Below are 56,441 nucleotides of genomic sequence, written 5' to 3'. Positions count from 1 at the left end.
ACCATGAGGGGTATTAATCAGTGATACCTTTGTATCTTCAATACTGCGGAATACTTTGATGACATCAAGATTGTTATTGAGAAAATCTCTGAAAATATTTTCATAAATTTCATTATTGTCTTTAATATAGACTTTGAAATTTTTAATGTTTTTACTAACTATCATGAAAAAATCCGAATGTTAATATTGTTCTTTATCCAAGCATTTTCTTTATGAAATACATAAAGTAAAAGTAGATGCCCTCAAAGGATTTATGCTGGTTAAACTTATGTTTTGCGCAATAGCGAAATTGACTGCTACTCTTCGGCTTCATCAGCGACACGGTATCCCACGGGGAGCGTTTCTTAGCTTGATAAAAAGGGGTTGCACTGGGATATTGGGCCCACTCATGCCAAGGCTTTGTAGGGCCAATGTAATGGATAAATACTGTGTTTTCCGTTATTGGATTTTCACAGTTCTTTTTAAGCTCATAATTTAAGCTAAACTGTGTGTTATATATCTTATCTAAAAACAATACACGGCCAGCCAAAACCATATTGAGAACATCCTGATCATAATAGGTTAGCTTACTTCTAATATTCTGATCGTTGAGTGACTTCATTGCTAACGTACTGACATCCAGCCTTTTCCATTCAGGTACGTTAATCACTAATACACCTGTATTGAAGTACCCATTAGCAATCTGATGGTTCCCTAATGTTTCAGCACGCTGAATCCACCAACTCTCGTCACGTTCAGTCACCACTGCAGCAACGACCCCGTCCAGAGAAAGAGTGCTAAGATCACGTATTGAGCCATTACACACGACATCAGAATCAACATAGACAATGCGTTCTAGTTTATCGCTAAAGTAATCCGCAATAATAAATCTGAAATAGATGGCATATGTCCAAAGTTTGTTCTCAGGCAATGACTTGAGATTCGCTGCATTGACTAAGTAAATTGAGATGTTCGTTTTATATTGTTCTGATAAAGCTTTAAATTTCGTCCGATCGTCCTCAGTAAATGAGTCCGTGAAAACATGAAAACTAAAATCTAAATCTTTATTTTCTATTAGAATAGACGTGATTGATACTGCACAACCGAATAGAAAATTTTTATCTGTTCCGTATGCAATATTTAGGCTATGACTGTTATCACATCCATTGTTTCCCGAGTACGTTATGACTTCTTTTATGTACTGTTCTTCATTGAAAAACATAGTTTCTCACCTATCCTATCAATACACTAAAAGTGTTGATCATAGCGACTTTCGTATGGTTCGTTCTTTTATTCTCTCGGATTTAACTATCGCCTTTTCTAACAACGCTTTCTCTTGTACCAAGATTGTACGTAAAGGCGCATCAAAGTAGGTTTTAAGAAAATAAAGAATATCTTTTTTGCTTAGACCAATATTAGAAGATGAAAAATACAGTCCAATCAGATCCTTATCTCTCCAGCGCTTTGGAACGTGTGAGCGGATCTGAGAACGATGTAAATCAATAACCGACAGCTTCAACTGGCTCTCTTCACCGCTGAACGGCAAGTGAAGTAAGAAGTGGCAAATATAGCAATCCCGATGATTCACGCCACCACGATGCATTTTTCTAACCATCGTCGCGAGCCGTTTTATCAACATACGCTTGATGCCAAAATCAGGCGGGTTTTGTGCCCAATCAGCACAATAATCTTCCAAACTGATTGTTGGAGCCAAATCCTCAGTAATAATGAAAGATTTGCGCGTCAGTGGATTGATCCCTGTTTGACCAAACCCAACCCCAGTCATGGTATCAACATCTAACTGGTATAAACGATGAATCGCTTTCCATTCACGATCGGCACCTAATACGGGGATACGGAAGGAGATTAAATTTTTTAAGACTTCTTTTAGCGTTGTGCCATAGTGAATCTTAATAAAATATGATTTATCTGCTAGAGAGAAACGCAGTGTACGACGAGTCTCTAAAGCCCGAAATACCTCCCCCTGAAGCTTTTCGACTTCAACAAAAGGATCTTTCCCTTTCCACAAGGTGGTTAAGGGCTCTTTTAACTCAATCATTTTTGCCACCTAAAATGAGATCGGCAGCCCTTTCTGGCAGACTGTACAGATCTTCACTATCTGCATATTTTTTAGCGTGTTCAGACCATGTTGCTCTAAGTTGCTTATTGCCTAATCCACGAGCTAAGGCTCCATTTAAAGCATTTTGCTCAAACGGTTCGGAAATAACGACTCCGCATTCAGCGCTTGCAACATGATGTGCATAACCACAGGTTTCCGTGGTTATTACTGGTAGCCCAGCCGCAATCGCTTCAATTAAAACAATGCCTGCCGACTCCTGATACGCTGGATGCATGAGTATATCTGCCGCGGCCATTAGCTCGGGAATGTCATCGCGGCCAGAATAGAATGCAACCTGAGATGAGATACCCAGTTTCCCTGCCAACGCCTGATAGCGTTTTGGCTTATCTTGCCCAACAACGATCAGCTTGGTCTTTGCTTTAATTTCCGCTGGCAAGGCTGAAACAGCACGTAACGTTCTATCAACCCCTTTACGTTTGAAATCAGACCCAACTTGCAAAATCAAAAACTCATCTTGCTCAATATTATTTCTCTGCCGAAAGTCTTCGCGAGCATTAGCTGGCCGATAATCGTATTTTCTATCTAAAGAAATTCCAGGGGGTACAATGTGAAAACGCTCAGGTTTCGTCTGATAGTGTTTTTTAAAATCAGCGATCTGTTTACCCGTTAACATCAACAATTCAGCACGACTATCATTGGAAAATACCGCGCGCTCAAACTCTGCATAATGTTTGTAACGCGACGTGAGGCGATATAAAAAGCCTTTTTCCTGTTCTACCTTTTCTGCATAGCACACGTCAGCGGCATAGTAATAATCTAGGCCAGGCATCTTATTGAAGCCCACGATGACATCGGCAGGATTACGCTGAAGCTCTTGGCTTACCCAATCACTGTATTCTTTATTACGTCCATGATTCGTATGCGCGCTGGTTGGCACCTGTATATATTCAAATTGCTCAGGCCGTTCCCCTTCCCAAGACATCGCATAAACACGGATATGATGCCCACGAGCCTGACAGGCCAAAGCAATGCGTAAAAAATCACGCTGCAATCCGCCATAGGGAAAATATTTATATAAACAGAACGCAATATTCATAATGATCCATTCCTAGGCATGGATTCATTGGCGCTACTTTTCAGTAGTTTTTCTGTAGCCTCAATGACTTCACTTGCTGGAATACAAGATAAGTATTTATGGTGACGATCGAGATCTTCACGTTTAGGCATAGGCTGATAATCGCCAGCCCAAAACATAATAAAGTTATCGCTCCATGGTCGCCAAAATCGGTGATCGGTTGCACCAAATAAGCAAATGATCGGCGTTTTTAGCGCTGCAGAAATATGCATCGGCGCAGAATCAACACCAATGAATAACGCCGCATGATCGATCAAAGCCGCGAGTTCAGGGAACGAAGTTTTACCCGCTAATTCAGTGACAGGCTTATTCTGGCAGCTATTTTTAATTTTATTAACGCAAGCTATATCACCGGCGCTAGGCCCTGAAGTCAGCACAACTCGATACCCGCGAACCTCTAATGAATCAATCACCGCAGAAAATTTTTCTTCATCCCAACATTTAAACACCTGACGTGCGGTTGGTTGAATGACCACATACCGATGGCTATCGACACCAAGCTCAGAAAGTTTATTTTGGATATTATTCCAATGCTCTGGTTGATAGCCCATCGTGGTTTCAGTAACCACTTTTTTCAAACCGAGGGGAGCGAGCGTGGAAAGATTACGCTCAACAATATGTGACCCCTGCGGAGGAACCGACTCGCGAAAACAGCTTGTCCATAAAACAGAACGACGATGTTGGAACTGGAGGGAAATTTTATTTTTTGTCTGTAAGCATCGAACCAAAAAGGCAACAGGCCATTGATCAGTCAGATTAACGACTAAATCATAGTGATTCTTTCTTAATACGCCTATCGTCGTAAAAACGTTCTTCAACCTTTCAAGCGTCGGCGTCTTTCTGTTTTTGATTCCGTAAAGCGCGTTAATTTCAGGGTTCTCTGAAAGAATTGGCATAGTGTCTTCATATAATAAGACATCAATCTGGGCATCTGGATAGTTTTGCTTCAGGGTGCTAATGACAGGTGTCGTCAACAGCATATCGCCGTGAAACCTGAGTTTGATGACTAGTATTCTTTTATATTGTTTATCCACTTGCCGCTCTTACCTATCCGGTTATAAGACACTGTATGCGCAATTTTGGGTTTAGGGCTACTTACGATCAGACATGCTACCGCCCTTGGCTCTACAGCAACCAATTCACTGATAAAATATTCTGCGTTTATAATTTTCTATTATACCACTAGTTACCGTAGTAGCCGAATCCATTATTTCAGATGTAAATTAAATTACCTCATAAAATCATAAAGATAGGTATCATTTAAATCACAAAGAAAAACAGACTCCTCTGAAATTTTATCGATTGCGTTGAAACTCTCAATTAATAATATAACGTTCTAAAAAACCACATTATTAACAATGGGTTGAAGTGGATTTATCAGTTTTTCAGGTAGTTGCAGTCCAAAAATGATGGCTTTGCCCTACTTAAATACTTAGAATCCCAACCAAGTTTCCCTACCATGCAAACCTCTTATGCTTCAAACGCTTTACACCATACTGCTTTACCTAATCCAGCCACTCATTTGGATCAGATTATGGATGCGTGGTCGTAAGGCTCCAGCCTATAGAAAACGTTGGGCGGAGCGCTATGGCTTCTGCTCAAACAAAATGCTCTCAGGCGGGATCATGTTGCATTCGGTCTCGGTCGGAGAAACACTAGCCGCAATCCCTTTAGTTCGAGCATTGCGTCATCGTTACCCAACTCTGCCGATCACGGTCACAACCATGACCCCTACAGGCTCAGAGCGTGTACAGTCGGCATTTGGTAAAGATGTTCAGCATGTTTACCTGCCCTACGACCTACCCGGCTCCATCAATCGTTTTCTAGATCGCGTCAATCCTAAACTCGTTCTGATTATGGAAACCGAGCTATGGCCGAACCTTATTACAGCACTCAACAAGCGCCAAATCCCGCTGGTTATTGCTAATGCACGTTTATCAGCACGTTCAGCCAAAGGCTATGCCAAACTGGGCGGTTTTATACGCGACATCCTGCGCCGTATTACCTTAATCGCCGCTCAGAATCAGGAAGACGGTGAGCGTTTTATCTCTTTAGGTTTGAAACCCTCGCAGTTAGCGGTTACGGGAAGTTTAAAGTTTGATATCTCAGTGACCCCACAACTGGCCGCCAAAGCAGTCACACTACGCCGCCAGTGGGCACCGCATCGCCAGGTATGGATCGCAACTAGCACGCATGAAGGCGAGGAAGATATTTTAATTGAGGCTCATAAACAGCTTTTAAACCATTTCCCAGAGCTATTGCTCATTCTGGTTCCTCGCCATCCTGAACGTTTTAACGATGCGATAGAACTCACCCAACAGGCCGGCCTATCCTATATAACGCGCTCATCGGGTGAAATCCCGTCGACAAAAACGCAGGTCGTGATCGGGGATACTATGGGCGAATTGATGTTACTTTACGGGATTGCCGATCTCGCTTTTGTTGGCGGAAGCCTTGTGGAACGTGGTGGTCATAACCCTCTGGAACCTGCTGCGCATGCTATTCCCGTGCTAATGGGGCCGCACACCATCAACTTTAAAGATATATGTGCAAGACTAGAACAAGCCGATGGTTTAATTACCGTGACAGATGCCGCGTCTTTAGTAAAAGAAGTGACCACGCTGCTCACCGATGAGGATTATCGTAATTACTATGGTCGCCACGCCGTTGAGGTGCTTTATCAAAACCAAGGCGCATTGCAGAAGCTGTTACACTTGCTTGAACCTTATCTTCCCGTAAAGACACACTGAGAAGCAAAACCATGGAAAAGCGCGCCATCTATCCCGGCACTTTCGATCCCATGACCAATGGCCATCTGGATTTAGTCACTCGTGCAGCCAGCATGTTTGATCATGTTATCTTAGCGATTGCAGCCAGCCCGAGCAAAAAGCCTATGTTTACTCTGGAAGAACGGGTGGCCTTAGCAACACAAGTAACGGCTCATCTGCCTAACGTGGAAGTTTTAGGTTTTAGTGAGCTGATGGCACATTTCGCTCAACACCAGAATGCCCATATTCTGGTACGTGGTTTAAGAGCAGTATCTGATTTTGAATATGAAATGCAACTCGCAAACATGAATCGCCACTTGATGCCTACGCTTGAAAGCGTCTTTTTAATGCCATCCAAAGAATGGTCGTTTATCTCATCATCGCTTGTCAAAGAAGTCGCTCGTCATGGCGGAGATATCGCGCCATTTGTGCCCGAGCAGATTGCTCAGGCATTAGGTGAAAAACTCGCATAACGGTTATTTCTGGCAGCGAGGACAAAAGAACGTCGTACGCTGCCCATGTTTTCCACTCAATATTTTCTCGCCGCATACCCTGCAGGCTTCTCCAGCGCGGCCATAAACTTGTAGTTCCTGCGCAAAATACCCAGGTTTTCCATCTGACTGCAAAAAGTCTTTTAGCGTTGTACCGCCCTGCTCAATAGAACGCAGCAGCACCGCCTTGATCGTCGCGACTAATACTTCGGCATCTGCTTGCGTCAAGTCACCGGCGGGTCTATCGGGGCTGATACGCGCAGTAAATAATGATTCACTGGCGTAAATGTTCCCTACCCCGACAACCACTTTATTATCCATTAGCCACGCCTTCACGGCGGTTTTCTTACTACGCGACTTACGGAACAGGTAATCACCGTTAAACTCATCGCTGAGCGGCTCAGGGCCGAGATGGGCGAGGACATTGGATGAATCTAAATCCTTACACCAAAGCCATGCGCCAAAACGGCGTGGGTCGGTATAGCGCAGCATCATACCGCTCGATAGAATCATATCGACGTGGTCATGCTTTTGGGGAGGCTCATCTGCGGGCAGGATACGTACGCTACCAGACATACCGAGATGAACAATAATCCATCCATCTGCTAGTTCAATCAGCAAATACTTAGCACGACGCTGCACACTAAGCACAGGCTTGTCACTTAATCGAAGTAACTCATCAGAAACCGGCCAACGAAGCTTAGGTTGGCGCACCACAAGATGTTCAATTGAATTACCGACTAAATAGGGCTCAATCCCGCGACGGCTAGTTTCGACTTCTGGTAGTTCTGGCATTTCATTCCCCAGCGTTAAAGACTGTTTGCCATCTTACAACGGCGACTATCACCATGTGGGGGTGTTTTAGAATAAAAAAAACCCAGCCGAAGCTGGGTTTTCTTAAATCCACTAAAATTATTTAATTTTAGCTTCTTTGTAGATCACATGCTGACGTACAACCGGATCAAACTTTTTCAGTTCAAGTTTTTCTGGTTTGGTACGTTTGTTCTTGGTAGTGGTGTAGAAGTGACCAGTACCAGCAGACGAAACCAGCTTGATCTTCTCGCGAATACCTTTAGCCATGATTCAGTTCCTTAATACTTCTCACCGCGGGCGCGAATTTCGGCCAAGACCGTTTCGATACCCTTTTTATCAATAACACGCATACCTTTAGCAGATACACGCAGAGTTACAAAGCGCTTCTCGCCTTCAACCCAAAAGCGGTGTGAATGCAGGTTAGGCAGAAAACGGCGTTTGGTTGCGTTCATCGCGTGGGAACGGTTATTACCGGCCACCGGACGCTTGCCAGTAACTTGGCAGACTCGGGACATGTCTATTCTCCAAAAATCAAATCAGCTCGAGCTTCGTATAGGAAGTAGCCGCCTCGTCAGGCTTTAGAGCCCATCTCAGCAAACTTCACCGAGGAGACTCTGAGTCAGGTCGAAACCTGCTGAGATAGGCTCTTAACGCTACAACCAAGATTCTCAAAGGTGGCGTAGTATACGCTCTGAAGCGTAAGTGCTCAAGACCCGAACAGCAAAGATCCCAAAAGGATCGTGAAAAAAATGACTAAAGCCACCCTCTTTCGGCAAAAGATACGCTCTGGCCATGACCGATCACCATATGATCAAGCACACGGATGTCCAATAACGCGCAAGCTTTCACCACCCTTTCCGTGAGCGCACGATCGGCTGCACTAGGCTCTGCTATTCCGGACGGATGATTATGTGCGAGGATTAACGCAACGGCATTAACCTTTAGCGCGCCACGCACAATTTCACGTGGATATACATCCACACAGTTTATAGTACCCGAAAACATCTCCTCAGAGCGAATTACGCGATGCTGGTTGTCTAAAAATAATACAAAAAAGGCCTCGCGTTCGTATCCAGAGAACACATTTTGCAAATATAGTGCCGTTAACTCTGGCCGAGTGATTACACTTTGTTCAGTTAGCTGCCGATGTAAAAAGCGTTTCGACAATTCCATCACGGCCTGAAGCTGGGCATATCTCGATATTCCTAAGCCGGGTTTTGTACAAAAAATGTCATAATCGGCCTGCATCAACGCATAAATTGAACCAAACTCTCGTATAAGCTGTGATGAAAGCGCCATCACATTGGTTCCTTTAATGCCTGTACGTAAAAATATCGCCAGCAACTCCTGATCCGATAGTGATTCTTTCCCTAACGATAATAATTTTTCTCTCGGTGCCAACGCTGAGGGCCAATAAGGCATTTCTACGACTTCATCCATCAACAAAAAATTCCTGTAACCCGCCTTGCCTCATCTTCGCAAATTCCAAAATAGCGTCGAGTACAAGTTCTCATTGCTGCGAAACAGTGCGCAAAAAACGATCGCAACGACTGCAACACATGTCATCTTCTCCGCTTATGGTAAAATCACATCAATTTCTGCCTCGACTGGGACAACAACCATGACTGCACTGACAGGCAAACGTATTGTATTAGGTATCAGCGGGGGCATTGCTGCGTATAAATGCCCAGAAATCGTGCGTCGACTTCGCGAGCGAGGTGCAGAAGTGCGCGTCGTGATGACCAAAGGCGCGGAGGCCTTCATCACGCCGCTAACCCTACAAGCGGTTTCAGGTTATCCCGTTTCGGATGATTTACTGGATCCTGCCGCAGAAGCGTCGATGGGGCATATCGAGCTTGGCAAGTGGGCCGACCTCGTCGTTCTAGCCCCCGCAACGGCTGATCTCATCGCGCGTATTGCCGCTGGCATGGCTAACGACCTTCTAAGCACCGTCTGCTTGGCCACTGCGGCCCCTATTGCGGTGGCTCCAGCGATGAACCAGCAAATGTATCGTGCAGCTGCTACCCAAGAGAATCTAAACACGTTAGAGCGTCGAGGGCTTCTTTTATGGGGGCCAGACAGCGGTAGCCAAGCCTGCGGTGATGTTGGTCCGGGTCGTATGCTAGACCCTATGGTTCTCGTTGGGATGATTCAGGAACATTTTGCACAACAACACGATCTCGCCCAATATAGCTTCCTGATTAGCGCCGGACCAACGCGTGAAGCCTTAGATCCCGTTCGCTTCATCACCAACCATAGTTCAGGAAAAATGGGGTTCTCCATTGCAGCGGCGGCGGCAAAACGTGGAGCAAAAGTGACCCTAGTCAGCGGTCCTGTTAATCAGAAAACACCTGACGGCGTTGCTCGCATCGACGTAGAGAGTGCGTTAGAGATGCAAAATGCCGTGCTAGCACAGGTTCCTGCACATCAGATTTTCATTTCCTGCGCTGCGGTGGCAGACTATCGCGCCGAACAAATTTGCAACGAGAAAATAAAAAAACAAGGCGACGAAATCACACTTAAGCTGGTGAAAAATCCAGATATTGTCGCTAGCGTTGCAGCACTAAAAGAGCATCGCCCCTATGTAGTAGGATTTGCCGCCGAAACCCAGAATGTGGAAGAATACGCGAAGCAAAAGCTTGCACGTAAGAATCTGGATATGATTTGTGCAAACGATGTTTCCCAAGCAGGGCAAGGGTTTAACACCGATACCAATGCCTTACACCTATTTTGGCCACAGGGCGATAAGCCGTTGCCACTCAGCGATAAGTCCTTGTTGGGCCACTATTTAATTGACGAGATTGTCAGCCATTATGAAGAAAAAAATAGACGTTAAAATTTTAGATCCGCGCATCGGTGAACAATTCCCACTCCCGACGTATGCAACGCCGGGTTCTGCGGGTCTAGATCTACGCGCTTGTTTGGATGAAGCCGTCATTTTGGCTCCAGGCGAAACGACTCTGCTGCCAACGGGCCTAGCCATTCACATCGAAGACCCTAGTTTGGCCGCTATCATCCTGCCTCGCTCTGGTCTGGGCCATAAGCACGGGATCGTATTGGGTAATCTGGTTGGCTTGATAGATTCTGATTATCAAGGTCAGTTGATGGTTTCTGTTTGGAACCGCGGCCAAACTACCTTTACTATTGAGCCGGGTGAGCGCGTTGCCCAAATGGTTCTGGTGCCGGTTGTACAGGCAGACTTCAATCTGGTGGAATCTTTCGAAGATAGTGAGCGCGGTGCCGGTGGCTTTGGCCATTCAGGTCGCCAATAAGCCGCTCACAACGCTATAAAAAAACCAAAAAGCCACCGCCTCATGGTGGCTAACTGTTTGGTGTGTCCGTTATCACCGCTTAGCAAGGATCTTGTCTGGCATGGCAGAAAAAGAAAATACGAAAAGGAACCGTCGCGAGGAAATTTTGCAGGCTCTGGCGCAAATGTTGGAGTCCAGCGATGGTAGCCAACGCATTACCACAGCAAAGCTTGCCGCGAACGTGGGTGTTTCAGAAGCTGCACTTTATCGCCATTTTCCAAGTAAAACGCGGATGTTCGATAGTCTTATCGAGTTTATCGAAGATAGCTTAATCACCCGCATTAATCTTATCCTGCAGGATGAAAAGGAAACCTTTAATAGGCTTCGTCTTATTCTGCTTTTGATTCTAGGGTTTGCGGAGAGAAATCCAGGGCTAACACGTATTATGACCGGTCACGCGCTGATGTTTGAACAAGATCGCCTTCAGGGGCGCATCAATCAGCTATTTGAACGCATTGAAGCGCAAATCCGACAAGTCTTGAAAGAGAGAAAGATACGCGAAGGTCAAGGCTTTGCTCACGATGAAACTCTGCTAGCAGGGCAACTTCTGGCATTCTGCGAAGGTATGCTGTCGCGTTTTGTACGCTCCGAATTCCGCTATCGTCCAACTCAGGAGTTTGATCTGCGTTGGCCATTGCTTGCGAGCCAGCTTCAGTAACACAGGCACATTAAACAAACGGCCACACTAAGTGGCCGTTTTTATTTGGCACATCATTGGCCTGTTAAACGCCGTATTGTTCGCGATAGGCCTTCACCGATACCAACGATTTAGCCATATCAGGCTGCTCTTCCAAATAGCTGATTAAATCTTTCAGCGTGATAATAGAAATCACCTTGCAGCCATAGTCACGCTCAACTTCTTGAATGGCCGAAATTTCCGCACGACCGCGTTCTTGACGATCGAGAGAAATCAATACGCCTGCCAGTTGAGCATTATGGGCCTGAATAATCTCCATAGATTCGCGAATCGCCGTACCCGCCGTAATAACATCATCGACTAACATCACTTTACCCACTAACGGACTACCGACAAGTGTCCCGCCCTCACCGTGAGATTTCGCTTCTTTACGGTTAAAGCAGTACGGCAAATCACGATCGTGATGCTCTGCAAGCGCAACCGCCGTGGTTGTCGCAATAGGGATACCTTTGTAAGCAGGGCCAAACAGTAAATCGAATTCAATTCCGCTATCGACTAAGGCTTCCGCATAAAAACGCCCCAACAAAGCCAGATCGCGACCGGTATTAAACAGACCAGCGTTAAAAAAATATGGACTGGTACGGCCTGATTTCAGCGTAAATTCGCCAAATTTCAATACCTGTTTGCTTAGCGCGAACTCAATAAACTGGCGCTGATAGGCTTTCATGCATGCATCTCCTACATTGTCGGTAATTAAATGATTCACTTAGTGGTACTGGTTTTTTTCATGCCGAACTGCGGGCATAAAAAAGGCGACTAACAAGTCGCCTAAAACAATTAATTTTCTAGCGCCGCTTTCTGCGCCTGAATAATTTTATCTATCCCGCCTCTGGCTAAAGCCAGAAGCTGCAAAAGCTCTTCATGACTAAATGGTTCGCCTTCTGCGGTCCCCTGCACCTCAATCATGCGACCATCTTCCAGCATAACAACGTTCATGTCTGTTTCTGCTGCAGAGTCTTCAACATATTCCAGATCGCATACGGCTTGACCATCCACGATGCCTACGGATACCGCGGCAACCATACCTTTCATTGGGTTAGCTTTCAGTTTACCCGCAGCGACTAAAGCGTTCAGCGCATCAGCCAACGCAACGCAAGCACCGGTAATAGATGCAGTACGAGTGCCTCCATCAGCCTGAATCACGTCGCAGTCTAGCGTAATCGTGAATTCACCCAGTTTTTTCAAATCAACAGCGGCACGCAGAGAACGCGCAATCAGGCGCTGGATCTCCATCGTACGGCCGCCCTGCTTGCCCTTAGCCGCTTCACGAGCCATACGGCTATGGGTGGAACGTGGCAACATGCCATATTCTGCCGTGACCCAGCCCTGTCCCTGACCTTTTAGAAAGCGCGGAACCCCTTCCTCAACGGTGGCGTTACATAGCACTTTTGTTTCACCAAACTCGACCAGAACAGACCCTTCAGCATGTTTAGTGTAATTACGGGTCAGTTTTAATGGACGGATTTGTTCGGCAGTTCGGCCTTCTGGACGCATACGCTTGTCTCCGGCTAGCAATCAGATTTATTTCAATGTGGCTGCGCATTATACCCAAATTAATCCGAGTTGCAGCAAGCCTACCACCGAAAGGGTTCCGTTAATTCATCGTTGACCAATGTAGACGTTCGTGAGCTTATGCCTATCATGGCAGACGGTGCGGGGCTATAATCCTGACATCATTCATTTTTACAGGTACGCAAAATGATCCGTAGCATGACCGCTTACGCCCGCCGTGAAATTAAAGGCAACTGGGGCAGCGCAGCTTGGGAGCTTCGCTCCGTTAACCAGCGCTATCTTGAGACCTATATTCGCCTGCCGGAGCAGTTCCGTAGCCTTGAGCCGGTGGTGCGTGAAAGACTGCGTACGCGTTTAACGCGTGGGAAAATCGAATGTAACTTACGCTTTGAACTTGACCCAAGCGCACAGAGCTCCATGATCTTGAACGAAAAACTAGCGAAACAGCTGGTTGAAGCCGCAAATTGGGTCAAAATGCAAAGCGATGAAGGTGAGATTAATCCACTGGAAGTACTACGTTGGCCTGGTGTGATGTCTGCCGCAGAGCAAGATTTAGATGTTATCAGCACCGAACTGATGGCCGCTTTAGAGCTGGCTATCGATGATTTTATCGACGCGCGCGAGCGTGAAGGTAACGCACTAAAAGCAATGATCGAGCAACGCTTAGAAGGCGTTTCTGCCGAAGTCGCCAAAGTTCGCCAGCAGATGCCTGAAATTCTGCAATGGCAGCGTGAGCGTCTGGTCAGCAAGCTGGAAGAAGCTCAAGTTCAGTTGGAAAACAACCGTCTGGAACAAGAGCTGGTTCTGATGGCACAACGCGTCGACGTAGCTGAAGAGCTTGATCGTCTGGAAGCCCACGTCAAAGAAACCTATGTGATTCTGAAGAAGAAAGAAGCCGTCGGACGTCGCCTCGACTTTATGATGCAGGAATTCAACCGCGAATCTAACACCTTAGCGTCTAAGTCTATCAACGCAGACGTAACCGCATCAGCTATCGAGCTCAAAGTGCTGATCGAACAGATGCGCGAACAGATCCAAAACATCGAGTAATGAATTGCCGGTGTTAGACACCCAAAGCCCAGCTTAACTGCTGGGCTTTGGGTTATGGACAAAAACGTTTATGGGCAAAAACCATCAGACCACAGCCTGTTCTCCCTCACGATTACTGCGATAAATCAGCACCAGCGCCAGAGCTAAACAGATTAAGGCAGCCATTCGGCTCATAGAAAACCCTATTGCCTGATTACCAAACCATCCAAAGGTGTCGATCATCATCCCCATGGAAAGTTGTCCGCAAATCACAGCCACCGTCGCGGTCGCGACTCCAACCTTAGGCACCGATGCAACCATCACCAGCATATAAAACATCCCGAAAAGGGCGCCCGCCAATTGCCATTTCGGCACTGTTAGCAATGTTTGCGTATGGGCGGGCTCAAAAAAGAAAATCAACAGCCCACTCAGCACGGCACCCACGACAAAAGTTAGCTGGCTGCTACGTATTACACCCACACTTTCCCCTAGGCGCCCATTGATTGCTGCCTGCATACTTAAAACCGCGCCAGCAATGACCACCAGCGCAAGCATCACAATATGGCTAAACATAAATTACGCCCCCTCTGCGATTAAAACTAAAGCAGCAACTATCAACGCTAACGCGAACAGGCGCTGTATGCCGACTCTTTTACGCGGGATGCCAAACCAACCAAAATGGTCAATCAACAAGCTTTTAGCTACCTGTCCAGAAAGAATCGCGATCATCGTCATCGCAACGCCAATGATCGGAGTGGCCAGCGTTAGCATAATGACGTAAACCGGCCCAAGCAGTCCGCCGATCAATTGCCAACGAGGTAATGTGCTGAATGGTCGATGCTCACTTGGCTTCCCAGTTAATAACGATAGGAGGAATAGCAGAGCGGCACCGACACCGAAGATGCTCAATGTCGCCCATAAATGCCCTACTTCCTCTCCCAACGGCCCGAGCAACCCTGCCTCAACGGAAAGCCCCATTCCAGCCATAATGACTAATGGAATATATCCCGCACGTTTAATTGAGTTTGGTTCACATAGCTCCGACGCTGTCATCTCTCACCTCATATCACTAAAAAGTCCAGCATAAAAACGCTGTATCTGATAGTGAGCATTATCAATAGTTACCTTCTTTCGAAAAACAGCATGAGTTGCTAAACAGTTTTGCGTATTGCGCATAGCATGAAGTCGCTTGGCTCCATCCCTGCCAAGTTCTAGGGTGAGAAGACAGATAAAAGTAAACCTGCCACCAGACCGGAAGACAATAATCAGGAGTTATCAATGAAAATCGCTTTTCTTGGATTAGGTTCAATGGGGCAACCCATGGCACAAAACCTGCTAAAAGCTGGATATGAAGTCAAAGTTTGGAACCGCAGCGCTGCTGCAGTAGAACCTCTTGTTGCTAACGGGGCATCATTGTGTAAAACCCCTGCAGATATCGCTGAATGCGAAATGGTGATATCCATGTTAGCCGATGACCACATTACCCATGATGTGATGGTGACTCAGGGGGCACTGAGCGCCCTTGATAAAAATGCGGTGTACATCAATATGGCTACGGTATCTAACGATCTAACGCGCGAAATGACAGCCTACTGTGCAGAACGAGGGCTTCACTATATTGCTGCCCCCGTGCTAGGACGCGTAGATGTTGCCGCTGCAGGCAATCTCAATATCTTGGCTGCCGGTGAACCAGAGCAGCTAGCGCGAGCACAACCGCTGTTTGACGTGTTAGGCCAAAAAACATGGCACTTTGGTGATAAACCCGAACAGGCGAGCACAGTGAAACTTGCCGCAAACTTTATGTTAGCCACCGTCATTGAATCGGTGGGCGAATCCGCAGCGCTAGTTAAAGCTCATGGTATTGAGCCTAAAAACTTTATTGATATGCTCACCAGCACGCTATTTTCAGCCCCGGTATACAAAAACTATGGCGGAATGATCGCAGAAGAACGCTATACCCCCGCAGGCTTCAAACTCACTCTTGGTTTAAAAGATGTCCGCTTAGCGCAGCAGGCTGCTGAGGAGAAAAACGTACCAATGCCTTTTGCTAGCGTATTGCGCGACAACTTTATTGATGCCATTGCGCAAGGTGATGGAAACCTTGATTGGTCAGCGCTAGCTAATGTATCCGCACGTCGCAGCGGTTTAAAATAAAATAGCCATCCTCGACGCCCCTCTTCCAAGTGAAGAGGGGAAGCACCGCCGGCGAGCAGCTAGAATAATTGAAGACCAAAACACACCATAGATAAAACCCTTTGCGGAATAAGCAAGCATGCAAGCGTTCAACGAATTAAGTATCAAATCGCTGCGGCTTTTTGTCGCAGTCATCGACTATGGCAGTTTTTCTGCCGTTGCACGTAATGAAGGCATTGCACCATCTTCTATTTCGCGCCAAATGCAGCAGATGGAACAGGCACTTAACCAGCAATTGCTCTATCGTCATACCCGTGCAGTAACCGCAACAGAAAGTGGCCGGCTGCTGGCAACATACGCACGTCGCGTGCTTGAACAACTGGAAGAGGCTGAACAGGCATTACAAGAAAAGAAGCTTGAACCCGCGGGACTAGTTCGTATCAACGCACCAGTGGTATTTGGTCGATTACATATTGCGCCATATATTCCTGAACTCTGCCATAAATACCCCAAACTTTGCGTCGAACTTGTACAAACAGATAACTTTATCGATCCCATGCAGGATGCGTCCGATCTCCTGTTTCGCATTGGGATTTTGTCGGACTCAAATCTGCAAGGCAGAGTTCTCGCTCAGCAAAACTATCGCATCGCGGCAAGCCCTGAATATCTCCGTCGCTTTGGTGTCCCCTCTTCGCCAGAAGAGCTAGAACACCACAACTGTCTGGTATTTAAAGGCTTCGCTGGCGCACAGAGATGGTTTTTCCAATGTAAAAACCAATGGGTTCCATACAACCTACACGGTTCTCTGACTGGAAATAATGCCGATTCGCTGTTAGATGCCGCCATCCAAGGGCTCGGGATTGTCGTGTTCCCAACATGGCTGCTAGGTGACGCCCTGCAGGATGGTCGCCTTGTCAGCTTGATGGAGAAATATCCCGTATCTACCCGACTAGAGCCACAACAACTAGCGGCGCTTTATCCACAAAGCCGACGTCTGCCCCTCAAAGTACGGGTTGTCATTGATTTCTTTGTGCAGAAGTTTGGCACGCCTGCATATTGGGATAACATTTAGCTTTCGAGTTATAAATTCTAATCAATCATTAAATATGAAAATGAAATAATACTTACTTATTCAGCAATAAATACAATTTTTAGCATACTTAAATTAATCCGAAACCACATCCTTTAGAAAAACTCAGTCGAGATAGTTACATAAAGTCACTAACCTTCCTCCACTGCTATCTCTTTTCAGTTCTCAAAGGTTGTTGTGCCATGTTACTGAGTATTCTGTATATCGTTGGAATCACCGCCGAAGCTATGACTGGGGCATTAGCCGCAGGCCGCCGCCAAATGGATATGTTTGGTGTCATTATCATTGCCTCGGCGACCGCCATTGGCGGCGGTTCAGTACGTGACATGCTATTAGGCCACTACCCGTTAAGCTGGGTTAAACACCCTGAAAATATTGTCATTGTTGCCGTAGCCGCTATCGTCACAACATGGGCTGCACCATTAATGACCCACCTACGTAAGCTCTTTTTAGTCTTGGATGCCGTCGGCTTGGTCGTATTTTCTATTATTGGTGCACAGGTTGCCTTAGAAATGGGTCATGGGCCAATCATTGCCTCTATCGCTGCCGTTGTAACGGGCGTCTTTGGTGGTGTGCTACGTGATTTGTTCTGCAATCGCATCCCATTAGTGTTCCAAAAAGAGCTTTATGCCGGGATCTCGTTTGCTGCTGCGTGGCTATATATGGGACTCCTGTATATTGCTATCCCACAAGACCTGACGGTAATGATTACCTTATTTGCTGGTTTTACCGCTCGTCTGCTGGCCCTGCGCTTCCGTTTGGGACTACCGGTGTTTGACTATCAGCAGCCAGATCATTAACGGAAAATGGGTTAAAGGCAGCCACCCCCTGCTGCCTTAACCTTTCCATTAATCCTAACCATTCTTTGTCCTGCCATATCTGGCGATATTGTTTGTTTTGCGTCACTGATAGTTTGCAACCGGTATATTCCCACCCACAGTCAGCAAGCGTTGAGGACATTCCCAGCGCCCTTAACCATGTAGCGCTAGGCGCAAGTTTTATCCTTTCAATGGCTGCACTAAGCCTTTTCGCTCGATTTATCCCCATTCCCCGATTCAACAGACGGTGTTCCGTTAGAGCTAAGACATCATCTAAATCAGACAACATCCCGCTCTGTGCCAACTCACGCCAAAAAGCCTCACCGACGCCGGTAATGCCCAAACTTTGAGCCATCCAAACGACACGAGCAATAAACTGCTGTTCACAACCTGGCGCATAGTGCCAACAGCTCAGAGAATGGTATTTCCCCCTATCAGGTGCATTCACAATGACTCGCTCTGGGCTACGCCAGATAACCCTTTCTAAATGGGGTGTGCCCTGCCCAGCCAGCACCACCGAAACCTGATCGTGGGGTTGTACGTCCCACTGCTGCCATCGCATAACCGACCCCAAACTCACGCGACTGACCCGCTTATCATCCACGGTTACAGGCTCAAGTAATAAAATTGCGTTAATTCGTCCGCTACGCCCAACGCTGAATTGCACATCTTTTACCTCTGTCACGGAGGATTTTAAGGGATATTTCCAAGCCACAGCCCATCCAGGAGGCGAAGGCCGCCATAACGCTGATGCTGGCTGCTGCGCCATATGTAGCGCGATGCCGTCTGTCACAAATGGCAGAGGTTGCTGATACCAATACTCGCGCCATTTCTCAACATCAACGACATCGGTTACGGCATGAGTGTATTGTTCAGCTAATGGGAATCCCAAACGAGTAAGTTTATTCAATCTTTGCGGCATTTCGGCAGGGCCATCGGGGTAACCCCAGATAAAAATCCCCAATTGATTCGCCGTGTCTGACGATAAAAACTTTAATCGCATTGCTCCTGCAACTTTTGAACGCGCATTAATGCTGCCGTCCCTTTTTTGTTGATGATCGGTCACTTTCAGGAAGAGCTCTCCCTGAAGCACCGTATATGCCTCGCCGTCAGGGATCTTTTTGGGAATAGCGCTAATGGAAGTCGCTGCGTTAGTCCAATCCTGTCCGATTAAACCGTCGCCACGGCTAATCATGCTTTTTAGGCGGCCATGTTGGTAATGAAGCGTAACGGCAACTCCGTCAATTTTGGGTTGAACCCACACGCTCTCTTTGCCTTTAAGCCAATCTCTTACAGCCGCTTCATTCTCTAGTTTATTCAGTCCCGTATGCGCGACCGGATGACTTAACGTGTTACGTGGGCTTGTCGGCTCAAGAGATGAATATGAAGGTAAGCTATTGGTTAAAAAACACTGCTTCCATGATTTTAATCGTTGCGCCATTTGGTCATATATTTCATCTGGTACAGGTGAAGATCCTTGCAAGAAATAGGCCTCATCCCATTTAGCAATCTGCTGCTGTAGCGCGCTAATTTCATGGGTTGCACGCTCGGTTGCCCAATCTGGACACAGTGGTTGAGCCCAACTCCTGCACAGGCTTGAAATCAGCCACACTACGAGCACTATCAATATATTCCATGTCATTTTTCACCTCCTGTTGCACCAGTAATAGCGCAATAAAAACGGCATTCCATAGTGAGTACAGCTTTCTACGAAATACATTCAGGAGAGTTTTAACAGCAGACAATGGTTCTCATTTTCTTTGCAAAGACGATCGCAATGATGGGAAGAGGAGAATAAATTCGCACTTTAGACTGAAAGTGGGCGCTGCATCACGACGAGTAGCCGTGTATACTACGGGGAGTTGTATCTTTCTTTTGTTCTTTTAACACGAACGACATCAATAAGACCCACTATGGTTCAAGGCACGCTTTATATTGTTTCCGCACCGAGCGGAGCAGGAAAATCCAGCCTGATTCAGGCATTGCTGAAAACTCAGCCGCTGTACGATACACAGGTTTCGATTTCGCACACCACTCGTGCCAAACGTCCCGGTGAAAATCACGCTGAGCATTACTACTTCGTCTCTCATGACGAATTCCGCCAGATGATTGAGGAAGATGCCTTCCTCGAATATGCGGAAGTGTTTGGCAACTATTACGGCACATCGCGTAAAGCGATTGAGCAAATTTTGTCGACCGGCGTGGATGTCTTTCTTGATATCGACTGGCAGGGCGCACAGCAGATTCGTAAAAAAATGCCGCAGTCACGCAGCATTTTTATTCTGCCACCATCGAAAGATGAATTAGATCGCCGTTTGCGCGGTCGTGGTCAGGACAGCGATGAAGTCATCGCAAAGCGCATGGCGCAAGCCGTTGCCGAGATGACGCACTATGCCGAATATGATTACCTCATCGTGAATGATGATTTTGATTTAGCGTTATCCGATCTCAAAACCATTATCCGCGCTGAACGCCTGCGTTTAGGTCGCCAGAAAATGCGACATGACGCGTTAATAACCAAATTGTTGGCAGACTGAAGACTCTTTCAGTATCATGCCCAGTCATTTCTTCACCTGTGGAGTAGCACATTTATGGCACGCGTAACTGTTCAAGACGCTGTAGAGAAAATTGGTAACCGTTTTGACCTAGTGTTGGTCGCTGCTCGTCGGGCACGCCAAATGCAGTCTGGCGGCAAAGATCCGTTAGTACCAGAAGAAAACGATAAGTACACCGTTATCGCTCTGCGCGAAATCGAAGAAGGTTTGATCAACAACCAAATCCTCGATGTCCGTGAACGCCAAGAACAGCAAGAGCAGGAAGCCGCAGAGATCCAAGCGGTTACCGCGATTGCTGAAGGCCGTCGTTAATTAACACGAAGAGCTGCCTTTGTATCTGTTTGAAAGCCTGAATCTGCTGATTCAAAAATACCTGCCAGAAGAGCAGATCAAGCGCCTTAAACAGGCATACCTCGTCGCGCGCGATGCGCACGAGGGACAGACACGCTCCAGCGGTGAGCCTTACATTACTCACCCCGTCGCGGTAGCCTGCATTCTTGCAGAAATGCGCCTCGACTATGAAACCTTGATGGCGGCGTTACTGCACGACGTCATTGAGGACACTCCCGCAACCTACCAAGATATGGAACAGTTGTTTGGCAAAAGCGTTGCCGAGCTGGTTGAGGGTGTGTCAAAGCTGGATAAGCTGAAATTCCGTGACAAGAAAGAAGCTCAGGCAGAAAACTTCCGTAAGATGATCATGGCGATGGTGCAGGACATCCGCGTGATCTTGATTAAACTCGCCGACCGCACTCATAACATGCGCACGCTGGGCTCTTTGCGCCCAGATAAACGTCGCCGCATTGCTCGTGAAACGCTCGAAATCTATAGCCCTCTGGCGCACCGTTTAGGTATCCATCACCTAAAAACTGAGTTGGAAGAGCTGGGTTTTGAAGCACTTTATCCAAACCGCTATCGCGTTATCAAAGAGGTGGTCAAAGCCGCTCGTGGTAACCGTAAAGAGATGATTCAGAAGATCCTTTCTGAGATTGAAGGTCGTCTTACCGAAGCGGGAATAGAGTGTCACGTCAACGGTCGAGAAAAACATCTGTACTCGATCTACCGCAAAATGCATCTGAAAGAGCAGCGTTTTCACTCCATCATGGACATTTATGCTTTCCGCGTCATCGTCAAGGATGTAGATACCTGCTACCGCGTTTTGGGTCAGGCGCACAGCTTGTATAAGCCGCGTCCAGGTCGCGTTAAAGACTATATCGCCATCCCTAAAGCCAACGGATACCAATCGCTGCATACCTCACTGATTGGCCCGCACGGTGTTCCCGTTGAAGTGCAAATACGCACAGAAGACATGGACCAAATGGCAGAGATGGGGGTCGCCGCTCACTGGGCGTATAAAGAAGGCGAATCTAGCACCACCGCGCAAATCCGCGCCCAACGCTGGATGCAAAGCCTACTTGAGCTACAGCAAAGCGCAGGGAGTTCATTCGAATTTATCGAGAGCGTTAAATCCGATCTGTTCCCAGACGAAATCTATGTGTTCACGCCGGAAGGTCGCATCGTCGAACTGCCGGCGGGGGCTACACCGGTCGATTTTGCCTACGCAGTCCACACTGATATTGGGCATGCCTGTGTAGGTGCACGCGTTGATAGACAGCCATATCCGCTGTCTCAGGCGCTGCATAGCGGGCAAAATGTCGAAATCATCACCGCTCCGGGGGCTCGCCCAAATGCGGCATGGCTGAATTTTGTCGTTAGCTCTAAAGCGCGCGCTAAAATTCGCCAGATGTTGAAAAACCTCAAGCGCGATGACTCTGTTAGCCTTGGCCGTCGTCTGCTTAATCATGCTCTCGGCAACGGGCGAAAATTGTCCGATCTACCACCAGAAAATATCCAGCGTGAACTGGATCGCATGAAACTACACTCGATGGATGACCTGCTAGCCGAAGTCGGTTTAGGAAATGCCATGAGTGTTGTCGTGGCGAAAAATCTGCTTGGCGACCCGCAGCAAACCGGTACCAGCACAGGCCGTAAGCTGCCAATAAAAGGCGCCGACGGTGTATTGCTGACCTTCGCCAAATGCTGCCGCCCTATTCCAGGAGATCCGATTATTGCACACGTGAGTCCAGGCAAGGGCTTGGTCATTCATCACGAATCCTGTCGCAACATTCGCGGTTACCAAAAAGAGCCTGAGAAGTTTATGGCCGTTGAATGGGATAAGGATATTGAGCAAGAGTTCATTGCTGAAATTAAAGTGGATATGTTTAACCATCAGGGCGCGCTAGCGAATCTGACTGCTGCAATCAATGCCACTGCATCAAATATTCAAAGCATGAATACCGAAGAGAAAGATGGCCGGGTTTACAGCGCGTTCATCCGCCTGACCACCCGCGATCGCGTCCATCTGGCGAATATCATGCGTAAAATTCGTATCATGCCGGATGTGATTAAAGTTAACCGCAACCGAAACTAATTCTATGACTCCTCAACGCTATGCGCGGATTTGTCAGATGCTTGCCACTCGACAGCCGGACCTTACCGTATGCATGGAGCAAGTGCACAAACCGCATAACGTTTCTGCCGTAATCCGCACCGCTGACGCCGTGGGTGTTCATCAGGTTCATGCCGTGTGGCCGGGTAAAACCATGCGCACTATGGTATCTACCGCGGCTGGCAGCAACAGCTGGGTATCAGTCAAAACGCACCCAGACATCTCTTCTGCCGTATCGACGCTCAAAGCGGAAGGGATGCAGATTCTAGCAACCAATCTCTCAAGCACCGCCGTTGATTTTCGCGAAATAGACTACACTCGCCCAACCTGCATTCTGATGGGGCAGGAAAAATACGGCATTACTGCTGAAGCGCTTGCTTTGGCAGACCAAGACATCATCATTCCAATGATCGGGATGGTGCAATCACTGAATGTTTCCGTCGCTTCGGCGTTAATCCTGTATGAAGCTCAGCGCCAACGCCAAAACGCAGGTATGTACCAACGTGAGCACAGCCCTTTAAGCGACGAAGATCAACAACGTTTGCTGTGGGAAGGTGGCTACCCTGTATTGGCGAACGTTGCCAAGCGTAAAAAACTGCCGCGCCCGCGTATCGATAACGAAGGGCAAATCGATGCCCCTCAAGCATGGTGGGACGCCATGCAAGCAACCAAAGGCTAACTATGAAAGGCCGCTTGCTGGATGCGATTGCGTTAACCTCTTTAGCTGGCGTTGGTGCCAGCCAAGCAGGTAAACTCGCTAAAATCGGTCTGGAGAATATCCAAGATCTGCTGCTTCATTTGCCTTTGCGCTATGAAGATCGTACTCGCCTGTATGCCATCAACGACCTTCTGCCTGGCCTCTTCGCTACGGTAGAAGGGGAAGTACTCCGCACCGATATCAGCTTTGGCCGTCGCCGGATGATGACCAGCCAGATTAGCGACGGTACCGGAATGCTGACCATGCGCTTCTTCAACTTTAATGCGGCAATGAAGAATAGCCTGTCGCCGGGCAAACATGTCTTGGCCTACGGTGAAATAAAACGCGGAAATCTGGGTGCGGAAATCATACATCCAGAATACAAAATTCAAGGTGAAACAGAAAACGTTGAGTTGCAAGAAGCGCTTACGCCTGTTTATCCCACCACTGAAGGTATTCGCCAAGCCACACTGCGCAAGCTTACCGATCAGGCATTATCCTTACTTGATACCGTTCCTATTGCCGAACTCTTGCCAGATGAGCTACGCCGCGGGCTAATGAGCCTACCAGACGCACTGCGGATGCTGCATCGCCCACCTCCGGATATGCAACTGGCCGATCTCGAACATGGCAAACATCCGGCACAGCGTCGCTTAATTTTAGAAGAACTGCTGGCTCACAATCTCAGCATGCTGGCCGTACGAGCGGGGGCACAAAGCCATAAAGCGCTGCCGCTCTCAGCGGATGACCGCCTCAAAAATCTCATGCTCGCCTCCTTGCCGTTTAAACCCACCGGAGCGCAAGAACGCGTGGTAGCTGATATCGAAGCGGATATGGCAAAACCAGTACCGATGATGCGTTTAGTTCAGGGCGATGTTGGCTCAGGTAAAACCTTAGTGGCCGCACTCGCTGCCCTGCGTACGATTGCTCATGGGAAACAGGTTGCGCTCATGGCGCCTACCGAACTGCTTGCCGAACAACATGCCAATAACTTCCGTCAGTGGTTCGAGCCTCTGGGGTTAAAAGTGGGCTGGCTTGCGGGCAAACAAAAAGGCAAAGCACGTCAAACTCAGATGGAAGCGATCGCCAGCGGCGAAGTCGATATGATCGTCGGCACCCATGCAATTTTTCAAGATCAGGTTCAGTTCTCTGGTCTTGCACTGGTTATCATTGACGAGCAGCATCGATTTGGCGTGCATCAGCGCCTTGCTCTGTGGGAGAAAGGCGAGGAGCAAGGGTTCCATCCACATCAATTGATCATGACCGCCACGCCCATTCCTCGAACGTTGGCGATGACGGCTTATGCCGATCTTGATACGTCTGTCATTGACGAGCTTCCACCGGGAAGAACGCCGGTAACTACCGTAGCTATTCCAGACTCACGTCGCGCTGACGTCATTGAGCGTGTCAAGAATGCCTGCCTCAAAGAAGGGCGACAGGCATATTGGGTATGCACCCTGATTGAAGAATCAGAGATGTTGGAAGCTCAAGCTGCAGAAGCCACAGCAGAAGAACTCAAACTGCTGCTGCCCGAAATCAAAGTTGCGCTGGTTCATGGCCGCATGAAGGCAGCAGAAAAACAAGAAGTGATGCGCGCATTCAAGGCTGGCGAAACTCAGCTTCTTGTTGCCACAACGGTTATAGAGGTCGGCGTGGACGTGCCTAACGCTAGCCTGATGATCATCGAAAACCCTGAGCGCTTAGGCTTGGCTCAACTGCATCAGTTGCGCGGTCGTGTAGGCCGTGGTGCGGTAGCCTCTCACTGCGTACTCTTGTATAAAACACCGCTTAGCCAAACGGCGCAAAAGCGTTTACAGGTACTGCGCGATAGCAACGATGGTTTTGTGATTGCTCAGAGAGATTTGGAAATACGCGGGCCTGGTGAACTACTCGGTACGAAGCAGACCGGTAGCGCTGAATTCAAAGTCGCGGACTTGCTACGCGATCAGGCATTGATCCCAGAAGTACAACGTATCGCACGCCATATACATCAAAACTATCCCGAACATGCGCAGGCGCTAATTGAACGCTGGTTGCCAGAGCGTAGCCGCTACACCAACGCTTAAGAAAGGTATCCCCCTCTCCCCCATGAGGAAAGAGGGGGGCAATACTAAAATTATCCCATCACTGCAGGAAACACCGGCAGCATTAGGTATAGCTTAATCACTATCGCGTTAACGATATCGATAAAGAATGCACCCACCATCGGCACCACCAGGAAGGCCAGATGCGATGGACCAAAGCGATCGGTAATTGCCTGCATATTGGCAATAGCGGTTGGTGTTGCGCCTAATCCGAAACCACAATGTCCTGCAGCCAATACCGCCGCATCGTAGTTTTTGCCCATAACGCGGTAAGTGACAAAAATCGCGTACAACGCCATAACCAGTGTTTGTACCAGCAAAATTGCCAGCATCGGTAACGCCAGCGAGGCCAGTTCCCATAACTTCAAACTCATCAGCGCCATTGCCAAGAACAGAGATAGACTCACGTTCCCCAACACCGATACCGCACGTTCAAACACGCGATAGAAACCAATCGCATGCATGGTGTTGCTCAACACCACCCCGACAAACAACACACATACAAACGTTGGAAGCTCAAACGAGGTGCCCCGTAGGAAGTCGGCAATAAAATGACCCGCGGTTAAGCAAATCGCGATCATTGCTAGCGTTTCAATTAATACCAGCGAAGTGATCATGCGGCCACTGTATGGCTTCTCAAACGCGGTTGGAACCTCAGTATCATCAGGCGTACCGTTCGGCGTTGAAGAGTGTTTAACCAAATAGCGAGCCACTGGACCGCCAATTAATCCACCGAGAACCAATCCGAAAGTCGCACAGGCCATCGCGACTTCTGTCGCATTTTCAAATCCATAGCGCTCGCTAAAGACCTTACTCCATGCCGCACCGGTACCATGACCGCCGGATAGCGTGATTGACCCAGCCAAGAGTCCCATCAGCGGGTCGAGCCCCAACATCTTGGCCATACCGATACCAATCGCATTTTGTACCAGTAGCAATCCCACAACGACAAAAATGAAAATACTAAGCGCCTTGCCACCTTTTCTGAGGCTCGCCAGATTGGCGTTAAGGCCGATAGTGGCAAAGAATGCCAGCATTAAAGGATCTTTAAGCGACATGTCAAAACTGACCTCAAAGCCCATGGTCTGTTTTAACAAGAGGAAACCCAGAGCGACCAGCAAACCGCCGGCAACAGGTTCCGGGATAGTATATTTCGTTAAGAAGGGGATTTTTTGTACCATTTGGCGCCCAAGAAGTAGCACCAGGGTCGCCGCGACAAGCGTACCGTAAACGTCCAGATGAATCATTTGTTCACTCCATGTAATAATTATTTTAATTTCAAATAGTTATATTTTTCTCACCGTTATTAAAAAAAGATAAGCGTTTAATTAGAAAGCAAAACCTAACGTTGGGGCAAGTTTCTTTAGCAAAAAATGCGATGTAAAAGTGTCCCTATTTTTAGGTAAATTTATACGCAACCGATTGCTTTTGTGACCGCTATCATTAAAATGCGTGCATTGTTGCTTCCGGAATATGGATTATGACCACGCCATCCACTGAGTTCGACCAAGTTCACTCTTCAACAGCGAAGCCCGCTACCACCACAGCGCCTGTCAAAAGTGAGCTAATTTATCGTCTCGAAGACCGTCCACCACTTCCACAAACCCTTTTTGCCGCCTGCCAACATCTGCTGGCAATGTTTGTTGCCGTTATCACTCCTGCCCTACTGATTTGTCAGGCTTTGGGATTACCAGCACAAGATACTCAGCACATTATCAGCATGTCTCTGTTTGCATCGGGTTTAGCATCCATTCTGCAAATTAAGACCTGGGGACCCGTTGGCTCAGGTCTGCTGTCAATTCAGGGCACCAGCTTTAATTTTGTTAGCCCATTAATTATGGGGGGCATGGCTCTAAAAAATGGTGGTGCCGATATTCCAACCATGATGGCAACGCTGTTCGGTACGCTAATGTTAGCGTCCTGCACCGAAATCATTCTGTCTCGCTTCCTGCATTTGGCACGCCGCATCATCACGCCGCTGGTTTCCGGTGTGGTCGTGATGATCATTGGTTTATCGTTAATTCAGGTGGGGCTAGTTTCCATAGGCGGTGGCTACGGGGCGATGAACGATCATACCTTCGGGGCGCCGAGTAACTTGATGCTGGCAGGTTCAGTACTGGTTGTCATTATTCTGCTCAACCGCCAACGAAATCCTTATTTGCGCGTTTCTTCGCTGGTGATTGCAATGGCCGTGGGCTATGCACTGGCGTGGGCGACAGGTATGCTGCCAGACACTGGCAATATGGAAAAAACCACCTCGCTGCTGATGGTACCAACACCGTTGTATTACGGGTTGGGCATTGACTGGAATCTGTTGATTCCCCTGATGTTGGTCTTTATGGTGACCTCACTGGAAACCATTGGCGATATCACCGCCACCTCAGATGTGTCCGAGCAACCCGTATCTGGCCCGCTGTATATGAAACGTCTCAAAGGCGGTGTATTAGCCAACGGTCTGAACTCGATGCTATCTGCAGTATTTAACACCTTTCCAAACTCGTGCTTTGGTCAAAACAATGGCGTCATTCAACTCACCGGCGTCGCCAGCCGCTATGTTGGTTTTGTCGTTGCGCTGATGCTCATTGTGCTAGGCCTATTCCCTGCCGTGGCTGGTTTCGTCCAGCATATCCCTGAACCCGTACTGGGCGGAGCAACCATTGTCATGTTCGGTACGATTGCAGCTTCGGGGGTACGTATCGTCTCACGTGAGCCGCTTAACCGCCGCGCTATCATGATTATGGCGCTATCGCTGGCCGTGGGTCTGGGCGTTTCTCAGCAGCCACTGATCTTACAATTTGCACCTGATTGGATGAAAACCCTGCTGTCCTCCGGCATTGCTGCCGGCGGCATCACCGCGATCGTCTTAAACCTCGTTTTCCCGCACGAAGACTAGCGACGTCATAGCAGTAAAGAAAAGGTCGGATGTATCTGCATTCGGCCTTTTTTATTGCTGTTTACATTTCATCCCTTGAGCCATCCGGTTTAATACGGCATAAACTAAAGTACCGTTGGCCTGAAGGACTAATGCCGTGAAATTTATTGGAAAAATACTATTAACCCTGCTCGCTATCATCATAGCGTTGGTTATTGTGGCTTATGTCATAGCCCAAACGACATGGGGAGCGCGCCAGATCAGCGCTTGGGTAAACGAAAACACCCAATACCGCCTATCGTTGGGAAAAATGCATCACGATATCCGCGAACCATCGGAAGTGACATTAAATAACGTCACCTTGTCCACCGAAGGTCAGCCACCATTCTTGCGTGCAGAGAAAGTCAGTTTGTCGCTAGGCATACGCCAGTTCACTGACCCCAAACATTTCGACAGCGTGACGCTGGAAAATGGTTCTCTGTCTCTCTCAGCGCCAACAAAAACCTTACTACCGATTCAGGCTGAAAATCTCCGCCTAGCTAACATGCAGTTACAGCAAAGCGATTCACAGCAGAAACTGGATGCCTCACAGGTGAATGGCTATATCTCACCTTGGCAACCCACGGTAGGACAGATTCTGGGCAATAATAATCAGTTCCAGTTCAGTGCGGGTAAGTTAGTGATTAATGGCGTCCCAGCGCAAAACGTACTGTTGCAGGGCAGCTTCAAACAAGGTCTGCTGACAATCAATAGGGCAGGAGCTGATATCGCACAGGGGCAGATGACTAGCGACGGCGTGCGCAAAGCCGATGGCAGTTGGCAGATCAATAACCTGCGTCTGGGGAATATTCACTGGCAGACCAATAAATCCATAGACGCATTCTTTGCACCGCTCGAGCAACTGCCGACAGTGACCTTCGGCAAAGTCAGCGTTACCGATGCCAAACTGGAAGGCGCTGGCTGGGCACTCAGCGATCTAGACGCTGAACTGGACGGTGTTACATGGAGCAAAGGAGATTGGCAGAGTGAAAAAGGCGCTATTACCTTTAACGCTAACGACATTGTGGTGGGCAACGTGCATTTTGTTGAGCCAATCTTCAGTGCAGACCTCTCAAACGCAGGCGTTGCAATTCGTCAGTTAAGCACCCGTTGGGAAGGTAGCCTGCTGCGCGCAAGCGGCAATTGGCATCGCAATGACAAACGCTTAACCATCGATGATATGACCATTGTGGGCTTGGAATACACACTGCCTCAAAATTGGCGGGAGATTTGGCAGACACCACTGCCAGCATGGTTGAACGATGTCATCGTGACTAAATTTTCTGGTAGCCGAAACCTGCTTGTTGATATCAATCCAGACTTCCCTTTCCAAATCACCGCACTTGATGGTTTTGGTAGCAATATTCGCTTAGTACACAATCGCCTTTTGGGTCTGTGGGATGGACAGGCAACGTTCAACGCCAGCGGAGCAACCTTCAACAAAGTTGATCTCCAGCGCCTTTCTATAACACTCAATGCCAACGATCAGCAGATCGCCGTGAGCGAACTCAGCGCGCTGTCACAAAAGGGAATACTGGAGGCTACCGCGTCGCTCGATCAGGCTGGACGTCAGCTAACGCTGGATCTGAAAGGAAAAGCGGTTCCAGCCAATCAACTGGTTGAATGGGGTTGGCCTGCTCTCCCGTTAAGCGGTGACGTCAACATGCAGTTAGGACTGCAAGGCGTACTCACTGGTGAAGCACCGCTTAAACCAAGCGTGAACGCAACGTTGAATGTGCAAAGCGCAAGTGGACAACAGCTCACACAGAAAATGGTGAATGGCGTCGTAAATTAATATGCTAGCCCTCCCTACATAAGGGAGGGCTTCCGCAAAAAACTACTCTTTTATCTTCAAGGTGTTAACTACACCGTTAGCGATATTTGCCGCTTCTTGCTGATTTTCACCAGGTAGGGAGACCTGCATGGTCATCAGTTGATCGCCTGCTTTGGCCAGTACGATGCTGGAATAGGAGACTTGGCCTTTCGCCGTTTGCACACTATTCACTTCTTGGGCTGGCTGCCCGCTGATTTCAATGCTCTTATCAGAAAGCACATTCAGACTTGGATCGCGCGCTTTCTGTTGCTCTACCAAGCGCCCGCTCAGTGTACTCAGGCTGTCAGAAGGTAGCGGAGCCATAATTACAATTACAGCCTGCTGCCCGCTCTTATTCGCATAAACGTGCATGCTGTTTGACTGAGAGCCTAATTTTCCGCTCTGATCGGTCAACCCTGCCGGCAGAGTAAAAGTCACCTTTCCGTCAAGCAGGCTAATATTCTCTCCCGCGGGTACGCTAGCTTCCGCCGAGGTAGAACCTTTAGCTGCAGAGTTGGCGCTGTCGGTTGATTGACCGTCACAGGCAGCAAGCCCTGCGACTAACAATCCTACTCCCACAAACTTCACTAAATTACGCATGGTAATTCCTTCTATTGTCCTAACGTCTCGATTGACCAATAAACGTATCGCACCTTATCAGTGCATTAAATGCAAGTAACATATTGTAGCTTCGCTACTTATTATTGGTTCCGTGCGTTAAGCATTTCACCAGTCGTACTCGGTTGTCGGCTAGATTTTCAGCCTGCTCCAAAGCAGTTAGCTGATAGCCATTTTTTATTAGCATAATCAGCATAGCGGGAAAACTGTTTCGCGTTTTCACTTCAATATGCTGATACCCATGATTTAAAGCCCAATTTTCCTGTGTATGCAATAGGACTTGGGCTATTCCGTCACGACGGTAGTCAGGCAACACGCCGCCTAGCCAACTATAGAAAGTGGTGTCACTCAGAGCATAACCCAACTTAAAGCCGACAGGTTTTTCCTTTTTATAAGCAACAAGAGCACAAGTTTCTTTGTTATTCAGTCGGTTAATTAGATCTTGTCGGTTATGCAATGCGGAGAATTCTGGCAACAAACTATAGAGAAAATGAATCTCTTCAATGTTGGAGTGCTTGACGGTAATTGCGGGCATGACATCCTCCAAGTGCAGGGATATCAGAGTATACGATACCGAGCAAAAGTACTCGGCATCGTAAGAAGGGATTAATTTAACTGTGGCTGCGGTTCAGAACGATGAGTAGACAAATATTTCAGTACCACGTTGAGCATCACGCCGTACATTGGCAAGAAGAAAACTAAACTGATCAGCAGTTTAAATGTGTAATCCACCAATGCAATTTCAACCCAATTGGCCGCCATGAACGGGTCAGTACTGTGATAAAAAGCAATAAAGAAGAACGCCAGCGTGTCACTAATATTGCCAAATAGCGTCGATGCCGTTGGCGCAACCCACCAGGCACTGCGCTGGCGTAGACGGTTAAATACATGCACATCGAGAATTTGCCCCAGCACATAGGCCATGAAGCTAGCAACAGCGATACGCGCCACCATCACATTAAATGAGCTCAGCGCGGCAAAGCCTTGCCACTCTCCTTGGAAAAATAGCGCCGATATACAGTAAGAAATCAGCAATGCCGGAGCCATCACCGCCAGAATGATTCGGCGAGCCAAAGGCGCACCAAACACACGGACGGTTAGGTCAGTCGCAAGGAAAATAAACGGGAAAGTAAATGCGCCCCACGTGGTGTGAAAGCCGAAAATTGAGATCGGCAGTTGCACCAGATAGTTACTGGAGGTAATGATCAGAACATGGAACACCGAAAGCCAGCAAAGGGCTTTCATCCGCTGTTGCGGAGTAAAATCAAACATATTTTAGCCTTTTTGGAGATTGGGGTGAGGGAACCCAAGAAAAATAAGTGCATACGAGATGCGGCAGGCATGATACCGCGATAATTTTCATGCGCAATGGTTAATTTTAACGCAAACGTTCACGTCTATTGCAGACTCTTTCGCAACAGGTAAACTAGGGCTGTTTTAAACTTCACGACGCCGTAGCCCTTTATCAATACGATTGCGCATCTTTTACATTGAGCAACGCTCATCGTTTAACAACGCGGCCTTTAGAGAACGACCATGACCGATCTTTTCGCTAATCCGGATAAAACGCTGGATGCTCTTGGGCTTCGTTGCCCTGAGCCTGTAATGATGGTGCGTAAAACCGTGCGCCATATGGATGACGGGCAAACGCTGCTGATTATCGCAGATGACCCAGCAACCACCCGTGATATTCCGGGATTTTGCCGCTTTATGGATCACCAATTGATTGCGCAGGAAACTGAGCAAACGCCCTATCGCTATCTGGTGCGGAAAGGCTCCGCTTCCTGATTAGCGTGATGTTGAACCACGTACAATCAATTCACCCGGATACTTTTGCTCCACGGTAGGCTGACCATCGCCTTGAATACGCTTCACCAAAAGTTCTAACGCAGCATAGCCGATCTGATAGGTCGGCTGCTTAAGCGTTGTTATCCCAACGCCGGCCAACTCTGCCCATTCCAGCTCATCAAAGCCAAGTAATCCAATATCACTGCCCCAGTTCAGGCCTAAACGCCGTAGGGAACGGGCAACCTGTAGAGTAAGCGCTCCGTTCGCAGACATAATGGCCTTGCGCATACCGCGGTGCTGGTGACAAAACTGAGTTAACGCTTGATCCAGCAACTCGCCTTTATTGAGCACGACTTCGGCATGACAAGCCGTTAATTCTGGATATTCCTGCATTGTCTTTTGAAAAGCGTGTAAACGTTCAAGACGCGTATTCACTAGGCCAAGGGGCTCGCTTAAGAACATAACGGCTTCAAACCCTTGCTCTAGCAAATGCTGAGTGGCTTCTGTGGCTGCACGATGGTTATCTAATCCCACCATATCGCAAGAGAAATCCGGAATTTTGCGGTCGATAAGCACCATCGGCAATAAAGATTGTTGCAGTTTAGACAGCGCTTCTTCACGCATACCTACTGCATTCACCACAAGACCTTCAACGCGATAACTGCTCAAAAGCTCGAGATAGTGCTGCTCCTGATTAATTTCGTTGTTGGTATTACATACTAGAAGCGTGAAACCTTGCACGCGGCAAGCCTCTTCGACACCACGCAAAACGTCCACGGAGTAAGGATTGGTGATATCAGCGATGATCATGCCGATGAGCCGTGTTTGCCCACCTTTCAGACTGCGCGCCATTTGGCTAGGGCGATAATTAAGCCGTTGAATAGCTTGCTCGATTCGCTTTTTGAGATCGTCTGACAGCAGGTGCTGTTCACCATTAAGATAGCGTGAAACGCTGGTTTTACCGGTTTTAGCGGCCTTGGCGACATCACTAATGGTGGCGCGGGTTCCCTGACTGCTCACGATATGCTCCTCACATATTCAACGAATACGCAAATTTAGCATAACCACAGGGGAACTGATGAGATAAGGTTTGCGAAATAGCCTCCCCTATCAAGAGAGAGGCTAAAAGAAAGGGAATTACATCGGACTCAACGTGATCTCTACGCGACGGTTCTGAGCTTTGCCTTCCGCCGTGCTGTTGGAAGCAATTGGATTTGCAGGACCCATGCCCTGAGTACGAACACGGCTAGCTTCGACGCCCTGAACAATCAGCGCGCTTGCAACGCTATCTGCGCGCTGCTGAGACAAACGCATATTCAGATCCTGACTGCCGGTGCTATCGGTGTAACCCACCACGTTAACCGCCGTCTTAGGATATTCTTTAAGTACCATGGCCACGCCGGTCAGCGTATTCGCGCCTGCAGGTTTCAAAGTGCTGCTGCTCGAGTCGAACGTCACATTATTTGGCATGTTCAGAATAATATTGTCGCCTTGACGCGTCACGCTTACGCCCGTACCACGCATTTTGTCACGCAGTTTAGACTCCTGAACATCCATGTAGTAACCCGCACCCCCCCCTAATGCAGCGCCAGCGGCAGCACCGATCAATGCACCTTTACCGCGATCGTGCTTAGAAGAGGACAGTACGCCAACGCCCGCACCAACCAACGCACCTAACCCAGCACCAACGCCAGCCTTACCCGCTTCAGACTCGCCGGTATATGGGTTCGTTGTACAACCAGACAGCAACAACGCTGCACATACTGCGCCAGCAATGCATAAACGGCTTTTACTCATTATGGAACCTCATCTTGCACAGAGCCTAATCGCTCAAATCATTTGCTGTAAAAAGGCTGGTAATACGCCAACCCAAAATCAAAACCTAAAAATCACGGACGACAAAGATCCGCGGGGAAGGCATTTCAGCAAATTATCGTTAAAAAATAATGGCTACAATTCCGAAAAATTGTCAGAAACGCATTAATAACCTAAATTTTGCTTAATCTTCCAACCAAGCACCGGGCCTTTTCTCCCACAACATAATCGCGGTCATATGCTGGGTATCTTCATTCAATTGGGTATCTTGTATCTCAAAACCTTCGTGACGATAAAAACGTAGCGCACGCTGATTCTCGGTATACACCTCTAGCATTAGCTGCGGGAAAATCATTTTCACATGCTGCATTAGCAGTGGGCCAATCCCCTTACCGTGAAAACGTTTATCCACAAACAGAGCGCCAATAAATTGCATCTCAAGTACGCTGATAAAACCAACGATTTCGCCATCGTTCTCAGCCACCCACGTCAAAGCATGAGGTAAATAGGTATCGCGCACTACGGCTTCACTTTCGCGCCAATAGTGGGAAGAGATAAACGGATGCGCTTCGGTCGTGCTCACCAGCCACAACGCCATTATGGCGTCCATATCTTGTTGTATTGCTGGGCGGATCATGACTTAACATTTCCCACAGAAGCAGGTTTTCACATGATCGTTCACCATGCCGCTTGCCTGCATAAAGGCGTAGCAAATCGTTGACCCTATAAATTTAAACCCCTTTTTCTTCAACGCTTTCGACATCAAATCTGAGACTTCGGTTTTTGCAGGAACATTCGCTAACGTATCAGGGCGATTCAGCACAGGCTTTCCACCGGTAAACGACCATAGGAACTGAGAGAAGCTCTCTCCTTCCTGCAGCATTTTCATATAGGCACGTGCGTTAATGACAATGGCGTCTAGCTTCAAACGGTGACGGATAAGTCCCGCATCCTGCATCAACGCATCTATATCCGCATCCGTCATGGCCGCAACTTTACGTGGGTCAAAATGATGAAATGCTCGACGATAGTTTTCACGCTTCTTCAAGACGGTTATCCACGACAATCCTGCCTGTTGCCCTTCTAGGCACAATAACTCAAAAAGATGCGCATCTTCGTATACAGGCTGCCCCCACTCCTCGTCGTGATAGCTGATGTATAAAGGGTCTGCAGAAACCCAACCACAGCGAATTTTTTGATCTTCAAACGTCTGGCTCATAATCCTAATCCTTGCGTGGAAAAACAGGCTAATTGTCAGGCATCATTCTCATGCCAACAGATTAAAACGCTGATGATATCGGGTATTACTATCATGCTTTTTACAGCATAAAGTTTTTATTTCAACCGACCTTGACGCCACGACAACCACGTCAAATAGTTAAGAGTGCAGCAACCTAAAAATAACAATGAAAACGCCTCCCTTTTGATGGAGTGGCATCAATGATTAAACCTCTGACTATCGTATTTTTGATGGGCAGCATTTTGCTCTCGTCACCTGCGTTATCTTATGATTTAAAAGATATCTTTTTTAATCACGACGATGAAATCGTGGGTGACATTGTGCCTATCGATCGCGCCTCAACCTCGATAGAACCGGGATTCTCTACGCATTGGGTGGGCAGCAATTCATTAGCTTCTGCGGCATTGAACCCGACCACACAACAACAGGTTGGCACACTGGGTTGGCGGTTGGATTCAAACCTCGAATTATTCACCCCATACGCTGAAATCAGCTATCAGCGTTTATCCAGCAATGAATCCTATAAACCTGCGGGAGAATTCAGTACACCTCAGAATCTATTCAGCCGCGATATCCCTAATCAGGAAGCCCACTGGGTCGATGTGACCGTTGGAGCAAATATTCCTTTGAGTGGAAATATGGCGGCATTTGCCGAGCTATCGCAAACCAATAGACTCAACAACAACGAACAATTTATGTACAACATCGGCGTCAGCGCAAACTTTTAGCCTGCCTTTTACGCCGAATGTTCCCGAGTTTTACCCAGCTTTATGGCAAAATAGACACAAAATCCCTCGCTTTGAGACGGGATTCGGGCTGTATATCTTACGTTCAGGCGGTATACTGCAACATTCTATATAAATCCACTTGTATCGCGCGAACTCATCCAATATGCAAAAGTTTGATACCAAGACCTTTCAGGGGCTGATCCTGACTCTGCAGGACTATTGGGCGCGCCAAGGCTGCACCATTGTTCAACCACTGGACATGGAAGTTGGCGCTGGCACCTCACACCCAATGACCTGCCTGCGCGCACTCGGCCCAGAGCCGATGGCAACTGCCTATGTGCAACCTTCACGCCGTCCAACCGATGGACGCTATGGCGAAAACCCTAACCGCTTACAGCATTACTACCAGTTCCAAGTCGTGATTAAGCCATCGCCAGAAAATATTCAGGAGCTCTATCTGGGTTCACTGAAAGAACTCGGCTTGGATCCATTGGTGAATGATATTCGCTTCGTTGAAGATAACTGGGAAAACCCAACGCTGGGCGCATGGGGCTTAGGCTGGGAAGTTTGGCTCAACGGGATGGAAGTGACCCAGTTTACTTACTTCCAGCAGGTTGGCGGCCTAGAGTGTAAGCCAGTTACCGGTGAAATCACCTACGGTCTGGAGCGCTTAGCGATGTACATTCAGGGCGTAGACAGCGTCTACGACCTGGTCTGGAGCGACGGTCCATTAGGCAAAACCACCTACGGCGACGTGTTCCATCAAAATGAAGTGGAACAATCCACTTATAACTTTGAATACGCCGATGTCGATTTCCTGTTCTCCTGCTTCGAGCAGTATGAGAAAGAAGCAAAAATGTTGTTGGAGTTGGAAAAACCTCTGCCTCTGCCAGCGTATGAACGCATTCTGAAGGCCGCGCACAGCTTTAACTTGCTGGATGCCCGCAAGGCGATTTCCGTCACCGAGCGTCAGCGCTACATTCTGCGAATTCGTACCCTGACCAAAGCGGTCGCTGAAGCCTACTATGCCTCCCGTGAGGCGCTGGGTTTCCCAATGTGTAAAAAAAGCGACGATTCTAAATTAGAGAATATTTGAGGCAGCCATGACCCAACAAACTTTTCTGGTGGAAATCGGCACCGAAGAGCTGCCACCGAAAGCGCTACGCTCTCTGGCAGAATCTTTTGCAGCTAATTTTACCGCTGAACTTGATAACGCAGACCTCGCTCATGGCGAAGTCACTTGGTACGCGGCACCGCGCCGTCTAGCGCTGAAAGTTGCTGCGCTGCATGAATCTCAACCCGATCGCGAAATCGAAAAACGCGGCCCGGCTATTGCGCAGGCATTTGATGCCGAAGGCAAACCGACCAAAGCCGCAGAAGGTTGGGCTCGTGGTTGCGGCATCACCGTCGATCAGGCTGAACGACTGACATCTGACAAAGGTGAGTGGCTGCTGTTCCGTGCTCATCAAAAAGGCCAGAGCGCGCAGCAACTACTGCCTACGCTGGTCACTAATGCTTTAGGCAAACTGCCAATTCCAAAATTGATGCGCTGGGGCAATAACGACACTCAGTTCGTGCGTCCGGTTCATACCGTCACGCTGCTGCTGGGTAGTGAAGTTATCCCTGCCACTATTCTTGGCATACCGTCAGATCGCGTGATCCGTGGTCATCGTTTCATGGGCGAACCGCAGTTCACCATCGATAACGCCGATCAATATCCGCAAATCCTGATGGAACGCGGAAAAGTCATTGCTGATTACGAAACCCGCAAAGCCATTATCAAACGTGATTCAGAACAGGCTGCACAGAAAATCGGCGGCATCGCTGATATGAGCGAAAGCCTGTTGGAAGAAGTGACCTCTCTGGTTGAGTGGCCAGTGGTGTTGACGGCTAAGTTTGAAGAGAAATTCCTCGCGGTACCTGCCGAAGCGCTGGTTTACACCATGAAAGGTGACCAGAAGTACTTCCCAGTGTATGACGCCGCAGGCAAGTTGCTGCCAAACTTTATTTTCGTCACTAACATCGAATCTAAAGATCCACAGCAGATTATCTCTGGTAATGAGAAAGTGGTGCGCCCACGTCTGGCCGATGCTGAGTTCTTCTTTAAGACTGACCGTAAGCAACGTCTAGAAGATAATCTGCCACGCCTAGAAACCGTGCTGTTCCAGCAGCAACTGGGGACGCTGCGCGATAAAACTAATCGTATTGAAGCGTTGTCTGGTTGGGTTGCAGAGCAAATTGGTGCCGATGTGAATCTGGCGACCCGCGCAGGCCTACTATCCAAGTGCGATTTGATGACTAACATGGTCTTCGAATTCACGGATACTCAGGGTGTCATGGGTATGCACTACGCCCGCCACGACGGTGAAAACGAAGAAGTTGCCGTTGCGCTAAACGAACAGTATCAACCACGTTTTGCGGGTGATGCACTGCCAGAATCTCTGGTGGCATGTTCTGTCGCGATCGCTGACAAAATGGATACCCTTGCCGGTATTTTCGGCATTGGCCAACATCCAAAGGGTGATAAAGACCCATTTGCTCTGCGTCGTGCGGCACTGGGCGTTCTGCGTATTATCGTTGAGAAGAAGCTGCCGCTGGATTTGGTCACGCTGACCGAAGAAGCTGCTCGCCTCTATGGTCAGAAGCTGACCAACGCTAACGTCGTTGATGATGTGGTTGATTTCATGCTGGGTCGTTTCCGTGCGTGGTATCAGGAAGAAGGCCATAGCGTAGATACCATTCAGGCGGTCTTGGCTCGTCGTCCAACCAAGCCCGCTGACTTTGATGCTCGCATGAAGGCAGTATCTCACTTCCGTACATTGCCTGAAGCCGCAGCATTAGCGGCTGCTAACAAGCGTGTTTCCAACATTCTGGCGAAGTCGACCGAAGTGCTGGCCGATCGCGTTCATGCTTCTGTATTAAAAGAAGCCGCTGAAATCAAACTGGCAACGCATCTGGTTGTTCTACGTGACAAATTAGAGCCACTGTTTGCCGAAGGTCGTTATCAAGAAGCGCTGTCTGAACTGGCCGCTTTGCGCGAGCCTGTTGATGATTTCTTCGAGCAGGTTATGGTGATGGCAGACGATGAGCAGGTACGTATCAACCGCCTGACATTGCTGAGCAAGTTACGTGATTTGTTCCTACAGGTTGCTGATATCTCTGTTCTGCAGTAAACCAGAACGTAAAATAAAGCCCGCCTTTCGGCGGGTTTTTTACATTCTGGCTGTTATCCCTAAATTATCAGGTTAAACTAACCTGATGAGTAGAATTTCAACCGAATGATCTTGACCCACTTTTTCGCGCGGTTACAGGAGTAATGACATGTCACTTGCAGTAACTAAACAGGCACAGCGTTGGTTGATGCCAATTTTCGCCGTTATTATGGCGTTTCAACTGGCTGGCTGTGGCGACAACGATAAAGAACAACGTAAAGCTTTCATCGACTATCTGCAAAATACCGTCATGCGCGGCAGCATTACTGTGCCGACGCTGAGTGAAGACCAAAAGCAGAAACTCGGTAACTATGTCAGCGATTACGCGATTTTAGTAACCTTTTCACAGAATTTCAGTCGTTCTATGGATAGCAGCCTCAATCCGCTATTTACCACTATCGATAAGATACGTGTTCCTCAGGATTATCTGTTAAGACGCGACGAGCTACGTCAAGAATCTGGGGCTCTAAATCTGCTCGGTCAGCAGATTCAAAGTGCAAAATCTACCGCAGACACTGCGCGTGCTGCACTGAAACAGCCTGATGATGTAAAAGCGGTTTATGACCAAGCTTTTGCGAAAGTCGTTACCGACCCAGCGAATGCCGTTATGCCTATTATTCCAATGGCCGCTAGCCTGTCACAAGATTTGATTCAGGTGGGCGATTTCCTGCAAAGCATTGGGACTCAGGCTCGCTTCGATAACCAAAGCATCCAGTTGCAAACCCAACAGCAGGTCGATCAGTACAACCAGCTCATGACCTCAATTGCAGCCAAGCATCAAGAGCTGTTAAATGCGAAAAACCGCAACGCGGCTATTTTCCAAAACTAACAGAACCTAACGTTATACCCGCCCTGCCAGGGAAACCTCGCGGGGCTTTTTTACGCCTAAACATTCACAGATGTAATTTTATGACGCAAAGAGCGGAGGTGAAGAAATAAACGAGAATGGACGGGAGAGATGTAAAAGTATCTTGTGAAGAGAATCACAATTTAAAAACAAAGATGCTAACAATAAAGGTGATTTACATCACATAAATAGGTTCAAGAAGGGCAATATTTTAACTTTGTAGAAGACTTTCAGCTCATTTATGTGATCAATATCACTCAAAACACCCCTTAAGAGGGGGATGGAATGAGATCAAGATCACAAATCCCCCACGGGGTACGCGAGATGAAAACGGCGTGATAGAGTCGATTTTGCATACAGAACGACAGGACGGTTTTTGGCGAAACCACCACAACTATTACGACGCGCAACATCTTAGCGCGCACCACGAGGGGTGTTTTATGTTATCACCAGATATCAAGGTCAAGGTACAGAATTTTGGCCGCTTCCTCAGCAATATGGTAATGCCCAATATTGGCGCATTCATCGCTTGGGGTTTGATTACCGCACTATTTATTCCCACGGGCTGGTTACCCAATGAAACGCTAGCCAAATTGGTTGGCCCAATGATCACCTATCTGCTGCCACTGCTAATCGGTTATACCGGTGGCCGCCTCATCGGTGGTGAGCGCGGCGGCGTAGTCGGAGCTATCACCACGATGGGCGTGATCGTCGGTGCAGATATGCCAATGTTCATGGGTGCCATGATTGCAGGTCCGCTAGGCGGCTGGGCAATCAAGCATTTTGACCGTTGGGTCGAAGGTAAAATCAAAAGCGGTTTCGAAATGCTGGTGAATAACTTCTCCGCGGGCATTATCGGTATGCTGCTGGCCATATTGGCATTTATGGCCATTGGACCACTGGTGGAGTCGCTGTCTAAGATACTGGCGGCGGGCGTTAACATCATGGTGCAAAATAACCTGCTGCCGTTAACCTCAATCTTTGTCGAACCGGCCAAAATACTGTTCTTGAATAATGCGATTAACCACGGCATTTTCTCACCGCTGGGCATTCAACAAGCAACAGAAACAGGCAAATCCATTTTCTTCCTGATCGAAGCGAACCCTGGTCCGGGTCTGGGCGTCCTGCTAGCCTATATGTTCTTCGGTAAAGGTAGTGCGAAACAGTCTGCTGGTGGCGCCGCGATAATCCATTTCTTCGGCGGCATTCACGAAATTTATTTCCCATATGTATTGATGAATCCGCGCCTCATTTTGGCCGTCATTTTGGGCGGTATGACCAGCGTCTTCACCCTGACCCTGTTTAATGCTGGGCTGGTATCTCCCGCTTCTCCGGGTTCTATCTTTGCCGTATTGCTCATGACACCAAAATCTTCACTGGTTGGCGTTATATTGTCGATTCTAGCCTCCACTCTGGTGTCATTCCTTACCTCTGCCATGCTGCTCAAACGTGCTCGCGTAGGCGATGAAGAGAGCAATGGCTTGGCTGAAGCAACTCGTCGTATGCAGGGCATGAAACAGCAGTCTAAATCAGGTGGCAAGATTTCTGGCACCCAGCCTCAGCCCGCAATGCAGGCTACTGCGCTCGACTTATCTCAAGATCTGCATCATGTGCGTAAAATCATCGTAGCCTGTGATGCTGGCATGGGGTCTAGCGCGATGGGTGCAGGCGTTCTGCGCAAAAAAGTGAAAGATGCTGGCCTGAATCATATTTCGGTCGCTAACTGTGCGATCAATAGCCTGCCAGACGATGTGGATCTGGTGATTACCCATCAGGATTTAACCGAACGAGCAATGCGCCATGCTCCTCAGGCTATGCATATTTCACTGAGCAATTTCCTTGATAGCGGATTGTATACTGATTTAACCACCCGTTTGTTGGCCGCAAAACTACCGCATGCAGCCAATGATAACCGCCTTATTAACCAAACAATTATTGCAGCCAACGATGATTCTTTCGAGTCAATCGAGCGCGAAGAAAACCTGTTCAAACTTAGCGCAGATAACATCTTTCTTAACTTAACCGCAGAGAATAAAGAACAAGCTATTCGCTTTGCGGGTGAAATGCTGGTATCCGGTGGCTATGTTGAGCCTGATTACATTGACGCCATGCTGGCACGAGAAGCGCTAACCACAACCTATCTAGGAGAGTCTATTGCCGTCCCACACGGCACCGTAGAAGCCAAAGACCGCGTGCTCCGCACCGGGATTGTCATTTGCCAATACCCACAGGGCGTGCGATTCGGTGATGAGCCGGATGACGTGGCTCGACTGGTCATCGGCATTGCCGCCCGCAACAACGAGCATATTCAGGTTATAGCCCGCTTAACCAACGCACTGGATGACGAAGGCGTCATAGAAAAACTGGCGCAAACCACCAGCGTACAGGAAATCCTAGATCTCCTGTCTGGAGAGCAAGCGGCTTAAGGCGATGACACGACGCCGTTCACCGCAGCCAGCGGCCTAAAGTGCCTTCGCTGTCGGTGTCGTTCTTGGGGCCTCCCCCGGCCCCCTTTTTACGGATAGATTCTCTCGAGGTTAACATCATGAAAGCGATTCATTTTGGTGCAGGTAATATTGGTCGTGGTTTTATCGGTAAACTTTTAGCCGATGCTCAGGCAGAGTTAACATTTGCCGACGTCAACCAACCTTTAGTCGATCAGCTTGCTCATCAACAAAGTTATCAGGTCAACGTAGTCGGCGAAAATGCGCGTGTTGAGCAGGTAAACCGCGTCAGCGCCATTCATAGCAACAGCCCTGATGCCATTCAGCAGATTGCTCAAGCAGACATTATCACCACAGCCGTTGGCCCACAGGTGCTCAGCAAAATCGCCAGTACGCTAGCTCAGGGCCTGATTTCTCGTTACAACAGCGGTAACCATCAGCCAATGAATATTATCGCCTGCGAAAATATGGTGCGGGGTACCAGCCAGCTTAAACAGCATGTCTTGCTGGCAATCCCTGCCGAACTCCATGCTTGGGTAGAAGAACACATCGGTTTTGTGGATTCCGCCGTAGATCGCATTGTTCCCCCTAGCGCCGCAGCTAACGACGATCCATTGGAAGTGACCGTTGAAACCTTTAGCGAATGGATTGTCGACAGTACCCAATTCAAAGGGCAACTACCAAAAATTGCAGGAATGGAGTCCACGGCGAATCTTATGGCCTATGTTGAGCGAAAACTTTTCACGCTCAACACCGGCCATGCTATCACCGCCTATCTCGGCCAACTGGCTGGCTATCAAACCATTCGTGAAGCCATTTTGGATCCGGCTATTCGCGATGTTGTTAAAGGGGCAATGGAAGAAAGTGGGGCGGTACTTATTAAACGCTACAGCTTTGACCCAGAACAGCATTCCGCTTATATCGAAAAGATTTTAGGACGCTTTGAGAACCCTTACCTACATGACGATGTGGAGCGCGTGGGGCGTCAGCCATTGCGTAAACTGAGTGAAAACGATCGTTTAATCAAACCACTGCGAGGAACGCTGGAGTATGGTTTGCCAAACAACAATCTGCTCATGGGCATTGCAGCGGCATTAAGCTATCGCAGCCACCAAGATCCACAGGCACAAGAAATGGCATATTTGCTTAATGAGAAAGGCATAACTCATACCGTGAAGCAGGTTTGTGGCCTAGAAGATCAGCCAGAGCTTGTCGCACAGATCGCGAATGTGTATAACGCCATGCAACGTCAAGCATGATGTAACCCATAGGATTGGAGTTGCGGCGAAGCGGCAGCTCCAAATGAGAAGGGTATAATGAAATTGAATCGAATGCGCACCACAGCGCAACCAGAAATAAAAGAGCACCTTCCAAAAACCGAGGCACCAGAAAAACCACGGTTATCGGAACGTGAAGCATCGATTATGGCAACAATAGAAGACGCTGACCTTTATAAAAATCAGGCTTTTGAGAATCGAATTCTAGAAAGGCTCAATGCTCGTCAAACGGTCGCAGGGTTCATTCAGGCTACGGTCGGATTACTGGCTGAGGCGGTTGATCTTCTGATTCTCCAAGCCTTTCGGAAAGATGATTACGCGGTGAAATACGCGGTGGAACCATTGCTGGAAGGAAGCGGCCCACTGGCTGATTTACCGGTGCGACTAAAACTCATCTATGCCTTGGGCGTGATTAGCCGCGATGAATATGAAGACGTTGAGCTTTTATTAGCGCTAAATAATGAATTAAAGCATGAAAATAAGATCTACAGCTTTACCGATGACGAGATCCTCGGTCCGATAAATATGCTGCATTGCATGACAGCATTGCCTCCACAGCCCACGTTGCATCTGCCAGAAGAGGTCGTTGATGACTCACTAGCCAACATGCAGGAACAGCGCTATCAGCAGATGGTTCGTTCAACACTCGTACTTAGCATCACCGATTTAGTGACTCGTTTGTGCCATAAAAAAGCCTTTTAAACTCCCGGTTTGCAAGACTGGGAGCGTCTTCTTTTCAGCCAATCCCCACATTAATGTCTACAACTGTTAAACTATCTCCTAATCCCCAAAAGTATTGATGACCGGAAGATACGTCATGAAAGAAAAAGCAGAAATTAAACGCCTTAGCGACAAGCTGGATGCCCTGCGTCGTAAAGAAGCTGGCCTGTTGTTACAAGAGATTGACTCTGTAACCACGCATGCTCTGGATGAAAATCGCAGCGAGCAGGAAAAGCTGACCGCTGAGATCGAGCGTCTGCGCGCAGTTCAAGCCAGCCATTTCAGTGCCAAAGCACAGCAGCTTTTAAAGATGCCATTCAGCCGCGAAATCACCAAAAAAGAACAAGCCGACATGGGGTCTTTAAAAAAGGCGGTACGTGGTATTGAAGTTGTACACCCAATGACTGCGTTAGGTCGTGAAATGGGTCTAAAAGTCGTTACTGGTTACGCTAAAAAAGAGTTCTAAATTATCAGACTCTGGCTAACAAAAAGCCCGCAATCCATCCAGATTGCGGGCTTTTTGTTATTGATACAGATTAACTAACGTTTTCCAACATAACGTTTCTTCTTCCCCGCGTCTTCTCGGTGCGCGCGCTCAACCTCTTCAGCCAAGATTTCTATGCCCTTCTCGATTTGATCAAGCTCAGGTACATAGTTCATGCGCATACATTGATGCGTGTGCGGCCATTCGTGTTCTAGCCCTGGGAAGAAATAATGACCCGGTACCATTAGAACCCCGCGTTGTTTGAGGCGCTGGTATAAAATTTCGGTGCTAATAGGGAGATCAACAAACCACAGCCATAGGAATATCGCTCCCTCCGGCTTATGAATTAAACAACGCTCTTCCGGCAAGTAACGACGCAAGACCTCAATGGTTTGCTCTACTCGTTGGCGATAAAACGGTTTTATCACCTCGTTAGATAAACGGAGTAAGTCGCCACGCTCTATCATTTCGAGCGCAACGGCTGGGCCGAGACTGCCCGGCGATAGGCTGATAATGCCGTTCATGTTACTGATGGCGCTGATTATTTTTTCATCAGCAATGACTATCCCACAGCGAGCTCCCGGCAGACCAAGCTTGGACAAACTCATGCATAGAATAATGTTTGGATTCCACAGCGGATTGACGTCAGAAAATATAATGCCGGGGAAAGGCAAACCATAGGCGTTATCAATCAATAATGGAATATTGCGCTGCTGCGCCATGGCATCAAGACGAATAAGCTCTTCGTCTGTTAAAACGTTTCCTGTCGGGTTTGTTGGACGCGAAACGCAAATCAACCCCACATCGTCGCTAATGTTAAGGTGTTCAAAATCGACGTGATATTTAAACTGACCTTCAGGCAACAGCTCGATAGTTGGCTTAGCCGAAACAAACAAATCTTCGTCTAACCCCGCGTCTGCATAGCCAATGTATTCAGGGGCCAGTGGGAATAACACACGACGACGCGAGCCATCAGCAAATCGCCCAGCATATAAATTAAATAAGTAGAAAAATGCACTCTGGCTGCCGTTTGTTAGCGCAATATTTTGTGCTTCTATTTGCCAACCAAACTCATCGCGCAGCATTTTTGCCAGCGCTTGCAGAAGCGCATCTTTACCCTGTGGGCCATCGTAATTACATAGCGCGTCGGTTAACTTACCTTCGCGCAACATATCCGCACAAAGTTGAGTGAAATAATCCGTCATCTGAGGGATTTTGGCCGGGTTGCCGCCGCCAAGCATAATTGCGCCAGGCGTACGCAGGCCATCATTCAGATCGTCCATCAGACGGGTGATCCCCGCGTAGCGGGTAAATTTGTCGCCAAATACAGAAAAAGTCATGATAACAATCACAGGTAATTATTATGGGAAGCCAACCGACACCATACCTGCTACGCCTTAGGTGAACAACCCACGGGAAATTACCCTATTTTTAGATAACTCTGGGAAAAATGAAAACTGCGGAATAAAAAAAGGCGCAGTTTCCTGCGCCAAAAAGATAGAGAGGGGTACATCAATAGGTATTATTGGTTGCTGGTTTCTGCATCGCTAGCCTGGCTTTGCTCCAGCGCTGGAGGCGTTGTCTGCCCACCTATCGCGATGCGCTGAGGCTGCAGGGCTTCAGGTACGTTACGCACCAGATCGATATTCAGCAGCCCATTTTCAAATTTGGCACCATCCACTGTCAGATGTTCTGCCAAGGTGAATGTCAGATCGAAGGCTTTGCACACCAGCCCCTGATGTAAATATTCAACCGGTTTCTCTGACTGAACTGGGTTACCACGCACGGTTAAGCGCGGACCTTCAACTTCAATATCCAGCTCACTCTGCTTAAATCCAGCTAAGGCCAGAGAGATGCGATAGTGGTTATCGTCACTTTTTTCAATGTTATATGGTGGGAACCCTTGGGGTTCTAAGCTGCTCTGCATCGCATTAGCTAACTTATCGAAACCAATCCATTGACGAAGTAGTGGAGAAAGATCGTGATTACGCATAGATATATACTCCTTCTAAGAAGCGAGATAATATTTTCGGCTGCTTCATATGGTGATAACAGCCGACCTTTAGCCCCCCGCAGGCAGGCAAATTTATTTGTTCTTTACAGATAACTGACTACACTAAATTACTTAATTTCAATTTTACGCGGCTGCAGTGTTTCTGGAACAATGCGCTCTAAATCGATATATAACAGCCCATTTTCCAAGTTGGCGCCTTTAATTTGAATATGTTCGGCCAATTGGAACTTACGCTCAAAGTTACGCTCGGCGATCCCCTGATATAAATAAGTGCGTTCTTTGTCTGATGGTTGATGAGAACCTTTTACAATCAGGGTATTAGATTGCGCGGTGATATCCAGTTCATGCTCTGCAAATCCGGCTACGGCAATAGAAATACGATAGTGATTGTCGTCAACGAGCTCAACGTTGTATGGAGGATATCCACCGTTAGACTGGTTCTGACCAGACTCAATTAAATTAAACAGGCGATCGAAACCGATAGCGGAACGGTAAAGTGGAGCGAGATCGAAATTGCGCATAAAAATATGCCTCCTAATAAAATCAGCGAGGAAAAATAGCCTTCCATCATGGACAGACTATATATACATCATGGCCGAAATACCCTTACGGCATATTTCTCATTGGCCTGCTAATAAGATGGTGTCAGCCAATAATTTTTCAAGCAGCAAAATTTAAATTTTTTCTGAACGCACGATTCCCTAAAGCAGAGGTCATAAACTGGCAAGGTACCACTGGAATATTGTTACATTTTTGTATGAAATGAGAGAGCCACCACAGAGCGAATAGGTGAGTTTGTCGATTTTCCGACATAGATGCTATAACACAACAACTTTGGCTTTCGTCTACACGGCCACTATTGGGATGGATTTATGAAACAACGGATTAGATGCTTGACGATATCTCTGCTTACCAGCTCCGCGCTGATGGCTGGAGGCTGTTCCAGCGTCATGACCCGTGTTGGACCGAATCAGGGATACTATTCGGGTGCAAAAAACGACGTCAAAATGATCAAACATGAAGATACTGGCTGGGCTATGACGCCACTTCTCGCATTAGACCTACCATTATCCGCCGTAGTTGATACGTTATTGTTGCCTTACGATTACTATCGCTCGGATTCTAATCCCGAAGATGAGTCGCCACGCGCACGTGTTTTGCGTAACGAGCAGACCTCCGGTGTCAATAACGTTGCACCATCACATTGATTAGAGCAGTGTCTAAGCCGAATGCTCAGACACGCTATTTATCATAGATTCACCACAAATAGCTGTGGCCAACCTTCTATCTCACGCATATAGGCAACTTTTTTTCCATCTGGTGAGACAACCACAGATTCAGCACATGGCGGCTGTTCAGAACGCAACGTCAGGCGAGTAATCTCTCCAGATTTTGCACTGCAGCGCACAATGCTGTTATCCATCGCGAAGAACAACGACTCGCCATCAGGATGCCAACTTAGTGCAGACTGCACTGAGTGTTTCCCATGTGTGACCTGACGGGGATTGCCCCCGTTAGGAGATACCATCCATAGCTGTACAATCCCCGCATCATCATGCATTAAAAAGGCGATTTCAGCCCCGTTGGGAGAAGAGCGCAGCCAGTGGCGTGGTGTCGTGGCCAACCCAGGATACTTACGCTGATGAGTAAACGTGATTCGTCGCTGCTGAACACTGGCAGGCGGAGCAGGTAATCGGTCAGCCGTGCCCTGAAGTGGATATTCCCCGGCCTCGGCGTAAGCCGAATCCTGCTCAGGCAAATCGACTACAAATATTTCTGGGATTTTTTGACCATCTTGAGACTCGGTGTCGCCGATAAAAGCTAAGGCCCAACGCTGACGAGTTCCGTCTGGCTTTAAATAGCCTTCGTCACCAATCCAACCCTCTTCATAGGCTCGAGAAATTTGATCGCTTCCCGCCTGCGGCTGAGGCGTTGTCTGGCTAACCAAAACACAGAAATGACTACCATCATATTCACGCGGATGCTGTTTCGGCACGTTAACAGCATGCAGCGGTAAAGCAACACCAACATTACGCTGATCGAGCGCCACATCTTTTTCATGCATAACATGATCGTTGTAGGTAAAACTAAGGCGGGTCGCATCAGGGCTGAAAACATGCACATGTGTCCCGCCACGTAAGGCACCCGCGGTATAAGGCTCGGTAATATCCATCGCGTCTAGCGTTTCAGCCAGTTCTCTATCGGGTTCACTGACAATCACTCCGCGACGATGGTGAAAATCGTAATGCCAGTGAGAATCTGGATGCTCTGGTCCGTGAATAAATACGTAACGCGTTGGCTGTTGTGGGCTCACTGTCACCACGCCGACATGAGCCCCATGCTGAGCACGATACACCACGTCCACCTGGCCATCAGCCACCCTGACACGCTCAATACACAAGCCTGTAAAAGAGGCGCCGCTAGGGCGAACGTCATACGCTAACCACTCACTGTCGGGTGTCCAGACATTGATATTGGTGAGCTGATGCCCTCGCGGATCGAACGTGAGCTGTTTTTCAGCATAGCGAGACATGGTGGATTCCTTCAGCAAAATAAACGCATTATCTCACTAGCATAAACCAAGCGAAGGCCTCAATCACTGAAGCTTACCGATGTATTTCTCATTAAGGCCACTTTTGTTCAGCAGGCAGAAAATCCCCACCGAGAGATCTTGTCGGGTATAGACCTGCTCCCACAGATATGATCCATGGGAGCATTGGGTTTTAATCAATACGTTTCACATCTCCGACTAACAATATGTAAGAGAGCGCCCCCATTAACGCCACCACCGCAATATAAGTTAGCGATGGTGCAAAACCATAGTATTGGGCTAAATAACCAACAACCAGCGGAACCGTTATTCCTCCTAAACCGCCGATAAAATTAAATACGCCACCGGTGAGTCCGATCAAACACATAGGCGCTAAAGAAGAAATGAGCGACCACGTAATAGATGCAAATCCGTTACCAAAAAACGCTAATGCCATCAGTATCATGATCCACATAGGGTCATTCGTATAATTGGCCCCCATAATGCAGGTTGATAACAATAGGCCACAAATAATCGGAGTCTTACGCGCAAAACCAATCGACTTACCACTCTTTAGTAGTTTATCCGCCACAACTCCTGAAAGAATAACGCCAACAAAAGCAGCCATAAACGGTACGGTTGTCATAAATCCTGCGGTCAAAGCAGTGATATGCTTTTCTTGCGTGAGGTAATTAGGGAACCACGTCAGGAAGAACCACAACGTCGAGGCGATGGCGAATTGACCAATATAAACCCCGACCAGTTTACGATGAAATACCAATTTCCAATCTGATATGGTTAACGGTGCAGCCTTTTTTTTACCTGTAGCAACATCACCATCAATCACACCGCCACCGTTAGCAATATGATCAAGTTCTGCCTGATTAGCATATTTACTTTTACGCGGAGGCTGATAGGCAAAGCGCCATAAAGCTGCCCAGAGAATACCCACCGCACCAGTAACAATAAACACCCAATGCCAACTGGTCATTTCCTGCAACCAAATCAGCATAGGAGTCAGAAATGCGAGCCCAACAAACTGGCCAGAAGTATAAAAACCGACCGCTGACGCTCTCTCCTGCTCAGGAAACCAACTGGTTACGATACGATTATTGGTAGGAAATGCAGGAGCCTCAAACATGCCCGTCACCGCTCGCAGTGTGATAAGCGAGACTAAACCATTGGCGAATCCCTGAAATAAAGTCCCTATAGACCATCCCATAATGGCAACAAAATAGGTTGTTTTGGCACCGACACGATCAAGAAAACGGCCACCGGGTATTTGGCACAAAGTATATGTCCATGCAAAAGCAGAAAAGATATATCCCATTTCTGATTTACTAATACCAAATTCGGCCTGAATATGTTCGGAGGCCACGGCTAAATTGGCACGGTCAACATAGCAAATGACGACCGTCACAAAAATCATCAGTAGCGTTAAATAACGCCTTTTAGTTGGTGCGGAAGATAGTGTTATATCACTCATGTTCTTCTCACTTATCGGATTAATTATATTTTTATTAGCCTGTTAGCTCAGGCGATTTTTAGGCGCACGAATCCCCGGCGGGAAAAATACGCCATCGACTATTTGTTATTGTTATTCGTATTTTTAACTTCTATGGTTAATCAACGAAATTAGAGTTGTATCAAGCCGACAAGCAAATAATTCGGATGACCGAGCGTAGCTAGCGCAGATACAAGTTCAATGACGAAGATTTATTACCATTCAGCAACGGCACCGTCAGAGTATCGCCAAACCGGGTTATGCCAGTCTGGTGGATTCTTACTGCACGCAATCACCCTCTCTTCATTAATTTCAACGCCAAGGCCAGGTTTCATGAGCGGTGCAAAATGCCCATCAACCATGTCGAAATCTTCTTTATTGACCACGTAGTCGAGGAGCTCTGCGCCTTGGTTGTAGTGAATCCCCATGCTTTGTTCTTGCAACACGGCATTACGCGCAACAAAATCCAAATGCAAACATGATGCTAATGCAATTGGCCCGAGCGGGCAGTGCGGTGCTAAAGCAACGTCATAAGCTTCTGCCATCGCCGCTATTTTAAAGCATTCGGTAATTCCCCCTGCATGGGAAAGATCGGGCTGTACAATGGCTAAACCACCATCAGCGAGCACACGTTTGAAATCAAACCGAGAATACATGCGTTCACCCGCCGCTATCGGCAGATGGGTTTGGGCGGCAAGGCGGGGATAGTATTCTGCTTGTTCCGCAAGCACCGGTTCTTCGATAAAGAGCGGACGATAAGGCTCAAGTTCTTTGATTAAGATTTTGGCCATCGGCGCATCAACGCGGCCATGAAAATCGAGACCAAACTCAATAGTGTTGCCAAACTCAGATCGGATCTCAGCCACAACCGCTACAGCCGCATCCACTTTGCGAGCATTATCAATAATGCCCATCTCTTCACAACCATTAAGCTTGAAAGTGTCAAACCCACCCGCCATCAGCTTCTTAATACCATCAATAACATCGGCAGGACGATCACCACCAACCCAACTGTAAGCCTTAATTTTATCGCGCACCAACCCACCAAGCAGTTGATAGACAGGAACCCCTAATGCCTTTCCTTTGATATCCCACAACGCCTGATCGATGCCTGAAATTGCGCTCATCAGAATAGGGCCACCGCGGTAGAAACTTCCCCGATAGAGCGTCTGCCAAATATCGTTAATCCGCGCGGGATCCTGACCAATAATATATTCGCCAAGCTCATGAACAGCGGCCTCAACGCTTTTGGCCTTACCTTCAATGACCGGTTCTCCCCACCCTACAATGCCTTCATCAGTTTCAATTTTCAGGAACATCCACCTTGGGGGTAAACGATAAGTGGTTAATTTAGTAATTTTCATCTCACCGCATCCTTATAGGCGTTCACATAAGCCTGTGCCTGTTGAGCCGTACGTTGCACCTCCTGCCCAGCACGATATAAATCGCTGCCTAAACCTGCGCCTACACAACCCGCATTAAGATATTCATGCAGGTTTTCCGGTGTGACGCCCCCCACCGCGAACACGGGTACCGTTGCAGGAAGAACCGCCTTCAGTGCTTTTACATAGTCAGGACCAAATGCCGCCGATGGGAAAATTTTCAGCGCCTGCGCACCAGCCTCTATTGCTTGAAATGCTTCTGTTGCCGTTGCACAACCGCAACAGACCTGCATTTGATATCCAACAGCTCGACGGATAACGTCGGGTACAGTATTCGGTGTCACAACGAGTTTACTGTTGAGGGAATGCAGTAGATCTACCTGCTCGCTTTTCAGGACAGTACCAGCCCCAATTAAAGCGCGATGACCAAAGAGCTTCACGGCTAGGGCAATACTTTTTTCCCAATCTGGTGAATTCAAAGGGATCTCTATAGCATCAAAACCAGCCGCCAATAACGCAGTAATATGTTCTTCAACTTCTTGTGGTTTAATCCCACGTAAGATCGCGATCAACGGTAACTTAGTAACCCAAGGCATTGGCAATGCTCCTTATTCCGGTTTGAAACGCGATATCACCGTCAATCGTTTGATAGGCAATACCGGCAAAATTCAGAGCAGTGACGTAACGTTCATTGAGTTTTGGGCTACCAATAAGCGTCACACTGTCGCTGGCGTGTAATGCGTAGGTCTGTTGCATCTGTGCAACCTCATTACCAATCAACACCCCAGACAGCCAATCGCTCACCGTACCTTTACTTCTATTTCCAAGAAGATGTGCCGCACGGACCTCAAACAGATTTCGTATCACGCCAGCATCATTAAATCCGATTTCCAACCCCTGCCGGAATGCGTCCTGTGAGACATGCTGCTCACCGATACCCACGCCAATAAGCCCATGTTGAAGTAGCAAATAATGCAATTCACCCGTGATCACCGTGCGAAAATCATCAACATAATCCCCTGACATCTGCACCCATTTGCTATGCGTACCCGGCATTAAATAACGTGAGGATTTGTGTAATTGGTGAGCGCCTATAATCTGTGTTTCTTCGCCACGCATCACATTGGAATTATCGGGACGATTAATGCATAACCCAGGAATAATGTGGATCACTGAAGAATTTGGTGATCGGATTGTTGTCAGGTGTTGAGTAACTTCACCTAATGCAACTGGGCAGGGCAAATACGGAACAACCTGCCATCCGGCATTGCTGCCAACCATTCCCGCCATAATAGCCGGAAGGTCACCATAGTCTTGGAACCACGGCTGCATCAGGTGGCTAAAAACCTGTTGCGGCGTCTGCCCCTGTAAACGAGTGACACCGGATTCTGATCTTAAAAAATCAACGCACAGCCCTTGAACATAAAGCCATGCTCGTAAATTTGTTGAGCCCCAATCAATCGCTATAAAATTTTCATTCATGTCTCATCCTTTAAACGCCTTGTAGAGCTGGCTATCATTGCTAATGCTGCTTTCTCTGCTGCATCAGCATTCTGGTGACGGATTGCGTCATACAGCGTCTGGTGCTCACGTAATGTTCTCGGCATGTTGTCTTCATCTGGCATATAAGTACGTTCAAATACAGCCCGTTGCAGCGAGCTAATCGCAACGCTTAACTGCTGTAACACGGGGTTATGTACCGACGACAACACGGCTTCATGGAAACGAATATCTGCCTCGTTAAATGCATCAAAATCTTGGTGGTTCATTGTCATGTCATTTAATGCGGCCTCAATGACCGCCAACTCGCTAGACGTTGCTCTTTCAGCAGCCCAACGAGCAATTGACGGCTCGACCAAATTACGCACTTCACTCAATGCGCTAATCAGACGAGGGTCATAATCATTTGCAAGTACCCATTGCAGAACATCAGTATCCAAGTAGTTCCACTGGTTACGAGGCGTAACAAAAGCCCCTCGATACCGCTTCACCTCAACTAATCGCTTCGCGGTAAGCGCACGAAATACTTCGCGGATAATATTGCGCGATGTTTGAAACTCTTCGCATAACTCAGCCTCCGAAGGTAGCGCCGCGCCAGGGACATACTTCCCACTGATAATCTGTCGTCCCATTTCAACGATGATGCGGTCGGTTTTGCTCAATTCAGTTTTGTTCATTGTCTTTTTCCATTTGGATAGAGATGGGCTATTCGCTCAATACTTTACCGCCAAACGGATAAAATAACCGCATCAGTGAAGTACAAAACAAAAACTAACCACACTCACTGATACCCATATTGTATTGTTAAAATATAATTTGGTACTACAATTTGGATCACAAAATAAACAATACGTGGAAATTTACTGTTCTTCATCATCTGGGGTTTATTTGTCGGGCTAATTAGTTCAATTTGTAGGCGTTGATTTACTGGTCTGTTTAGTATTGAAAAACAAGGAAACACGATGCCTACCCTATTCGAAAACATCATGCAGGCTCATCAGGCCTTGCGCCCGCAGGTACGAGTTACACCGCTTGACCATAGCGTTTTGCTTTCTTCTCATACGGGATGTGAGGTGTATTTGAAGTGTGAGCACCTTCAGCACACCGGCTCATTTAAGTTTCGCGGTGCGAGCAACAAGCTGCGCTTATTGAGTGACGAACAGCGCGCACAAGGTGTAATCACTGCATCAACCGGAAATCATGGGCAAGGTGTGGCATTAGCTGGAAAAATTGCAGGCGTAAAAGCGGCAATCTATGCGCCTGAAACCGCAGCGGCGGTGAAACTGGACACCATCCGAGCATTAGGGGGTGAGGTCCGATTAGTGGCTGGCGATGCTCTCAATGCTGAACTCGCGGCCGCTGCCGCTGCCGCTGAGCAGCATCTAATCTACATATCACCGTATAACGATTTACAGGTGATTGCAGGTCAAGGCACCTGTGGGGTTGAGATAGCGGAGCAGCAAGCTGACTTGGACGCAGTATTTGTCGCCGTCGGTGGAGGTGGACTCATCTCTGGTATTGCGACAGCCCTAGAGACACTTTCACCGCAAACGGAAATCGTTGCCTGCTGGCCAGAAAATGCCACCAGCATGTATAGCAATTTAGAAGCGGGGCATATCTTTGAGGTAGAAGAAAAAAGCACCTTATCGGATGGCACCGCTGGTGGCGTTGAGCCAGGCGCCGTAACGTTTGAGCTATGCCAGAAACTTATCGATCGCAAAGTACTGGTCAGTGAAGAAGAGATCAAACAAGCGATGAAGCTTATCGCCATCACCGACCGCTGGATGATTGAAGGCGCGGCAGGTGTAGCCGTCGCCGCAATGCTGAAACTAGCACCAGAATATCAGGGCAAGAAAGTTGCTATTGTTCTGTGTGGTAAAAACATTGTGTTGGATAAGTATTTGAAGGCTATCGAATAGGTATGGCATGAGGTTGGATCTTTCCGGCACATTACCGGACAGCCGAGTGAATCA

The 56,441-nt window shown here is 47.9% G+C and carries 58 protein-coding genes (1 of these 58 cut by a window edge); 27 read left to right on the top strand and 31 right to left on the bottom strand.

Features of this window, described 5'->3' with window-relative positions:
* The 5 genes in view from rfaY to rfaQ are tightly spaced (at most 39 nt apart) and all read right to left on the bottom strand, a layout consistent with a single transcriptional unit that may run on beyond the window.
* Nucleotides 1-165, bottom strand: partial view of a lipopolysaccharide core heptose(II) kinase RfaY gene (gene rfaY / locus HMPREF3091_RS08800; protein WP_004094128.1) — the 5' end (the start) only. It extends 561 nt beyond the left edge of the window; only the first 165 of its 726 coding nucleotides appear in the window; the start codon lies at nt 163-165; the stop codon falls past the left edge of the window.
* 28 nt (nt 166-193) lie between these two features.
* A complete protein-coding gene (waaO, locus tag HMPREF3091_RS08795; RefSeq protein WP_070715375.1) occupies nt 194-1,201 on the bottom strand; it encodes a lipopolysaccharide 3-alpha-galactosyltransferase in 1,008 nt (335 codons plus the stop codon).
* Nucleotides 1,202-1,240: 39 nt separating this feature from the next.
* Nucleotides 1,241-2,038: a lipopolysaccharide core heptose(I) kinase RfaP gene (rfaP, locus tag HMPREF3091_RS08790; protein WP_070715374.1), complete on the bottom strand. Its 798-nt coding sequence runs from the start codon at nt 2,036-2,038 to the stop codon at nt 1,241-1,243.
* Nucleotides 2,031-3,155 carry a glycosyltransferase family 4 protein gene (locus HMPREF3091_RS08785; protein WP_070715373.1) on the bottom strand — a complete coding sequence of 375 codons (1,125 nt, stop codon included), beginning with the start codon at nt 3,153-3,155 and terminating at the stop codon, nt 2,031-2,033. The genes rfaP and HMPREF3091_RS08785 overlap by 8 nt, the downstream gene beginning before the upstream one ends.
* Entirely contained in the window at nt 3,152-4,228 is a 1,077-nt protein-coding gene (gene rfaQ / locus HMPREF3091_RS08780; RefSeq protein ID WP_083321397.1) for a lipopolysaccharide core heptosyltransferase RfaQ, read from the bottom strand. Before rfaQ ends, HMPREF3091_RS08785 begins: the two co-directional genes overlap by 4 nt.
* Before the next feature lie 438 nt (nt 4,229-4,666).
* Here rfaQ and waaA point away from each other — a divergent pair, with 438 nt between their 5' ends.
* Both waaA and coaD read left to right on the top strand, forming a co-directional pair.
* Nucleotides 4,667-5,944, top strand: a complete 1,278-nt coding sequence (gene waaA / locus HMPREF3091_RS08775) for a lipid IV(A) 3-deoxy-D-manno-octulosonic acid transferase (protein ID WP_004094117.1) — start codon at nt 4,667-4,669, stop codon at nt 5,942-5,944.
* Between the two features lie 11 nt (nt 5,945-5,955).
* On the top strand, nt 5,956-6,435 hold the full coding sequence (gene coaD, locus HMPREF3091_RS08770) for a pantetheine-phosphate adenylyltransferase (RefSeq protein WP_008815766.1): 480 nt from the start codon (nt 5,956-5,958) through the stop codon (nt 6,433-6,435).
* A 3-nt stretch (nt 6,436-6,438) separates the two neighbouring features.
* Here the strand turns inward: coaD and mutM are convergent, their stop codons facing one another.
* The 4 genes from mutM to radC all read right to left on the bottom strand — a co-directional run bounded on the left by mutM (nt 6,439) and on the right by radC (nt 8,688).
* Nucleotides 6,439-7,248 (bottom strand): bifunctional DNA-formamidopyrimidine glycosylase/DNA-(apurinic or apyrimidinic site) lyase, encoded by an 810-nt coding sequence (gene mutM, locus HMPREF3091_RS08765; protein WP_004094113.1) that lies wholly within the window; start codon nt 7,246-7,248, stop codon nt 6,439-6,441.
* Between the two features lie 117 nt (nt 7,249-7,365).
* A complete protein-coding gene (rpmG, locus tag HMPREF3091_RS08760) occupies nt 7,366-7,533 on the bottom strand; it encodes a 50S ribosomal protein L33 (RefSeq protein ID WP_001051798.1) in 168 nt (55 codons plus the stop codon).
* Nucleotides 7,534-7,544: 11 nt separating this feature from the next.
* A complete protein-coding gene (rpmB, locus tag HMPREF3091_RS08755; protein WP_008815765.1) occupies nt 7,545-7,781 on the bottom strand; it encodes a 50S ribosomal protein L28 in 237 nt (78 codons plus the stop codon).
* A 238-nt stretch (nt 7,782-8,019) separates the two neighbouring features.
* Complete coding sequence (gene radC, locus HMPREF3091_RS08750; RefSeq protein ID WP_371328681.1) at nt 8,020-8,688, bottom strand: RadC family protein; 669 nt, start codon at nt 8,686-8,688, stop codon at nt 8,020-8,022.
* Nucleotides 8,689-8,887: 199 nt separating this feature from the next.
* Here radC and coaBC point away from each other — a divergent pair, with 199 nt between their 5' ends.
* From coaBC to slmA, 3 genes are all read left to right on the top strand, one after another.
* The gene (coaBC, locus tag HMPREF3091_RS08745; RefSeq protein ID WP_070715371.1) at nt 8,888-10,102 is read left to right on the top strand and encodes a bifunctional phosphopantothenoylcysteine decarboxylase/phosphopantothenate--cysteine ligase CoaBC; all 1,215 of its coding nucleotides are present in this window, start codon (nt 8,888-8,890) and stop codon (nt 10,100-10,102) included.
* A complete protein-coding gene (gene dut, locus HMPREF3091_RS08740; RefSeq protein WP_004094096.1) occupies nt 10,080-10,538 on the top strand; it encodes a dUTP diphosphatase in 459 nt (152 codons plus the stop codon). Before coaBC ends, dut begins: the two co-directional genes overlap by 23 nt.
* Nucleotides 10,539-10,638: 100 nt before the next feature.
* Nucleotides 10,639-11,235 (top strand): nucleoid occlusion factor SlmA, encoded by a 597-nt coding sequence (gene slmA / locus HMPREF3091_RS08735; protein ID WP_004094094.1) that lies wholly within the window; start codon nt 10,639-10,641, stop codon nt 11,233-11,235.
* Between the two features lie 64 nt (nt 11,236-11,299).
* Here slmA and pyrE read toward each other — a convergent pair whose 3' ends face one another.
* The gene (pyrE, locus tag HMPREF3091_RS08730; RefSeq protein WP_070715370.1) at nt 11,300-11,941 is read right to left on the bottom strand and encodes an orotate phosphoribosyltransferase; all 642 of its coding nucleotides are present in this window, start codon (nt 11,939-11,941) and stop codon (nt 11,300-11,302) included.
* 110 nt (nt 11,942-12,051) lie between these two features.
* Entirely contained in the window at nt 12,052-12,768 is a 717-nt protein-coding gene (gene rph / locus HMPREF3091_RS08725) for a ribonuclease PH (protein WP_070715369.1), read from the bottom strand.
* A gap of 204 nt (nt 12,769-12,972) precedes the next feature.
* On the opposite strand from rph, the gene HMPREF3091_RS08720 reads away from it, so the two are divergent.
* Nucleotides 12,973-13,836: a YicC/YloC family endoribonuclease gene (locus HMPREF3091_RS08720; RefSeq protein WP_004094088.1), complete on the top strand. Its 864-nt coding sequence runs from the start codon at nt 12,973-12,975 to the stop codon at nt 13,834-13,836.
* Between the two features lie 84 nt (nt 13,837-13,920).
* Here HMPREF3091_RS08720 and HMPREF3091_RS08715 read toward each other — a convergent pair whose 3' ends face one another.
* Complete coding sequence (locus HMPREF3091_RS08715; RefSeq protein ID WP_070715368.1) at nt 13,921-14,388, bottom strand: DMT family transporter; 468 nt, start codon at nt 14,386-14,388, stop codon at nt 13,921-13,923.
* A 3-nt stretch (nt 14,389-14,391) separates the two neighbouring features.
* Nucleotides 14,392-14,868 carry a DMT family transporter gene (locus HMPREF3091_RS08710; RefSeq protein ID WP_070715367.1) on the bottom strand — a complete coding sequence of 159 codons (477 nt, stop codon included), beginning with the start codon at nt 14,866-14,868 and terminating at the stop codon, nt 14,392-14,394.
* Between the two features lie 225 nt (nt 14,869-15,093).
* Between HMPREF3091_RS08710 and HMPREF3091_RS08705 the strand changes: the two genes are divergently transcribed.
* The 3 genes from HMPREF3091_RS08705 (at nt 15,094) to HMPREF3091_RS08695 (ending at nt 17,838) form a co-directional block, all read left to right on the top strand.
* Nucleotides 15,094-15,969, top strand: a complete 876-nt coding sequence (locus tag HMPREF3091_RS08705) for an NAD(P)-dependent oxidoreductase (RefSeq protein ID WP_070715366.1) — start codon at nt 15,094-15,096, stop codon at nt 15,967-15,969.
* A gap of 118 nt (nt 15,970-16,087) precedes the next feature.
* Nucleotides 16,088-17,020: a LysR family transcriptional regulator gene (locus tag HMPREF3091_RS08700; protein ID WP_004094082.1), complete on the top strand. Its 933-nt coding sequence runs from the start codon at nt 16,088-16,090 to the stop codon at nt 17,018-17,020.
* Nucleotides 17,021-17,220: 200 nt separating this feature from the next.
* Complete coding sequence (locus tag HMPREF3091_RS08695; protein ID WP_004094081.1) at nt 17,221-17,838, top strand: trimeric intracellular cation channel family protein; 618 nt, start codon at nt 17,221-17,223, stop codon at nt 17,836-17,838.
* On the opposite strand, the gene ligB is transcribed toward HMPREF3091_RS08695, so the two are convergent.
* Nucleotides 17,765-19,498 (bottom strand): NAD-dependent DNA ligase LigB, encoded by a 1,734-nt coding sequence (gene ligB, locus HMPREF3091_RS08690; protein WP_070715365.1) that lies wholly within the window; start codon nt 19,496-19,498, stop codon nt 17,765-17,767. The two genes, HMPREF3091_RS08695 and ligB, sit on opposite strands and share 74 nt — an antisense overlap.
* Before the next feature lie 271 nt (nt 19,499-19,769).
* Here ligB and gmk point away from each other — a divergent pair, with 271 nt between their 5' ends.
* From gmk to recG, 5 genes are read left to right on the top strand one after another with little or no spacing between them, the layout of a single operon-like run.
* The gene (gene gmk / locus HMPREF3091_RS08685) at nt 19,770-20,393 is read left to right on the top strand and encodes a guanylate kinase (protein WP_004094079.1); all 624 of its coding nucleotides are present in this window, start codon (nt 19,770-19,772) and stop codon (nt 20,391-20,393) included.
* Between the two features lie 54 nt (nt 20,394-20,447).
* Nucleotides 20,448-20,723 carry a DNA-directed RNA polymerase subunit omega gene (gene rpoZ / locus HMPREF3091_RS08680; RefSeq protein ID WP_004094076.1) on the top strand — a complete coding sequence of 92 codons (276 nt, stop codon included), beginning with the start codon at nt 20,448-20,450 and terminating at the stop codon, nt 20,721-20,723.
* Nucleotides 20,724-20,742: 19 nt separating this feature from the next.
* Nucleotides 20,743-22,842, top strand: a complete 2,100-nt coding sequence (gene spoT, locus HMPREF3091_RS08675; RefSeq protein ID WP_004094074.1) for a bifunctional GTP diphosphokinase/guanosine-3',5'-bis pyrophosphate 3'-pyrophosphohydrolase — start codon at nt 20,743-20,745, stop codon at nt 22,840-22,842.
* A gap of 4 nt (nt 22,843-22,846) precedes the next feature.
* Nucleotides 22,847-23,539, top strand: coding sequence for a tRNA (guanosine(18)-2'-O)-methyltransferase TrmH (trmH, locus tag HMPREF3091_RS08670; RefSeq protein WP_071778719.1), 693 nt, complete (start codon nt 22,847-22,849; stop codon nt 23,537-23,539).
* A gap of 2 nt (nt 23,540-23,541) precedes the next feature.
* Nucleotides 23,542-25,623, top strand: a complete 2,082-nt coding sequence (recG, locus tag HMPREF3091_RS08665; RefSeq protein WP_070715364.1) for an ATP-dependent DNA helicase RecG — start codon at nt 23,542-23,544, stop codon at nt 25,621-25,623.
* 50 nt (nt 25,624-25,673) lie between these two features.
* Here the strand turns inward: recG and gltS are convergent, their stop codons facing one another.
* A complete protein-coding gene (gltS, locus tag HMPREF3091_RS08660; protein WP_004094069.1) occupies nt 25,674-26,888 on the bottom strand; it encodes a sodium/glutamate symporter in 1,215 nt (404 codons plus the stop codon).
* 233 nt (nt 26,889-27,121) lie between these two features.
* On the opposite strand from gltS, the gene HMPREF3091_RS08655 reads away from it, so the two are divergent.
* Both HMPREF3091_RS08655 and HMPREF3091_RS08650 read left to right on the top strand, forming a co-directional pair.
* Nucleotides 27,122-28,534 carry a nucleobase:cation symporter-2 family protein gene (locus HMPREF3091_RS08655; protein ID WP_004094067.1) on the top strand — a complete coding sequence of 471 codons (1,413 nt, stop codon included), beginning with the start codon at nt 27,122-27,124 and terminating at the stop codon, nt 28,532-28,534.
* Nucleotides 28,535-28,670: 136 nt separating this feature from the next.
* Complete coding sequence (locus HMPREF3091_RS08650; RefSeq protein ID WP_070715363.1) at nt 28,671-30,347, top strand: AsmA family protein; 1,677 nt, start codon at nt 28,671-28,673, stop codon at nt 30,345-30,347.
* A 42-nt stretch (nt 30,348-30,389) separates the two neighbouring features.
* Here HMPREF3091_RS08650 and HMPREF3091_RS08645 read toward each other — a convergent pair whose 3' ends face one another.
* The 3 genes from HMPREF3091_RS08645 to HMPREF3091_RS08635 form a co-directional block, all read right to left on the bottom strand.
* The gene (locus HMPREF3091_RS08645) at nt 30,390-30,965 is read right to left on the bottom strand and encodes a DcrB family lipoprotein (RefSeq protein ID WP_004094065.1); all 576 of its coding nucleotides are present in this window, start codon (nt 30,963-30,965) and stop codon (nt 30,390-30,392) included.
* 94 nt (nt 30,966-31,059) lie between these two features.
* On the bottom strand, nt 31,060-31,518 hold the full coding sequence (locus HMPREF3091_RS08640) for a GNAT family N-acetyltransferase (RefSeq protein WP_070715362.1): 459 nt from the start codon (nt 31,516-31,518) through the stop codon (nt 31,060-31,062).
* Between the two features lie 71 nt (nt 31,519-31,589).
* Nucleotides 31,590-32,255: a 7-cyano-7-deazaguanine/7-aminomethyl-7-deazaguanine transporter gene (locus tag HMPREF3091_RS08635; RefSeq protein WP_008815749.1), complete on the bottom strand. Its 666-nt coding sequence runs from the start codon at nt 32,253-32,255 to the stop codon at nt 31,590-31,592.
* Nucleotides 32,256-32,519: 264 nt separating this feature from the next.
* On the opposite strand from HMPREF3091_RS08635, the gene tusA reads away from it, so the two are divergent.
* Entirely contained in the window at nt 32,520-32,771 is a 252-nt protein-coding gene (gene tusA, locus HMPREF3091_RS08630) for a sulfurtransferase TusA (RefSeq protein WP_004094061.1), read from the top strand.
* Here the strand turns inward: tusA and HMPREF3091_RS08625 are convergent, their stop codons facing one another.
* The 4 genes from HMPREF3091_RS08625 to HMPREF3091_RS08605 all read right to left on the bottom strand — a co-directional run bounded on the left by HMPREF3091_RS08625 (nt 32,772) and on the right by HMPREF3091_RS08605 (nt 35,805).
* Nucleotides 32,772-33,791 carry a LacI family DNA-binding transcriptional regulator gene (locus HMPREF3091_RS08625; RefSeq protein WP_070715361.1) on the bottom strand — a complete coding sequence of 340 codons (1,020 nt, stop codon included), beginning with the start codon at nt 33,789-33,791 and terminating at the stop codon, nt 32,772-32,774. It abuts the gene before it with no gap.
* A gap of 117 nt (nt 33,792-33,908) precedes the next feature.
* Nucleotides 33,909-34,568: an OmpA family lipoprotein gene (locus tag HMPREF3091_RS08620; RefSeq protein WP_004094059.1), complete on the bottom strand. Its 660-nt coding sequence runs from the start codon at nt 34,566-34,568 to the stop codon at nt 33,909-33,911.
* A 202-nt stretch (nt 34,569-34,770) separates the two neighbouring features.
* Nucleotides 34,771-35,223 carry an N-acetyltransferase gene (locus tag HMPREF3091_RS08610; protein ID WP_008815747.1) on the bottom strand — a complete coding sequence of 151 codons (453 nt, stop codon included), beginning with the start codon at nt 35,221-35,223 and terminating at the stop codon, nt 34,771-34,773.
* A gap of 3 nt (nt 35,224-35,226) precedes the next feature.
* Nucleotides 35,227-35,805 carry a DNA-3-methyladenine glycosylase I gene (locus HMPREF3091_RS08605; RefSeq protein WP_070715359.1) on the bottom strand — a complete coding sequence of 193 codons (579 nt, stop codon included), beginning with the start codon at nt 35,803-35,805 and terminating at the stop codon, nt 35,227-35,229.
* Nucleotides 35,806-36,026: 221 nt separating this feature from the next.
* On the opposite strand from HMPREF3091_RS08605, the gene HMPREF3091_RS08600 reads away from it, so the two are divergent.
* From HMPREF3091_RS08600 to HMPREF3091_RS08565, 8 genes are all read left to right on the top strand, one after another.
* Nucleotides 36,027-36,554 carry an autotransporter domain-containing protein gene (locus tag HMPREF3091_RS08600; protein WP_004094049.1) on the top strand — a complete coding sequence of 176 codons (528 nt, stop codon included), beginning with the start codon at nt 36,027-36,029 and terminating at the stop codon, nt 36,552-36,554.
* 163 nt (nt 36,555-36,717) lie between these two features.
* Nucleotides 36,718-37,650, top strand: a complete 933-nt coding sequence (gene glyQ, locus HMPREF3091_RS08595; RefSeq protein WP_004094047.1) for a glycine--tRNA ligase subunit alpha — start codon at nt 36,718-36,720, stop codon at nt 37,648-37,650.
* A gap of 7 nt (nt 37,651-37,657) precedes the next feature.
* Complete coding sequence (glyS, locus tag HMPREF3091_RS08590) at nt 37,658-39,727, top strand: glycine--tRNA ligase subunit beta (RefSeq protein ID WP_070715358.1); 2,070 nt, start codon at nt 37,658-37,660, stop codon at nt 39,725-39,727.
* Between the two features lie 148 nt (nt 39,728-39,875).
* Complete coding sequence (locus tag HMPREF3091_RS08585; protein ID WP_070715357.1) at nt 39,876-40,595, top strand: DUF3053 domain-containing protein; 720 nt, start codon at nt 39,876-39,878, stop codon at nt 40,593-40,595.
* Nucleotides 40,596-41,053: 458 nt separating this feature from the next.
* Nucleotides 41,054-43,039, top strand: coding sequence for a PTS mannitol transporter subunit IICBA (locus HMPREF3091_RS08580; RefSeq protein WP_004094038.1), 1,986 nt, complete (start codon nt 41,054-41,056; stop codon nt 43,037-43,039).
* Nucleotides 43,040-43,158: 119 nt separating this feature from the next.
* The gene (locus HMPREF3091_RS08575) at nt 43,159-44,316 is read left to right on the top strand and encodes a mannitol-1-phosphate 5-dehydrogenase (protein WP_070715356.1); all 1,158 of its coding nucleotides are present in this window, start codon (nt 43,159-43,161) and stop codon (nt 44,314-44,316) included.
* 165 nt (nt 44,317-44,481) lie between these two features.
* Nucleotides 44,482-45,036 carry an MltR family transcriptional regulator gene (locus HMPREF3091_RS08570; protein ID WP_227660145.1) on the top strand — a complete coding sequence of 185 codons (555 nt, stop codon included), beginning with the start codon at nt 44,482-44,484 and terminating at the stop codon, nt 45,034-45,036.
* Nucleotides 45,037-45,151: 115 nt separating this feature from the next.
* Nucleotides 45,152-45,520, top strand: coding sequence for a YibL family ribosome-associated protein (locus HMPREF3091_RS08565; RefSeq protein WP_070715354.1), 369 nt, complete (start codon nt 45,152-45,154; stop codon nt 45,518-45,520).
* Between the two features lie 74 nt (nt 45,521-45,594).
* On the opposite strand, the gene HMPREF3091_RS08560 is transcribed toward HMPREF3091_RS08565, so the two are convergent.
* From HMPREF3091_RS08560 to ibpA, 3 genes are all read right to left on the bottom strand, one after another.
* Nucleotides 45,595-46,878, bottom strand: coding sequence for a valine--pyruvate transaminase (locus HMPREF3091_RS08560; RefSeq protein WP_070715353.1), 1,284 nt, complete (start codon nt 46,876-46,878; stop codon nt 45,595-45,597).
* A 182-nt stretch (nt 46,879-47,060) separates the two neighbouring features.
* Nucleotides 47,061-47,531, bottom strand: coding sequence for a small heat shock chaperone IbpB (gene ibpB, locus HMPREF3091_RS08555; RefSeq protein ID WP_004094026.1), 471 nt, complete (start codon nt 47,529-47,531; stop codon nt 47,061-47,063).
* A gap of 128 nt (nt 47,532-47,659) precedes the next feature.
* A complete protein-coding gene (gene ibpA, locus HMPREF3091_RS08550; RefSeq protein WP_004094024.1) occupies nt 47,660-48,073 on the bottom strand; it encodes a small heat shock chaperone IbpA in 414 nt (137 codons plus the stop codon).
* Nucleotides 48,074-48,424: 351 nt separating this feature from the next.
* On the opposite strand from ibpA, the gene HMPREF3091_RS08545 reads away from it, so the two are divergent.
* A complete protein-coding gene (locus HMPREF3091_RS08545; protein WP_083321396.1) occupies nt 48,425-48,760 on the top strand; it encodes a YceK/YidQ family lipoprotein in 336 nt (111 codons plus the stop codon).
* Nucleotides 48,761-48,801: 41 nt separating this feature from the next.
* Here the strand turns inward: HMPREF3091_RS08545 and HMPREF3091_RS08540 are convergent, their stop codons facing one another.
* The 6 genes from HMPREF3091_RS08540 to HMPREF3091_RS08515 all read right to left on the bottom strand — a co-directional run bounded on the left by HMPREF3091_RS08540 (nt 48,802) and on the right by HMPREF3091_RS08515 (nt 55,145).
* Nucleotides 48,802-50,085 (bottom strand): YidR family protein, encoded by a 1,284-nt coding sequence (locus HMPREF3091_RS08540; protein WP_070715352.1) that lies wholly within the window; start codon nt 50,083-50,085, stop codon nt 48,802-48,804.
* A 190-nt stretch (nt 50,086-50,275) separates the two neighbouring features.
* On the bottom strand, nt 50,276-51,568 hold the full coding sequence (locus HMPREF3091_RS08535) for an MFS transporter (protein WP_070715351.1): 1,293 nt from the start codon (nt 51,566-51,568) through the stop codon (nt 50,276-50,278).
* Between the two features lie 233 nt (nt 51,569-51,801).
* On the bottom strand, nt 51,802-52,950 hold the full coding sequence (dgoD, locus tag HMPREF3091_RS08530; RefSeq protein WP_070715350.1) for a galactonate dehydratase: 1,149 nt from the start codon (nt 52,948-52,950) through the stop codon (nt 51,802-51,804).
* Nucleotides 52,947-53,564, bottom strand: coding sequence for a 2-dehydro-3-deoxy-6-phosphogalactonate aldolase (locus HMPREF3091_RS08525; protein ID WP_070715349.1), 618 nt, complete (start codon nt 53,562-53,564; stop codon nt 52,947-52,949). The genes dgoD and HMPREF3091_RS08525 overlap by 4 nt, the downstream gene beginning before the upstream one ends.
* Complete coding sequence (locus HMPREF3091_RS08520) at nt 53,548-54,450, bottom strand: 2-dehydro-3-deoxygalactonokinase (RefSeq protein ID WP_004094009.1); 903 nt, start codon at nt 54,448-54,450, stop codon at nt 53,548-53,550. The genes HMPREF3091_RS08525 and HMPREF3091_RS08520 overlap by 17 nt, the downstream gene beginning before the upstream one ends.
* Nucleotides 54,447-55,145, bottom strand: coding sequence for a FadR/GntR family transcriptional regulator (locus HMPREF3091_RS08515; RefSeq protein WP_070715348.1), 699 nt, complete (start codon nt 55,143-55,145; stop codon nt 54,447-54,449). Before HMPREF3091_RS08515 ends, HMPREF3091_RS08520 begins: the two co-directional genes overlap by 4 nt.
* A gap of 285 nt (nt 55,146-55,430) precedes the next feature.
* On the opposite strand from HMPREF3091_RS08515, the gene HMPREF3091_RS08510 reads away from it, so the two are divergent.
* A complete protein-coding gene (locus HMPREF3091_RS08510) occupies nt 55,431-56,387 on the top strand; it encodes a threonine/serine dehydratase (RefSeq protein WP_070715347.1) in 957 nt (318 codons plus the stop codon).
* Nucleotides 56,388-56,441: the final 54 nt, after the last annotated feature.

This window comes from Hafnia sp. HMSC23F03, from assembly GCF_001816025.1.
GTDB lineage: Bacteria > Pseudomonadota > Gammaproteobacteria > Enterobacterales > Enterobacteriaceae > Hafnia > Hafnia paralvei.
Note: the sequence above shows the minus strand (reverse complement) of the source record. Positions and strands in the feature narration are given on the sequence as shown.

What these genes read in the sequence shown, in the direction of transcription:
- HMPREF3091_RS08515 (WP_070715348.1), bottom strand. Translation starts at nt 55,145, where the DNA reads ATGAACAAAACTGAATTGAGCAAAACCGACCGCATCATCGTTGAAATG.
- HMPREF3091_RS08510 (WP_070715347.1), top strand. Translation starts at nt 55,431, where the DNA reads ATGCCTACCCTATTCGAAAACATCATGCAGGCTCATCAGGCCTTGCGC.
- HMPREF3091_RS08580 (WP_004094038.1), top strand. Translation starts at nt 41,054, where the DNA reads ATGTTATCACCAGATATCAAGGTCAAGGTACAGAATTTTGGCCGCTTC.
- ibpA (WP_004094024.1), bottom strand. Translation starts at nt 48,073, where the DNA reads ATGCGCAATTTCGATCTCGCTCCACTTTACCGTTCCGCTATCGGTTTC.
- HMPREF3091_RS08640 (WP_070715362.1), bottom strand. Translation starts at nt 31,518, where the DNA reads ATGCCCGCAATTACCGTCAAGCACTCCAACATTGAAGAGATTCATTTT.
- HMPREF3091_RS08605 (WP_070715359.1), bottom strand. Translation starts at nt 35,805, where the DNA reads ATGAGCCAGACGTTTGAAGATCAAAAAATTCGCTGTGGTTGGGTTTCT.
- HMPREF3091_RS08700 (WP_004094082.1), top strand. Translation starts at nt 16,088, where the DNA reads ATGCAAGCGTTCAACGAATTAAGTATCAAATCGCTGCGGCTTTTTGTC.
- dut (WP_004094096.1), top strand. Translation starts at nt 10,080, where the DNA reads ATGAAGAAAAAAATAGACGTTAAAATTTTAGATCCGCGCATCGGTGAA.
- radC (WP_371328681.1), bottom strand. Translation starts at nt 8,688, where the DNA reads ATGCCTTATTGGCCCTCAGCGTTGGCACCGAGAGAAAAATTATTATCG.
- HMPREF3091_RS08520 (WP_004094009.1), bottom strand. Translation starts at nt 54,450, where the DNA reads ATGAATGAAAATTTTATAGCGATTGATTGGGGCTCAACAAATTTACGA.
- ibpB (WP_004094026.1), bottom strand. Translation starts at nt 47,531, where the DNA reads ATGCGTAATCACGATCTTTCTCCACTACTTCGTCAATGGATTGGTTTC.
- HMPREF3091_RS08565 (WP_070715354.1), top strand. Translation starts at nt 45,152, where the DNA reads ATGAAAGAAAAAGCAGAAATTAAACGCCTTAGCGACAAGCTGGATGCC.
- HMPREF3091_RS08600 (WP_004094049.1), top strand. Translation starts at nt 36,027, where the DNA reads ATGATTAAACCTCTGACTATCGTATTTTTGATGGGCAGCATTTTGCTC.
- HMPREF3091_RS08695 (WP_004094081.1), top strand. Translation starts at nt 17,221, where the DNA reads ATGTTACTGAGTATTCTGTATATCGTTGGAATCACCGCCGAAGCTATG.
- mutM (WP_004094113.1), bottom strand. Translation starts at nt 7,248, where the DNA reads ATGCCAGAACTACCAGAAGTCGAAACTAGCCGTCGCGGGATTGAGCCC.
- ligB (WP_070715365.1), bottom strand. Translation starts at nt 19,498, where the DNA reads ATGACATGGAATATATTGATAGTGCTCGTAGTGTGGCTGATTTCAAGC.
- HMPREF3091_RS08525 (WP_070715349.1), bottom strand. Translation starts at nt 53,564, where the DNA reads ATGCCTTGGGTTACTAAGTTACCGTTGATCGCGATCTTACGTGGGATT.
- gmk (WP_004094079.1), top strand. Translation starts at nt 19,770, where the DNA reads ATGGTTCAAGGCACGCTTTATATTGTTTCCGCACCGAGCGGAGCAGGA.
- HMPREF3091_RS08535 (WP_070715351.1), bottom strand. Translation starts at nt 51,568, where the DNA reads ATGAGTGATATAACACTATCTTCCGCACCAACTAAAAGGCGTTATTTA.
- coaBC (WP_070715371.1), top strand. Translation starts at nt 8,888, where the DNA reads ATGACTGCACTGACAGGCAAACGTATTGTATTAGGTATCAGCGGGGGC.
- HMPREF3091_RS08545 (WP_083321396.1), top strand. Translation starts at nt 48,425, where the DNA reads ATGAAACAACGGATTAGATGCTTGACGATATCTCTGCTTACCAGCTCC.
- HMPREF3091_RS08645 (WP_004094065.1), bottom strand. Translation starts at nt 30,965, where the DNA reads ATGCGTAATTTAGTGAAGTTTGTGGGAGTAGGATTGTTAGTCGCAGGG.
- rpmG (WP_001051798.1), bottom strand. Translation starts at nt 7,533, where the DNA reads ATGGCTAAAGGTATTCGCGAGAAGATCAAGCTGGTTTCGTCTGCTGGT.
- HMPREF3091_RS08620 (WP_004094059.1), bottom strand. Translation starts at nt 34,568, where the DNA reads ATGAGTAAAAGCCGTTTATGCATTGCTGGCGCAGTATGTGCAGCGTTG.
- HMPREF3091_RS08785 (WP_070715373.1), bottom strand. Translation starts at nt 3,155, where the DNA reads ATGAATATTGCGTTCTGTTTATATAAATATTTTCCCTATGGCGGATTG.
- rfaP (WP_070715374.1), bottom strand. Translation starts at nt 2,038, where the DNA reads ATGATTGAGTTAAAAGAGCCCTTAACCACCTTGTGGAAAGGGAAAGAT.
- slmA (WP_004094094.1), top strand. Translation starts at nt 10,639, where the DNA reads ATGGCAGAAAAAGAAAATACGAAAAGGAACCGTCGCGAGGAAATTTTG.
- HMPREF3091_RS08710 (WP_070715367.1), bottom strand. Translation starts at nt 14,868, where the DNA reads ATGACAGCGTCGGAGCTATGTGAACCAAACTCAATTAAACGTGCGGGA.
- recG (WP_070715364.1), top strand. Translation starts at nt 23,542, where the DNA reads ATGAAAGGCCGCTTGCTGGATGCGATTGCGTTAACCTCTTTAGCTGGC.
- rpoZ (WP_004094076.1), top strand. Translation starts at nt 20,448, where the DNA reads ATGGCACGCGTAACTGTTCAAGACGCTGTAGAGAAAATTGGTAACCGT.
- HMPREF3091_RS08585 (WP_070715357.1), top strand. Translation starts at nt 39,876, where the DNA reads ATGTCACTTGCAGTAACTAAACAGGCACAGCGTTGGTTGATGCCAATT.
- coaD (WP_008815766.1), top strand. Translation starts at nt 5,956, where the DNA reads ATGGAAAAGCGCGCCATCTATCCCGGCACTTTCGATCCCATGACCAAT.
- glyQ (WP_004094047.1), top strand. Translation starts at nt 36,718, where the DNA reads ATGCAAAAGTTTGATACCAAGACCTTTCAGGGGCTGATCCTGACTCTG.
- HMPREF3091_RS08610 (WP_008815747.1), bottom strand. Translation starts at nt 35,223, where the DNA reads ATGATCCGCCCAGCAATACAACAAGATATGGACGCCATAATGGCGTTG.
- gltS (WP_004094069.1), bottom strand. Translation starts at nt 26,888, where the DNA reads ATGATTCATCTGGACGTTTACGGTACGCTTGTCGCGGCGACCCTGGTG.
- HMPREF3091_RS08705 (WP_070715366.1), top strand. Translation starts at nt 15,094, where the DNA reads ATGAAAATCGCTTTTCTTGGATTAGGTTCAATGGGGCAACCCATGGCA.
- trmH (WP_071778719.1), top strand. Translation starts at nt 22,847, where the DNA reads ATGACTCCTCAACGCTATGCGCGGATTTGTCAGATGCTTGCCACTCGA.
- HMPREF3091_RS08575 (WP_070715356.1), top strand. Translation starts at nt 43,159, where the DNA reads ATGAAAGCGATTCATTTTGGTGCAGGTAATATTGGTCGTGGTTTTATC.
- HMPREF3091_RS08715 (WP_070715368.1), bottom strand. Translation starts at nt 14,388, where the DNA reads ATGTTTAGCCATATTGTGATGCTTGCGCTGGTGGTCATTGCTGGCGCG.
- rph (WP_070715369.1), bottom strand. Translation starts at nt 12,768, where the DNA reads ATGCGTCCAGAAGGCCGAACTGCCGAACAAATCCGTCCATTAAAACTG.
- HMPREF3091_RS08655 (WP_004094067.1), top strand. Translation starts at nt 27,122, where the DNA reads ATGACCACGCCATCCACTGAGTTCGACCAAGTTCACTCTTCAACAGCG.
- glyS (WP_070715358.1), top strand. Translation starts at nt 37,658, where the DNA reads ATGACCCAACAAACTTTTCTGGTGGAAATCGGCACCGAAGAGCTGCCA.
- rpmB (WP_008815765.1), bottom strand. Translation starts at nt 7,781, where the DNA reads ATGTCCCGAGTCTGCCAAGTTACTGGCAAGCGTCCGGTGGCCGGTAAT.
- tusA (WP_004094061.1), top strand. Translation starts at nt 32,520, where the DNA reads ATGACCGATCTTTTCGCTAATCCGGATAAAACGCTGGATGCTCTTGGG.
- HMPREF3091_RS08720 (WP_004094088.1), top strand. Translation starts at nt 12,973, where the DNA reads ATGATCCGTAGCATGACCGCTTACGCCCGCCGTGAAATTAAAGGCAAC.
- HMPREF3091_RS08540 (WP_070715352.1), bottom strand. Translation starts at nt 50,085, where the DNA reads ATGTCTCGCTATGCTGAAAAACAGCTCACGTTCGATCCGCGAGGGCAT.
- HMPREF3091_RS08570 (WP_227660145.1), top strand. Translation starts at nt 44,482, where the DNA reads ATGGCAACAATAGAAGACGCTGACCTTTATAAAAATCAGGCTTTTGAG.
- waaA (WP_004094117.1), top strand. Translation starts at nt 4,667, where the DNA reads ATGCTTCAAACGCTTTACACCATACTGCTTTACCTAATCCAGCCACTC.
- pyrE (WP_070715370.1), bottom strand. Translation starts at nt 11,941, where the DNA reads ATGAAAGCCTATCAGCGCCAGTTTATTGAGTTCGCGCTAAGCAAACAG.
- HMPREF3091_RS08635 (WP_008815749.1), bottom strand. Translation starts at nt 32,255, where the DNA reads ATGTTTGATTTTACTCCGCAACAGCGGATGAAAGCCCTTTGCTGGCTT.
- dgoD (WP_070715350.1), bottom strand. Translation starts at nt 52,950, where the DNA reads ATGAAAATTACTAAATTAACCACTTATCGTTTACCCCCAAGGTGGATG.
- HMPREF3091_RS08560 (WP_070715353.1), bottom strand. Translation starts at nt 46,878, where the DNA reads ATGACTTTTTCTGTATTTGGCGACAAATTTACCCGCTACGCGGGGATC.
- waaO (WP_070715375.1), bottom strand. Translation starts at nt 1,201, where the DNA reads ATGTTTTTCAATGAAGAACAGTACATAAAAGAAGTCATAACGTACTCG.